Raw genomic sequence first — 57,671 nt, forward strand, 5'->3', positions numbered from 1 at the left:
CTCTGTTGCGATGCGTCGAATGACTGTAGTATCGCCCTACCCTCACTGGCACTACTTTGATGCTTATGGGCCGGGGAAACTCAAGGCGGTATATCGCGGGAACGGGATTCCGCTACCTTGGGGAAATATGAGAACGGTCGCTGACCCATGTCAACATTGGGCTGTGTTCCGTCGATTATCAGAACCTCGAGCGGGAAGCTCGGCTCAAATCTCCATTTTGAACGTGGGTGATGAGCCAAGAATCTACTGCTGTGAATCCATCAATATGACTGATCCTGCGGGTAACAATCGTGTGTTGTGTGCTGGTATAGATCTCAACCCTGCAATTGATGCTCAAGGCGGTAATTCAAGAGACATAGCAGAGCAGCTTAAAGCGTCATGCGTTAACAATGGTGGCTCTGTGGCAATTCCGCGTAACATCAAAAAAGATCTCACGACAATAGCCAAGATTCTAAATATAAATTGGATTGAACGTGGGATTGAGACAGAGGCGAGGCTTATCTGCTCCAGAGGTGGAGAATGCCCACGCCAACCAAGCTGTTACTCTAAGTGTGGTGAGTAAAAAAGTAATAACAAAAAATAGAACCTAAATTTCAGGCAAAAAAAAACCAATCACAATAAGGGTGATTGGTCATATATTTTGTGTGAACAAAAAAGGTTCACTAACAACGTCAGTTGGCTAGGTGACCCTCGGCTTAAGAAGGGTCACCATTACTAATGCAGCATGCGTGCCAACTTTTAAAACACGTATTTACTACGCATCTGGACACGTATCGGCCGGATATCCTTGTTTGTTTTGCAAACTGGAATTGCAAATTGCAAAATTCAACAAAAACGCTAGTGATTATGTTATTATTAATGAATAATTAAAGATTCATTACCCTTCCCAAAAATGTCATATTTCCCTTAGATTCAATCACTTTAAACAGCAATAAACCTCCCCTAGGTTACTCAACATAAACGGCTACTCAACATCAACAATACCCCAAACAGCGCCCATAAAAAAACGCGAACATTGAGATTCAATATTCGCGCTTATTCGATTTCAATGACAGAAAGAACTTAACCCACGAGACGCCTTTTTATAAAGCGACTCATGTTCGTTGCTCTTTCAATATCTCAGAAAAGATTACTTCTGAGGAGCTGGCTTAGAACGGCTTCGAGACGGTTTGTTTGTCGAAGGTTTGTTGTTTGTCGGCTTATTTGACGACTTGCTTGGGCCGTAGCTACCGCCGTAACCAGACTTCTTAGGTTTGCCTGCAGGTTTACCCGCGTTGTTTGGCTTACCAGTACCGTTAGATTTACCCGCACCGCTTGGTTTGCTCAGAGTGTTCTGAGCACCTGCGTTATTTGCAGCAGGTTTATTGCCCGCACTACCGCGTTTAAAGTTGCTGCCGTTGTTTCTTACTGATTTATCTTCAGTTGTCGCAGCTGAGTTGTTTTCAGCAGGTTTCTTACCAGATGTCGGCTTACGCTTTGGAGCCGAACCATTACCAGCTACATGACGCTTGTTCTTACCTGCTGGCTTGTGCCCGCGAGCGTTATCACCAGAGCGTTGACCATCAGCATGTTCACGTGGCTGTTTTGCTTTCTTCGGTTTCTTAGGCTTGATTGGACGTGAATCCAAGCGAGACTCAGGTAACTTATTTACTGGAGAGAAACCTTCCAGTTCACGACGCTCTAGCACTTGTTGAATCAGGCGTTCAATACCGAACAGCTCACCCACTTCATCAGCACAAACCAATGAAATCGCTTTACCTACTTCACCTGCACGGCCAGTACGACCGATACGGTGTACATAGTCTTCTGATACATGAGGAAGATCGAAGTTAACTACTTGAGGCAGTTGCGGGATATCGATACCACGAGCGGCGATATCAGTTGCAACAAGTACTCGTACCTTACCTGTTTTGAAGTTCTCTAAGGCTTTAGTACGTGCACCTTGGCTCTTGTTACCATGGATAGGTGCAGCAGTGATGTCTTGCTCTTCAAGGAAGCGAGCAAGCTTGTTCGCACCGTGTTTCGTCTTGCTGAACACCAACACTTGTTGCCAATCGTTATCTTTGATTAGCTTCGCTAGCATTGCGCTCTTTTTCTTTTTGTCTACTGGGTAGATGCTTTGCTCAACCGTTTTTGCCGTCGAGTTTGCAGGGCTTACTGAAATCTCAACAGGATTGTTCACTAAGCCTTTCGCTAAGCTGCGGATATCATCAGAGAACGTCGCTGAGAACAGTAGGTTCTGACGCTTCTTAGGCAAGAAAGCTAAGATCTTACGAATATCGCGGATGAAACCCATGTCTAGCATGCGGTCCGCTTCATCTAGCACTAGGATTTCTAGTTGGTCAAAACGCACTGCATTTTGGTTGTATAGGTCAAGTAGACGACCAGGTGTTGCCACCAACACGTCACTACCTTTACGCAGTTTTTGCATCTGAGGGTTAATCTTCACACCACCAAACACTACCGTCGAAGTCAGCGGTAAGTTAATACCGTACTTCACTACGCTGCCATTCACTTGCGCAGCAAGCTCACGAGTTGGCGTTAGCACGAGCGCACGAACTTGGTTCTGACGTACGCGAGTACCTTTCGATAACATTTCAAGAATAGGTAGCGTGAAGCCTGCAGTTTTACCTGTACCTGTTTGAGCAGCGGCCATAACATCTTTGCCCGTTAGGACAGCTGGCACGGCTTTCTCTTGTATTGGTGATGGCTTATCGTAACCTTGTGCTTCAATAGCTTTAAGGATCGGTTCAGAAAGGCCAAGGGAGGTAAAACTCATAGATTATTTTCTCAGTTGAATAACATTTAGTATGAGCAACACGTTAAAAAGTGCGTTGCTTCAGCTTTTGCTCATCAAATACATTGATACGGAGCAAAGCGCGGTATTCTGAGGCTTTTCCCCCCATTCAGCAACTAAATTCTAATCGCAGCTAAAATTCAACCTAGATAACTTGTCGCTTCTGTTCGTACATTTTTTCATCAGCGGCTTTCAAGAGCGCATCGACATCATTGTAGTTACTATTGTGAATAACCCAACCCACACTGATTCTGAGATAAATAGAGTGCGCTTCGTACACAACTGGCGCCGAGCATATCGCCTTTCGTAGTTTAGTCACGATTGAAGATACGTGTTGATCATCGATGATGCGTGGCAACAAGACCAAGAACTCATCACCGCCTATCCTTGCAACGATATCTGAAACACGCAGCTCACTTCTTATGCGGTTAGCACACTCAATCAATACCTGATCGCCTGCCGCGTGACCATAAGTGTCGTTGATTGCTTTAAACCCATCGAGGTCGATATTTACAACGGCAAAGGTTCTCGCTCTCTGTTTTTGAGTGGTTTTGAAGGCCTGTTTGAGGCTATACATGAAGTATCGACGATTCGGTAACATCGTTAGCTCATCATGCATAGAGCGGCTATCTGCAATCCGGTACAGACGATAAATAGTAAAGAAGGCAAACGCCAACACTAATATAATGGAGTAGCCTACCAGCCTTACCGCTTGGATTCGATACCAAGGCTCATCCATCAATACATGTTCGTTACCGGAGAGAGCAAGGTACCAACCCCCGTATGGGAAACTCACCTGTTCAGTGGCGAACGCATTATCGAACACATCCTGAGTGCCATAAAAGACAGCGCCATCTTTCCCTGAACTGTTTGCACCACGAATTGCTAATTCATACTTGTTCTCTATCTTGCCGATTCCAACATCTTCAAACAGCTCATCTAAACCGATAACAGCACTGGAGACACCCCAATAATCTTGATTGAAAGGCGGGTCTCGGAAGATCGGAGTGCGTGCAATGAGGGCTTGTCCACCTTGAAACAGCTCAAAAGGACCGGCAATAAAGGTGTTGCCAAGATTACGGGCTATCTCAACAGACTCCCATTGATTTGGGTGATCACGATAATTAATACCGAGAATCTGCTCATTACCTTCCATCGGGTAAACAAAGTTTAGAATGTCGTCTTTGGCGAGTCCGATAAGTCGAATATGGAAGCCATCTTGAATGATATTCTCAGCAATCTTATCCCAATTTTTCACCTCACCATCGGGGTTGATGGTCACTAAGGTCGAGAAATTATTGAGGATATACATATCTGACACGATCGCGGCTTCAATCCGAGAACGAATAATGGATAGTTGCTTTTTTGCCTCTGAATACGATTCGTTTTTAAGAAAAGTTAATTGCTTGGCATGAAAGAACTCAATTGCGCTTACTATCGCAAGGAAAAAAAGAAAAGATACTACTCTGGCAGACCACTGCTTGCTAGAACCACTTGGCATTTACGAACCTCTAACACTATTGTTCTATATACTGCCTTATAACGGCTCATTTCTGGCTTATTGCCCCAGTATGCCGCTAAGTCATTAAAAATCCATACTGACGTCGACTATCTATCAAATATTGAGTGATCCATCACTTCAAACTTCTTTACTAAACGAATGGTTTAATCAAAAAGGGTTAGTGAACCTTATAAAGCTTACATTGTATTGACTCAACGCTTACATTAAAGGATTCATCAATGTTATTTTACATAGACTAATAATCAGCTTGGTACCTCACGACATGAAGTTAAAAACTATCACACTGTGTACATTGCTATCAGCCTCGGTTGCCGTTCACGCACAAGAAAACGTTCAAGCGCCAACCGCAGTGAACGTTCAATCCCAAGCAGATTTGCTCAATTCTCAAGAACAATCTTTCAAGCAATCTGCAGACCTAATTCGCACCACCTACGAAAGCCAGCTTTACACCCTGCCTGCATTCAAAGAAGGTCACTACGGGCTGCGCATGTATCGTCAAACATTAGACGATAAGTATTCAGCGGCGGTGTGGAGCGACATGGCTCGAGTGGCAAGCAAGCTCAGCACCCTGTCGAATGACGTTCAAACCATGGAACAAATCGCACTCTACTCAGAGAAGCGAGTTGCATCTTATATTGGTGATAACGATGAGCGCAGTATTCGACGCTACAACATCACCAAGCACATGCCTGAATACCTTTACCTTGGTGTTGACCTTCTAGGCTCTATGGCTCGTGCTAACGAATACGGTTTAGAACACAAGAACGATGCCAAGCTACGCGAAATCATTCGTCGCTATGACTTCTCACGATACGTGACCAATGAAGACATGGTGAAAGCGTGGGCGGCTCAACTCGCCAATCAAGTCTACTGGCTGCGCCAACTGGGTGAACAAGATGTCGTTGATGAGTTTGTCGAAACCTTCAAAAAAGCGTACCCAGACGATGAAGATAAGAAGCTTTCAAGTCAGCAATTTGGCAACAAACTCTACGGCATGACACACGTCATCTTTGGCGATTCCGAGTACTATCAGCATCAAGTGAGCGAGCAAGATCATCAATGGATCTACGATTACTTCAGAGAAAACATCGATACGATTCTGTTGCGTGCGAAAGAAGATGTGATTGCTGAGGTTGGATTGACCTTCTTACTGGCAGGTTTAGAAGATGACCCAGTTCTAGAGAAAACTCGACTCGCGATTCAAGCTTCTATCGATGAGAAACAAGGCATGATCCCTTCTATCACTGGTGATTTTGATCTTGAGTACGGTGAACACCGCAATGTGCTAGCAATCATGCTACTCGATTGGCAGCAAGTGAATGAAGCGCCGACCTATGAAGGCAACCCTAAGGTATTTACTGACATCCCTTACGGACTTATTAAAAACCAACCACCGAAGAACTAGCAGCATACCTAGCCTAGGTTGGTCATAGAACCCAAAAAGCCGCATACCTTTCAAGGCTGCGGCTTTTTGCTGTTTACTACGTCAGTACTCGTATCAAAAGTTGTTAATATCAAAACCTGCGTAAAGATAAAAACAAAGACGACATCAAGCTCCTGACACGGCTTTGTTCATCACTATCGTAAAATCCCCTTCTGCGTAGCCCTCCGTTAAAGAGACATCATCGCAGAGCGTTTTACAGAAACGATAGACACCTTGAGGGTGATAACTCATCAAGGTATTACGCGAAGGATACTGGCTTGAGTTGAGAAGATTAAAAATCACCGTCTGATTCGCCAGTTCATACATGCGAGTAATCATGTTTGTCAGATAATCAGAATCACGAGAGATGTAGTTCAGTGAACCACTAGCGATGACAATGTCGTGCGCCTCAAGGTTCATTTTGCTCATATCACCCGCCAAAAACTGACAACGATCTTCTGTGTAGTTTTGCTTCGCCTTCTTAAGAAAGCCTGCGTGTTGGTCAACGCCGGTATAAGATTGAATACGATAGATGCTGTCGAGCAGTTCAAACAGCTCGCCATAGCCGCAACCCAAATCTAAAACACTCTTCTTTTCGAAGTCCGCCGCACGAGCGATTACTTCAAAGCGACACAATTGACTCTCTTCGCTAGTCCAACCTAAAGCTTTAGCCTTGTCGCCATTCGAGCGGTTAGTTTGTTTCCGATGATAGCGATACACCTTCCAACGATCGAGCCAGTGCATTCAAATCAGCCCTACTTCAATGAACATCAGCACACCTTGATAAGATTAAGCTTTAGAACTTGAAGAAAAGAGCCCACCGATTTTATAACCGATCGCATAGCAAACCACGGCGACAGTAACAAACACCAATGCCGAGAAGAAATACGCTACAGACGCTGCGACACCAGCCCCCCACACCACGCTGAACACCAAACCGAGATAAGCCTCTTTTGGCCACTGGTAGATAGGAAACTGAGCGCCGCCAGCAATTAGGTAAACCATCGCAAACAAGCCAATGAAGGTAACAATAAGACCGATGAGAACGCGAATGTTCATGGAGAGACCCTTGATTAATTTAGCTTGGTTGCCATTGTTCCTAATCGAAAGCGGATATGCTTAGTCGGAACCGAATATTCTCAATCGAAATCGAATGTTCTTAATCGAAGCCGAATGTTATTAATCGCAACCTGATGATATTCAAGTATATCGGATAAAAGGAACTGGCTCTATTACTCTTCCGAGTGAGCTTTTACTCACGATAGACAAATCACAGTCGACGGCCAAAACCTGATTTCGCCTGATTAACAGGCACAAAAAAGCGGACACCCTCCTTACGTTAACTCCGTAAGTAAAGTGTCCGCTTTAACTGAATATAGCTTAAAGCAGGATGAAAATACCCGCTAAGCATGCACTCATTAGGTTTGCTAGCGTACCAGCAGCTACAGCTTTCAAACCTAAGTTTGCAACTTCAGCACGGCGCTCTGGTGCCATAACACCGATTGAACCTAACTGAATCGCGATAGAACCAATGTTAGCAAAGCCACATAGAGCAAAAGTCACGATCACTTGGCTGTGTTCAGATAACAGAGCTTTGTTCTCAACGAAGTCGATGAAAGCAACAAACTCGTTCATAACGATCTTCTGACCGATGTAAGAACCCGCCATCAATACTTCGTCACTTGGGATACCGATCAGCCATGCAAGAGGCGAGAACAGGTAACCAAAGATAGCTTGTAGCGTAATACCCGCAAAACCGAACGTTTCACCTAGGCTTTCTAGGCCAGTGTTGACCATCGCAATCACACTCACGAATGCAACCAACATAGTACCAACCGCTACCGCAACCTTCATACCGTTCATCGCGCCGCTTGCCAATGCATCAATCACGTTGCTTTGGTCAGCTTTATCTAGCTCAATGTGGTCGTAATCACTTGGTGTGCTGCGCTCAGGAACAATGATCTTCGCCATTAACAGACTGCCCGGAGCCGCCATAAAGCTTGCAGCGATAAGGTATTTAAGCTCAACACCAAGGCCAGCATAACCACCAAGTACACTACCCGCTACCGACGCCATACCACCTGCCATTACAGCAAACAGTTCCGAACGAGTCATAGACTTTAAAAAGGGACGAATAAGAAGAGGAGACTCACCCTGAGAAAGGAAGATATTACCTGTAGCAACCAGAGATTCAGCTTTACTTGTACCCAGCAGTTTTTGCACCGCTCCGCCCAAGATTTGAATCACTTTCTGCATAACGCCTAAATAATAGAGCGCAGAGATCAAAGCACTGAAGAAAATAATGATTGGAAGTACGCGAACCGCGAAAATGAAGCCTTCAGTAGCAAGGTCACCGAAAAGGAATGCGATACCAACGTCTGCAAAACCAAGCAAACTCGAAACGCCATTGCTTAGGCTTGTTAACGCCAGTTGTCCCCAAGGGAAATACAATACTAAGGCTGCAAAACCGATTTGAAGTAATAGTGCACGAGAGACCGTTTTCCAGTTAATTGAAGAACGACTTTCAGATAACAGGTACGCGCAAGCAATCAGTGCAAGAACACCGACAAAACCAAATAGAATATTCATAATGTGTCCTAGTAATCCTTAAAGAGTGAACATGAGCCAAGCAAATGACATCAAAGGAACAGGACAAAGAACCGCAAGCAAAACGCTACGCGATGAAGGAGCTAACAGGGTTAGCGAATGTAACAACGAGTTGTTCATGTAAAAAATCACCTTATACAAGCAGTGGAACGTAGCTGGTCCGGTCCGTGGGGTCATTCACATATCCATGTGACGGCTTGTATTGGCTAAGCACCGGCTTAAAACCGGAAGAGAAGTATAAACAGTTAAGTGAGACTTTCATCACATTTTTTAACGCAAACGATCGCGCGGTCATAAAGCGTACAAATCGAACTACTTCTCGCAATAATTCATTTTCCCAGCAAGAAATAATGCAAAAAAAACCATCATTAAAACAAAAAGCCACAGAGTGTGGCTTTTTCAAAATATGAGATCAAAGTGGGAATAACTAGTTTAGCAGGGCACTTTTCACTTCAGCATCTCGGAATATCTCTTCAAAACGCTGTTTGTAGATCAGTTGCATCTCATTGATGATTGCACCACCATCAGGTACATCATTCTCGCCTTGGAAATTTTTGCTGAGTAGCTTATTACCAGCTTCATCATAGATAATCACATTAACGTTGTACCAAGAGTTATCCGTAAATGCGTGGAAGTCATACTTCCACTCATTCAAGACAAACATCATCGATTTGTTGTCGAATGCTTTCATCTGCTCAGCAACCTTGGTGATATCCTCTTCAGGCGTCGTCTCAACCGACTCAACAGCTACTTGCTGTTTTTTCAAGCCTGCGACCAATCTGTCAGTCAAAAATTGAGACATTGGCTGCTGTGTCGCCGTGTTGTAGGTATAAGGAATACCTAACGAACTGCGAATAATTCCCTCAAATTTTGGCTCTTTATCATGATCGAGAACGTATGGTCTCTTATCGATTACAGCGACGGTCAACGCTTTTTCCTGTGGAACTTCATTGAGTTGAGGCGCACTTTGTTCTGCTGTTAATACCGTTGCACAACCAGAAAGCCCTAACGATACTGCAGCGAGCAGTAAACTGACGAGTTTTTTCATAGATTTACCTATCTTATTGTTTTGAATAGGCTGTTCTAACAAAAATCGACTTAATGAGTAAACATTCATAAAATCAATATTTTACATAATTGTTATTTATATAAATTCGCTCACACATCGGGTTAAATTTATTGAGTCATCAGTCAATAACAAGGGTTTGTAACGGAACGTTATGAAATGAACAGATTATGTTCAAGCTATCAAGCAAAAGCACAAGGACATCGGCGCGTACTATGTTCTAGCACCAAAAATTGCGATGCCTCATGCTCGTCCTGAGGATGGTGTGAACGAAGCATCACTGCAAGTGACAGTATTCAAGAAGGGTGTTGATTTAGAGTCGGAAGACAACGGTGACGTTTATCTTTCAATTACTCTGGCGGCAATGGACTCAGACAGCCACATCCACACGATTATGGCGCTATCAGAGTTGTTCCAAAATGATAATGACATTGATGCCATCATCGCAGCGGAAACTGAGCAAGCGATCATCGAGATCTTAAAGCGATACTAATCTCGATCTAAAAATCCTGATAAGCCCCCATTAAAAAAAGCGATAGCCTCGGCTATCGCTTTTCTGTTTCTGGTGTTTAGTCATTTCGACCGAGTATGAGTTTAGGCGTCACACCTCGAAAGCATTCAGTGGCGTTAAAACGCGTACATTCGTTTGTCTGTCGATAATTCAAAGCAATATTGCGCGTGTTTATTAAGGCACTCAAACACTTCTCGATCCAACTTAAAGTTATCAACGTGGTCCCTCAAAATAGCGAGAGTCTCTTCTAACGTCATGCCTCCACGATAAGGTCGAGACTGAGTTAGCGCTTGAAACACATCCACCACAGCAACAATTCGACTGGGTTGATCCAACTCTTCCGCCGTTTTTCCCATTGGGTAACCCGAACCATCTAACCTTTCATGGTGATTAGATGCCCACTGACAAACCTGAGGTGAACTGAACAACTCCTGCAATGCGAATCGAGTGTCCGTTGCATGGCGTTTAATACAGCAATACTCTTCTTCAGTGAGTAAATCCGGCTTATGCAGAATGTCATTAGGGGTTTGCAGTTTACCGATATCATGGACTAACCCAGCCAGATAGAGTTTGCGCTGAGTGGTGTAGGAATAACCCAGCTGTTTGGCGAGGTATTCTGAAAGCTGCCCAACCTTTAAAGAGTGCTTAAAGGTAAACGAACTTTTGGTATCAACAACATTGGCGATAAACTCGGCAAAGGCCACCGTCTCATCCAGCGAAATTTGCTGGGAGAAAAATGGCACAGGTTCAAAGTTATCCCTCATGTTCTCGATGTATGGAATCTCCATAGAAAACCAGAAGTCATCCAAATCAACCAACTCGCACATGTGTTGCACAAGGTTGGTTTCGAACATCTCATCCGCTTGTTCAGTCAAACGTTCAATGATGCTCGCTTTGCCATCTGGTGTTAGGTTTCCATAACGATCAGAAGAGGTTATGCCGTATAGATAATCGACTCTATCGGCAAGCATCACGATGGCAGCTAGTTCTCTTTCTAACTCGCTGATATGAATAGCCCTTAGCTCAGACCACGGAGTATGGTGATAAAGAACCGGCTTAGCAAATATAGAAAGAACTGGGCACTCTTTTAAGATTTGGTAGCCCTTTTGACAATGGTGATAGCTTGAGTCAGGTACAAACCCAGACGTTAAACTGAGCTGTTCATCAATTTGCGAGACACCACAGTCGTGAATCAAGCCTAACGAAAACGCGAGCTGCGCTTGCTCTTCTTCCCACCCCACACTCAGAGCACATCGATACGCGATATAGCCCACTCTCTGTCCATGATTTTTACTTTCGAAACCGACGTTATCAAGCGCCTTAGCAATACCGAATAGAGCCTTCCTTAAGTCCACGGTCACGTCCTGGCAATGTTGATTCATTATTTAAGCCTAGCATTTTTATATTTTTTATATATTTAGGCCGCTAATACTAATGCATAGCTAATGATTATATACACAACTATTGTAAGGTTTAATGAGTTTCGTGATAGAACCAACGTATCACGAAAAATCCGTGCTACAAATGGTTGCATATTAAAAATCATGCGACATTATAGCCTGCCGACTAAGATTCGCTTAAATAAGCAGCCATAAGAAAAGGAAAGACATGTTTAAAACGGTTATCGACAACGAACTCTCCATCGCATTGGTTGAAGAGAGCTTCGCTTCTCACTACGCGGAAATCTCACAAAGCCAGAATGAGTACCTAAGTCAATGGCTCGTGTGGCCGCCACATTGTAAAACCGAGCAAGACTTTAGGATCTTCATCCAACGCTCGCTACACGATTATGCCGAAGGGAAAAGCATGACTTGTGCAATCGTGTATCAAGACAAGGTCGTCGGTAACTGCAGTTTCAATACCATTGATCATGATAAGCAAAAGGTGACCATAGGTTATTGGTTATCTGAGACATACCAAGGAAAGGGGATTGTGACGCGCGTTGTCCAGAAGCTGATTGATGTTGCTTTCAATGAGTTAGATATGGAAAAGGTAGAGATATCAGCCGCAACCGGTAACCAAAGCAGCCGCAAGGTTTGTGAGCGCTTACATTTCACGTTAGAAGGTATCATCACGCGTAACGAAAACTTGAATGGTCGCATCATTGACCACGCTATTTATGGCCTTCATCGCTCTAAGCTCTAAGCTCTAAGCTCTAAGCTCTAAGCTCTAAGCAGTAGTACTAAGAAGTCACTAGCTTGTAAATCGGAATATGAAAAAGCCACGGTATTAGTCCGTGGCTTTGTTATTTGACGAGCCTGAAGAGTTCTTAAAGCTACAGTTTATGCGATCTTAGGAATCACGATACTGAACTTGGCACCACCATGGTTGCTGTCGTCGATTTTGATATCCCAAGAAAGTTTTTTAGCCGCCGATAGAGCAATCGCGAGGCCCAACCCCAATCCACCGTTGGTCGACGTTCTGCTTGAGTCTAGTCGAGAGAACGGAAGGAATACCTCATCACGCCTATTCTCTGGTATTCCAGAACCATTGTCTTCAATCACCACCAGCCAGTTTTCTGAGTTCTCATCCAGCGTCATCCACACTTTGTCTTGTGTGTAATTACCCGCATTCTTGAGAACGTTATCGAACACCAAGCGTGCCATTGAGCAATCACACTTAATCTTGCACTCTAGCTGTACCTTAGATTCAAAGGTGGCATTGTCTAGTTTCGAGTAACGAATTCGGTCTAGGCAATACTCACGAAGATCGGAGGTCACTTTAACGAGCTCAAAGAAAGAGTTATCCATGACATTCAACTTCGACAGCATGATGATTTCTGACGTGAGCTCGTTGATATCCTCAATGTAGGTATCAATGTCATCGAAAAGAACCTGATGATTATCGGGGGCTCCCCTTCTTAGGATATCGGTCGCCAGTTGAATACGACTTAGCGGAGTTCGTACTTCGTGTGGGATAGCTTGAGCGAAAATATGACTTTGTTTTACTTTGCTTTCGATCTCTTCAGCCATGAAGTTAAAACTGCTGGCCAAATCAGAAACAGGATGGATGTCGTCCATGTCAGATCGAGTACTAAGCTTGCCCTTACCAAACTGTTTCTGCTTCTCGACGAGCAACTCTATTCTTTCTTGAAAACGCCTCACAGGTAAGTAAACACTTGCTCCAATCGCCACAATCACAGCCAACAACAGCCCTAACAAAAAGTGTCGTTCTGAGTCTTCGTACCATTCAATGTCAGGAGAGAAAAAGTCCCCTACCTCACTGAACCCAAAACTGAATTTAGAGTTTGGTAGCTGAAACACGGTCGAATAGAGGTTGTCATCACTTAGATATATCGGCACACCGTTTAAGGTTGTGTATAACTCACATTGTTGGCAAGGCGCCTCGCCCGACCAATTCTCCAACAGGCGTAAATTGAATATATAAAATTGTTGGTAGCCTGTTCTATCGAGCTCTTTATAGAGTGAGTTTTCTTGATTGTGTTGACGAACATACTGCTCCGCAAAGTAGATGCCATCATTGAGGAAGGTTTCGATCTCGGTGCGTCGCATGTACCCCTCACCAAGGTTCAAGAACAAAAATATCGTTGCCGACATACCAGTCACAATCCCAAGGTATAAGCGAGCAAACATCGAAACCGAGCGAAGCTTCGTAGCAATGAACTTACGCAACCAGCATGTACCCCTTGTTGCGAACCGTACGAATCAACTGTTTGTCTTTTGCGTGAATGCGCAGCTTTCGGCGTAACCCAGACACGCGCATATCAATCGAGCGGTCGTTGAACGCGTAATCTATCCCTCTAAATAACTGACAGCACTGGTCTCGAGTCACGACCTGACAGATGTTATTAACGAGAAGGTTTAAGATTTCAAATTCAGCAGAAGTAAGCTTGAGGTTTTGGCCGTAGAGCGTGGCACTTTGAGCAGAGCTGTTGATTACAATATCGCACTGTTTTTCAGCCGTAGTTTCTTGCGCAGTTTTTACGGGAGTCGCTCGACGCAATAACGCTTCAATTCGCGCTAACAAGGCATGGCCACGAATCGGTTTGGCAACGTAATCGTCCGCACCAAATTTAAACAAGCTGACCTCGCTCATTTCATCGGCGGAAGCCGTTAGCACTAAAATCATTCCATTGTAAAACTCACGGGCTTGACGGCAAATTTGCGCGCCGCTCATCCCTGGAAGCATCAAGTCCAACAGCACTAAATCAGGTTCAATACTACGGATCGCTTCAAGTGCCAAGTTCCCTTCATGAACAACGCTAACATTGTAACCTTCAGCTTCGAGGTAAAGCGTCGTTAGACGAGCTATCTCTTGGTCATCTTCAACAATGAGCACTTTGGTTTTCGACATTCCTATCACCAGTATTTATTAAAAGCGAAGGCAGTATATATACTGGTCATAGATCATCAATATTGGAATCAGAGCCTTAACTTTACCGTACGCAAAACATAGTAATCACTTTTGTACATGCACGTTTACAGAATAGAGAACCAACAACGGTGCGCCTTGGTTTATCAAGGTTTCCTCCTTCAGAGCACACCATTTTGATGTGCAAGGAAAGTGGCTCTTTGATAAAAGCGAACTGCTGCTAAACCTAACCTGTACAACAAAGCAAAAAGAGAAGCTGATAAAAGCCAGATACAACGCAGAACACGACTGTTTAACGGAGCTTTATAATCGCCGTGGGATCAGCAACCTTCTAGAAACCAGCATTGCCTATCGCTCACCGTTTGAATTGATGTTTGTCGACCTTGATGGCTTCAAATTAGTTAATGACACTTATGGGCACACTGTCGGAGATCAACGACTCAAACAGGTTGGTGAACGCCTTAAACAGTTGGTTGATGAGAAATGCATGATAGGGCGATTTGGTGGCGACGAATTCATTGTGATTGCCCACACCTGCCGAAATCAAAATATCCCACTACTTTGCTCTCGCATCATTGATGCCTTAAACCGAAGTTTCCATATCAGAGGCATCGGCAGTTTATCTGTCGGTTGCAGCATAGGTACCGCGCATTTCCCTGATAACGCGGTTGACCAAGAAACATTGCTAAAGCAAGCGGGTATGGCGATGCATCTTGCAAAAGCGAATGGTCGAAACCGCTTCCAAACGTTTACCCCAGACTTAGCACAAACCCTGCATCGCAAAGTAGAGATCCGCCATCGACTGGCACGCGCCATAGAAAACGACGATCTCAACCTTCACTATCAACCGATCATGAACACCAACAGCGACAAGGTGAAAGGGTTTGAAGCCTTGCTTCGATGGTCAGACAAAGAGCTAGGTAACATAGGCCCTGATGAGTTTATTAGCTTAGCGGAGGAGCGGGCAGATTGTACCGCTCGGGAAATGGGTTCTGAACTCTGCACTCAAACAGCTATCGATATGGCAACGTGAGTTTGATAGTGAGTTGATGATGAGTATCAATATTTCGAGTATTCAGATGCACGCGACCTTTGCCGAGCAGCTATTAGCAATGTTGAACTTCTACAATATCCAACCTCAAAGCATCGCCCTTGAGATCACTGAATCTTCCATGATCTTCAAGCATGGTGAAGTCAGGCAAGCGTTAAGCGATATTTCTAAATTGGGCGTAGAGCTTCACCTTGATGACTTTGGCACAGGCTACTCGTCACTGTCGATGTTGCATGACTTACCGATTAGCACCGTGAAACTCGATAAAAGCTTCGTCCACGGTTCACACAAAGGGAGCAAAGCGATTGTCCAAGCCACCCATGCTATCTGTGAAAAATTGGGGCTAAAAGTGGTTGCTGAAGGTGTCGAAACCGAAACGCAAAAAGCGTTCTTAATCGATTGTGGATACCAGTATCTTCAGGGATTTTTATTTAGTAAACCAATTCCCTCAAATGAAGTCGAAAGTCAGTTTTTGAATGGTCGACAATCCTACAATTAAAGACTTATTTATCAATAAATTAAGTCGTTTGAATGCTTCCTAAACAATCGGCTGCTGTGGGTGTGTACGCTTACGTATGCTTACATAGCGTTTAACAGTAAGAGGAAATAATTAAGCTATTGTTTATAAAGAAAATTACTTAGAAATTCACACAATAAAACACCAAACCATTATACCCACTAACTGTAATGACTTGGGTATTTAGATTACCCTCATTCCGTCCCTTTAGCAGAGCAAATAATCGGTAACCATGAACAGACAAAACGGCTTCACTCTTTTAGAACTCATCATCTCTGTATTAATTTTAGCGATCGTTTCGGCGACAGCTATGGTCAAGTTCTTAAACGTTCAAGGAAGTGCTCGGACGAGTAAAATACATGATGTGGCTGGTAACCTTCGCACGGGTATCGATATGATCTACGCGAAGTCAGCGATTGCTGGCGTTGAGGATGAGTGCAACTATGTTGAAAAGACGGAGATTGAGACCTACTACGTTTGTCATGGTTACCCAATCGCCTATGTTGACTCACTAAGAAGACTGCTCAATATCGACGCAACAGAGCTTCATGTCATCAACAAAGAAGTAGACTCTGGCAGCAATGCAGAAAGAGTAGCCGCCATCTCTTTCGACACCGAAAACTACACCTATTCGCCAGAAGGAGACTTTTGTCAAGTGCTTTATCAGCCAGAAAAAGAACCACAGATCGTGGTGCTTGATGGTGCATGTTAAATACTCAACGATTGCACGCTTCCATAGTTAACACAAAGCCACCGCAACAGATCTTTGAATATCATGTGGTTACGCTAACATTTGCTCAAAAATAACACTAATTGATCTAACTTGTTGCTGCTTATACTTTAGGCAGTGCTCATGGTATAACACCAACCTCATTCAATCTTACTTTCATCACTAGCCGATTAATATTTACATAGACACATATTTGATACATATGTCAATAATAATTCCATTAAAATTCTTTAATCAACACATCATGATAAAAATCATCCTTTCCCTATTTTAAATATCCCACCTTAAAGTTTAATTATTTAAATTTCGTAACAGAATAAATTAAAGTCAATCATTCAACAAATATAATTAATTCTATCATTGATTACTTTAATTAAATCACCAAAACAATACGCCACATAAATTATATTAATATCACATAAAATGACATAATTTAATTTTATCATGAAAAATTCTGATAAATCTCACACATCGATAAACCGAATGAATACCATCAGAAGCTACATTAGAAACCTCTAAATCCAGTCGCTAAACCTACCGCGTAGAAGCTGTGAAATGGATAAATACCAAAACAAATGGATAAATCCCCCTTACCCCTTGTAAATCATTGGCTTTCATTTATAAATTCAACTTTTGGGTGAACATCTCCATAACCTTTCATTAAAGCCCAAATTCTGCGATTAGTATCAACATCTTGAGATAAAATGGTGACATTTTGGTTATATTATTTAGATCGAACTCTTGTGTTGAATGAAAATCCCAGCCATCACATATCCATCACACAAATATAATAACTATCGCTTAGGAGTTAAGCTATGCACTGTTCTTTCAATATAAATAACAATAATGAGAGCTTGCAACTAATCTACAATGAAGAAAAAATATACATAAAAAGAGACAGTAATAAGATATCAGAGGAAACTCTTAATAGTAAAGAGAGTTTTGTTTTCAAATACCTTATTGAACACTCGTCAATATCAAACCCTCAATCTGCACGAGATGTTGAAGAATCTTTTAAATTACACTTTGACGAAGAGTTTAGCTTATACGCGTTAAAAAATATTATTGCTTCTATAAGAAAGAAATATCGAAGCTTATGTAAGAAAGCGAAGGTAGATAATAATAGCGAACTTATCTCTAACCTTTATAAGGTAGGTTACTTTATCGATCTCGATAAAAGCTCAACCAACCGTATCGCACCTAAGTACGACATCAACCAGTTCAAGCCCAGCCAGTTCGAGATGTTGAAACTGATGTTCAACACCTATCATCGAGAGCTGATTAAGGCTCTGATAGCCGTGTTCACCATCTCTTCCTTTTTCCTATTCGTTGTCTACTTTTCCCAAATCCTTTATACGACGAAGATTGCGAATGAATACAGTGAGAACACCAAACACATTGCCGCAGAAGTCATGGACTACGGTTGCGATAGCCACGGGGCTGTGCACTCGCTAAGGCACTCGCTCAACCTTGATTCTGTCGTCATGACCACACCTTATGACTCCTGCTATATCTCTAAAACACGTTCTAAGATGATAGAGCTCAATCAATTAGACGACTTCTACGATAGTGCTGACTTTGCCTATTCACGCTTCATGGATACCGAGCACGACATTGAGATGGTTGCTCGAATATCTAAACGATCTATCGAAGCTCGATACAAGAACTCACTATTGCCTCTATTAGTCGATTCGATTTCCATCTAGAAGAATGGTTACCACATCTTAAACCTTGGCGAAGAGAGTAAATCTATCTATCAAACCTCCCTACCAACGGGTGCAACCATCACCTTCTACAGTGACGACATTGTTGCACTATGGATTGCGCTTTCTCTGATACTCGCCACCCTGCTTTATCGCTCCTATATTCTGGGTTTCGTGATCTACCTGTTTCGTTGGAAACACATCTCCTTTGAAGAAGAGCCGATCATCAACACCGAAGACAACTGCGTTCTCTACTACGAGTTGTTATCTCGTGTGCGTAACGTTGGCGTTTTAAGCTTCATCAACACCATGAGACGCACCAATTTACTCACCTTTCATACTATTTTACTCATCGAGACAGTCAGAAAAGCGAAGTTAAACAACAGCCATGAGATCTATGGTGTCAACGTGTGTCCGAGTGCTTTGGTAGGGTCGAACTTCGCAAGGCTCAGAGAGCATTTAGCCGCGATGGAAGCGAATGAGTTTGTCGTAGAGATTACTGAATATTCGAACATTGGCTATGGGTGTGAGGTTATCGATAACATTAAGGATATCAAAAAGCTTGGTATCACTATCGCTCTGGATGACTTTGGTACGGGCAATAACAACATCGAAATCATCAATGTTATCTCTCCGGCCTATCTAAAACTGGATCGTTGCTTTGTTAAGGATATCGAGTCAGGAGAGCATCATCAGGGTGTATTGCTCAATATCTCGGAGATTGGACGCCTATCAAATATCACAATGATTTATGAAGGTGTCGAGACGCGTAGGCAGCAATATATCTTGTGTCAGTTAGGCTACAACTTACATCAAGGTTACCTATATAGCCGGCCTAATGACTCAAAGGAGCAATAGGCCCAGCCTAATAGAAATCTTGATCAGCAACCATTCCCTATTCAAATAATCATCGCTCATACCGCTGCTTGAAAGCCCACAAGGATGTAGGCTTCAAGTGCCCTCCCCACCAAACGTGCTTTATCTAAACATAAAAATACCCGATGCACTTTCATAAAATCCTTGCCAACTCGAATAAATAGGTTAGTGTTATACACATGTATATCACCATGCAGTTTTAATTATGACCGAATGGAAAGACGACCAGCCGATCTTTAGGCAGCTTGCCGCCAAGATCAGTGACCAAATTCTTCAGGGTGTTTGGCTAGAGCTACAAGCATTGCCCTCTGTGCGTGCGGTTGCCGCCGATCTCAAGATCAACCACCTTACTGTCATGAAAAGCTACCAGTTACTGGTGGATGAAGGCTTGGTAGAGAAAAAACGCGGCCAAGGCATGTATGTGGCCGAAGGGGCACTTCAAAAATTGAAAGAGTCTGCACACCAATCATTCATCAACACACAGATCCCAGCCATCGCTGAGACGCTAGGCATCATTGATATGAGTGTCGAAGAACTCGTGAAACAGCTAGCACAACATATAAAGGACAAGTCATGAGTACGTTACTTTCCGTGAAAAACGTAACCAAAACCTATTCAAATCAAGTGGGTGTCGAAAACATCAGCTTTGAGTTAAAACCAGGGCAAGTACTTGGTCTGCTTGGCCACAATGGCGCGGGTAAATCGACTCTGATCAAATCACTGCTTGGTGGACACAACTATCAAGGTGAGATTGAAGTAAACGGCTACCACCCTATCCACCAGCACGCAGAGCTCATGCAGCACTTGTCGTACATCTCAGATGTTAACGTGTTACCAGAGTGGATGACGGTTAAACAACTGCTTCGATACACACAAGGTGTGCACCCTAGCTTCAACAAGCAAAAAGCAGAACAGACGTTAAGCAGCACCAATATTAAGTTGTCTTCTACTATCAAGCAGCTTTCTAAAGGGATGAAAGTACAACTTCACCTTGCGATCATCATCGCGACTGACACTCAAGTGTTGATCTTAGATGAGCCTACACTGGGCTTAGATTTGCTGTATCGCGATACTTTTTATCGCCACCTACTAGAATGGTTCCACGACGGCGAACGCGCCATGATCATTGCAAGCCATGAGGTTTCAGAAATTGAACACCTATTAACGGATGTACTGATTTTGAAGCAAGGTCATTGTGTACTGCAAAAAAGCATGGAAGACATCGAGAGCGACTATTTCATTATTGAAGTCGCAAACAACCATTCAAGCGAGATTCAGAAACTCAACCCACTGACCTCACAATCAGGGCTAGGAACGACTAAGTGGTTATTGGAAGGTCAATACAAAGCGCAGGTTGAATCACAGGGTAACATCTATAACGTTGGTCTCGCAGATCTATTCCTTGCAACACAGACGGAGAAGGCATAATGCATCCAAGTTTTTACATGCTAGAAAAAGAACTCATCGAGCACAAAGTTAACACTCGATTGCCTCTGTTTGTCGCGTTATGTGGTTTCTTACTGTTCGTTGGTCTGTTCTTTAATGGCGCAGCACAACATGAGTTTTTCTTTGAAATGCAAGTGAACGGTGACGTGAGCGACATCCACAGAGAGTTCGCACAAGATCTCAACTCAGTGATCTACTTTGGCGCGGGCCTTATTTCACTGATCCTGTCGACGCTATATATCCCTAAAACGCTGCGTAAAGAGCGCCAAGAAGGCAGTTCGATGTTTTGGAGAAGTATGCCGGTATCTAACGCAATGACTCACGGCGTGAAACTCGGCTTCGGTTTAGTGGTTATTCCGGCTATCTGTGCATTGTTAGTACTGTTCGCAGATTTTCTATTCTGGATATTGAACGTCTCAAGTGAACAACAACTGGCGCTATTGGTTGAGCAGCAATCTCTGTTTTATGTGCTGAGCAACTGGGTCGTGTTTTTTGGACGAATGATGTTAGTTGCACTGGTTTTATTGCCACTGGCAACCGTCACTCTAGCGATTTCGCAGCTGGTAAACTCTCCATTGCTTGTCATTTTCATCTCAAGCTATGCGATTAAGTTCCTCTCTGTCGCAGTGTTTGGGTTCTATGGCATCAATGACTTCCTATCTCTCATCGCGTCATTACCAATGAATGTACTCATAGCAAGCAACCCATTAAGTGCGATTGCAGAAGCGCCGATTTTATCTTTAGGTATTTACGCACTGATCGGTGTTGGTGGCTATCTACTGAGCCTAAAGCTAAATAGAACGGACGATGTGAGCTTAAAGACGCTGTTCCAACGTTAGAGTCTATCCTAAGCACGAGCCTTTATCGGGCAGTCACATCAGATATCAAAATCTAAATCAAAGCTTCTGAGAAATCGGGAGCTTTTTTATTATCAAGACGTTAACGAGTACAGGGATGCGATAACAAGGAACAAGGAACAAGGAACAAGCTTTAGTTTGGGGTAACAGGTTTAACAAACGAAGATAAACTTAGAGGAGGTATTAATGAGCTGACATTGAATGCATTGTTGTTAATGCCTGTCAGCTCTTTGGGGGATGATTTCTTTAGTCGCCGACCAGATGAAGGTCCTTGAGAGTGCTAATGAAATCAGTTTGTTGCGTTTTACATTTGATTAAGCTTTTCAGCTTTTAAAGCTCTACGATTAAAGCTTATTTCTTTGATGCTTCTTTTGACGTGTCTTTCCAGTATTGGATACGAACGCGATGAAGCTGTGCTCTTCTCATTTTTTTCATAAGGGATATTTCCTTTTCTTTAACTGCTCTTCATGAGCTATTTTTATTGCCAACCATTCGAATCTAACGGTGTTTGATGCCCAGTTCAATGATACAAATCACAAAATATATAGAGTTTTTAGTACCATTTACATCAAAGTATGACCTAGATATCAACTATGGCTCAATTCAATCCTATGAGCCGCTGTTCAAAATTAAGGTTAGTTCTCTCAGATGACAAATTCATTTCAGTATCAATACAGTTCAATGATACTAATTTAATAGACCGGACCAACGCGGATTTAGTTCCAACGTCTTATTTTTTATTGCTCACATCGCCCCTAAAGTTACACTGTAACCAACGATGTATTCAATGTGAACAATTAATCGCCACATTAGCCTATACGTCACAACATCAAAATGGGATTATGTTTGTAACGGGTAAAGCTTTTTATAGAAAAAAGCCGTAGTGGACAAAATTAAATAGACGTAATTAAATGGACGTAATTAAATGGACGTAATTATGAGTAAAGTAATTCTGCAAGGGCATATTCTAGTGCCAGACAACGACCTAAAAGCCGTCACACAAGCCTTGATTGTACACAAAGAACTGACACTGGAAGAACCTGGTTGTATCGTGTTTCGAGTCAGTCAAAGCACGCTTCAACCTAATCGCTTTGAAGTGTATGAAGAATTCACTAGCCGAGAAGCATTCGAAATGCACCAACAGCGAGTAAAAGCCTCTGAATGGGGTGAAATCTCCCAGAACGTGACACGTCATTACCAAGTCACTGATGTTCCGACATCATAATGATACATCCGCTAGCCAAACGCATCGTCACGTTGATCAAACAAGATCCCTTACGAATGAAGGTTTTAGACTGTGTCGCTCAGTTGGATTTGCCGCAGTGTTATGTCGCTGCGGGCTTTGTGAGAAACCTCGTTTGGGATCACCAGCATGGTTATGCCTCCCCGACTCCATTCAATGATATTGATGTGATCTACTTTGATCCCATTGATACCTCTTACGAATCGGATCTTAGATACGAGGCTCAGCTTAAACAACGGTTACCCGAACTGAATTGGCAAGTTCGCAATCAAGCCTACATGCACACTAGAAATGGGGATGAACCTTACCAAGGCTCATTGGATGCGATGAGTTATTGGCCAGAGAAAGAAACCGCCGTCGCCGTGAAACAAAGCCTCCATGGAAACATCGAGTGTATTTCTGCCTTTGGCTTAGAGAGTTTGTTTGATTTGCAAATCACACCCAATCCAAAGCGTAGCCGAGATATCTTTGATCAAAGAGTACAATCCAAGAACTGGCTGACCCAGTGGCCCAAGTTAACGATTAGTCGCAGTGAACTAGCTTTCGAATTCAAACGCTAAAACCATTGACTAAAATCCCAATCAGATCGAACATGCCCCACTTGTTAGCTTATTAACTTATTAGCTTAGTAAGTTAGTTAGTTAGTAACTAACCAACTCATCAACCGCGCGTGGCGACTAGCTGCTACGCTCTCTCGTCATACTGAGTAACGACCATGAACCAACAATACATGCTGCAAGCACTCGAAGCTTCGCGCCAAGCCCTACCCGATTGCCAACCAAACCCGCCTGTGGGTTGTATTTTGGTGAAGAACGATAAGGTGGTGTCTGTTGGATATACGCAAAAGGTCGGTGGAAACCACGCCGAGGTTGAAGCACTGAATAGCTATGACAGCGAAACGGACGGAGAAATGGAAGGCGTTACCGCTTACGTAACTCTAGAGCCATGTTCATTTGTTGGCAGAACACCCGCTTGTGCCAATACATTGGTTAAAGCAGGTGTAAAACACGTAGTAATGGCGATGCTAGACCCAGACCCTCGCAATAATGGTCGTGGTGTGGTGATACTTGAATCACACGGAGTGAAAGTGGATGTAGGACTATGCCAAGAACAAGTGAGCGCCTTTTTAACCCCTTACCTTGGTAAGTCCTAGATCTAAACAGCCAGTATTAGTTCAATTTCACTCGGTAAAGCGGATTAACTGGCTTATCGACAAAATACGACCAGATATGATCGTAGACGGCATGTTGGTTAGGGAATGGCGCCAACGCTTTTGCCTCTTCTAAATTGCACCAACGATACTCGGTATGCTCGTCATTCAGTTCAATCGCTTGGTTGGGTGGGCATAGCACTGCAAAGACCGGGATTAGCTGAATTACATTCACGTGCGCCTCGTAAAACTGCTCCAGAAACTGCGCGTTATACAAAGCTTCCACTTTAATTTGGGTCTCTTCTTCAAATTCGCGCACGATAGCCTGCCAACCTGTTTCGCCCGCTTCAATCGAGCCTGCGACATGGCACCAAAATTCGCCTTTCACACGCTTCATTAATAGCATTTTCATTTGTCCGTCGATCTCTGAAAGAGCGACACCAGCTACGATGGTAGTATTGAGTGGAATCATCACGTTACCTTAGGTTGAATAAGAGGGCGGCAAGGCTACCACCCTTCACTTGTTAAGTTACCTTCTCTGATTAGAAACGAGAAGTCACTCATCAATTCATGAAGTTCAAGCCATAACTCATGGGTTCAGTGTTAACCATCTCGCTTAGCTATCCTGTAATAGAACCATTTCTTATTTGAGGCGTATTTCGATAAAGAGTAGAATCGCCGCCTTGTACTGTGTTTAAAGCCTTTAAACATACACAGTAGACTCACAACCATTTATCACCACGATATAAGTATTAATACGACTATGCACTCATCAAAACCAACGCACAACTCAGAAAACAGCCATACTCCTGAGCATTGCTTCACTCGTTTTCAACAGCCGATCGAGTCATATTCGTTGCCTGAGCGTTTCACATTCCCGTTCTACTACGAACCGCACCCACTGTGTGAAATAGCCTCTCATCAGCTTCAACAATATCTAGAAACACAAACCGACTGGCAGCATGACTTTGGACTAGATTCTGACGCTGGTCGCGGCAAAATGTTTGGTGTGTTACTGGTGAAAAGCCCTGAAGGTGAGCTTGGTTACTTCTCTGCTTTCTCTGGAAAAATCGCCGACCAAAACCTACTGCCCCATTTTGTGCCACCCGTATTCGACATGTTGAGCAGCGACAGCTTTTTCCATCAAGACACAGCCGACATGATGGCTGTGAATGCGAAATTTAAAGCGCTGCAAGCAAACGCTGATTACCTTGAACTGTGCGAGCAACTGGCACAACAAAAAGCGCAAGCTGAACAAGAGATTGAAGCTCAACGGCTATTGATTATTGAAGGCCGAAAAACGCGTAAAGAACAACGTGAACAAGGTAAAGAAAACCTTGATGAGCAAGCCTTCGAACAACTGAACAATGAGCTAAACAAAGCCAGTGTTGCCGACAAGAACCAGCAGAAGTACCTAAAACTCAACTGGGAACAGACTCTGCAAGTGTTGCAGGCTAAAGTTGATGTGTTCACCACTCAACTGGCTGAGCTAAAAGAGCAAAGAGCACACCTTTCTCATCAACTTCAACACAAGTTGTTTTCACAATACGCTTTCCAAAATGCAGAAGGAAACGTTGAAGACCTTAACCAGATCTTTGAAAACACGCCAAACAAGATACCACCAGCTGGCTCAGGTGAATGTGCCGCACCCAAGCTTTTGCAATACGCGTATTTAAACGGTTACACACCATTGGCACTGGCTGAATTTTGGTGGGGTCGATCACCGAAATCGGAAATCCGTAAACACAAGAAATACTACGCGTCTTGCCAAAGTAAATGTGTACCGATTTTAGGTCACATGATGAAAGGCTTAGAAGTCGATCCCAACCCATTGCTAGAGAACCCAGCAGAAGGCAAAGACCTCGATATCCTGTTCCAAGACGATCACATCGTTGTGGTACACAAACCAGCAGGTTTTCTATCCGTACCGGGTAAAACCATCAAAGATTCGGCTTACACTCGTGTTCAAGAAATGCACCAAGATGTTGAAGGGCCATTTGTTATCCACCGTTTGGATATGGCGACCTCTGGCATTCTGATATTTGCTTTAACACGACGTGCGAACAAAAGCTTACAGAAGCAGTTCATTACTCGTGAAGTTGAGAAGCGATATGTCGCAATGATTGAAGGTGTGCTAGACCAAGATGAAGGCTATATTCGACTGCCATTGCGTGGCGACTTGTATGACCGCCCTCGTCAGATTGTTTGCTTCGAACACGGCAAGCCTGCAGAAACCAAATGGGAAGTGATTGAGCGAAACGAGCAAACCACTAAGGTTTACCTGCACCCTAAAACAGGCCGTACACACCAGTTACGTGTTCACTGTTCACACCAAGAAGGGCTTAACATGCCTATCGTTGGTGACGGCTTATACGGCAACAAAGCCGACCGACTGCACCTACACGCAGAAAGACTTGCACTTCACCACCCAGTCACCAAAGAGTGGATGGAGTTCCAGTTCGACGCTGAATTCTAAAATCTCTCATTAGTACCGAGCTTTAAAAGGAGTTACACCGCTTGTGGCTCCTACCTCTTTTGGGTATATCTCCACGCTTATTGCACTACATCAAGATTCACTTTGTTGTGAAGAGTAGCATGCCCTCCTTCTTCTCTCCTTGAGGCCTTTGATATGTCATCAGCTGCTTTGAATTTACACCACAACACACAAACTTCTTCTTTGATAACTGCGCAAGCACCAAGCTTGAAACCACTAGCAACCAAAAAGCCTAATCTAAATTTGGCAATGCTAAGCTTAATTGAAGAAGTTAAAAACGAACTCCCACTTTACGAATCGGAGACGTTTATCTGTGGGCCAAAAGGAAACTGCTCGGGTTGCTCTAAAAAGCTACTAGAGATGGTCGACAGTGAGTTGATGTACTGGGAGCACCGTATTTCAATTGGCCAAGGCCCCAACTTCGAAGAACTGCGCCGTTTTGGTAAGCTATGCAGCAGTGTTAGACGCGGTTTAGAGCGTAACGGTTTAGTCGAAAAACGGCCAAAGAAAAGATAACAAGCAAGTCGATAATCATTACAATGTGTCTTTGGCGATTACAAGCCACCCTGCTACTAACTGATTGAACTCGTTAGCTATAAAAGTAATAATGTTTTGTAATACAATTCAGTGCGCAGACCGACTTCGTAGATTCGGACTCATAGAGATAAGTTCATCGATACTTTCACCATATTCTTGAACAACTCTATCCTTCTTGTCTGACGTGCCTTAACCTTCTGTATATCAATATCACATCAATTAGAAACCTACCTTGGACAACGGAGAGCGACCTTGAAGAGACCACAACCAGTACTGGGAAAGACCGGTATGCTATTTTTTCTCGTCATAATAAGTGCTTTCCCTCCATTGACCATCGACCTTTACTTACCTGCGCTTCCGCAGATGGTCGAGGTGTTTAATACTAACCGATCAATGGTCAACCTAACCCTGAGCAGCTACTTCGTTACTTACGCCATCGGTCTTTTGTTCTGGGGGCCGCTCAGCGAAAAATTTGGTCGTAAGCCGATCCTATTAATTGGATTAGCGAGCTATATGGTCGCGAGCATATTGTGCGCGATGACCAATAGCATCGAACAGTTGATTAGTGCTCGTGTATTCCAAGCCTTTGCTGGCAGTGCTATCACCGTTATCGCTACCGCCATTGTCAAAGATCTTTATGACGGCCGAGAACGTGAAAAGATCATGGCGACTATCATGTCACTGGTGATCATCGCGCCAATGGTTGCGCCTGTATTTGGTGCCTTTCTACTGAAAATTGCTTCTTGGCGAATGATGTTTGTCACGCTCGCCATTTTTGGTGCATTTGCGTCAGTATTAGCTTGCTGCTACCGAGAAACACTCGAAAACAAATACCAAGGTTCTATATTCCGATCATGGGGAAGAATGGGCGTGGTCATGAAAAACCGCTCGTTCGTCAAGCTGCTGGTCATTTTCTCTATCATACCGATGGCGTTGATGGGCTTTCTTGCGGCGGGTTCTTATATCTACATCGATCACTTTGGATTGACCGAACAACAGTTTAGTTACGCGTTCGCATTCAATGCACTGTGCGCCTCATTTGGTCCAACAATTTACATGAAGTTGTCCTACCGAATGCCGGTTCAAAAGGTCATCTCAGGATGTTTTGCTTTATTAGCGCTTGCGGGAATCTTCACCCTAACCATTGGCGACCTGTCCCCTTGGTTCTTCATGTTCATCGCTGCACCAGCGACATTAATGGCGATCATCATGCGAGTACCGGGGACCAACTTGATGTTGAATCAACAAGATCATGACACGGGCTCTGCCGTCGCACTGATACAGTTCTTCAGCATGATTTGTGGCTCGCTTGGCATGGTATTAGTTTCAATCCGCCCAGAGTCACTGATTGAAAACCTAGGCTTTATCCAATTATCCATCGGTACGCTAGGCGGCCTGATGTGGCTAATGGTCAGAAACAAAGAGTTCGTGACTAATAAGCTGAATTAAAGCTCTCAAGCCTAATTGTCATTCACACTACAATAAACTTGAAAACCGCTATAACGAAATTAGAAACCGTCTACATAGGCGGTTTTCTTGTATTTGAAGACGTACATTGAATTTTCAAGCCATGAGTTTCACGCACAAAAAAGCTCCTATTAAGGAGCCTTCTTATCAGAGCCAGTGAGCACTCAGTTTGGTCAATTGTTACTAAGCTTGAGCCACTTGACGTGCTGGGTGTTTAATAAACACAGCAACCACAGCCACGATTGCAAGAGCAAAACAGTAGTAAGAGTTAGCTACAATATCCAAAGGCGATAGGTTAAATACCGAACCTAACAGCAATACCTGCGCACCGTAAGGCAACACGCCTTGAATCACACAAGAGAAGATATCCAACAAGCTTGCAGAACGACGTGGAGACACATTGTTCTCTTCCGCCAATTGACGAGCCACACTACCAGACACAATAATCGCTACCGTGTTGTTTGCAGTACATAGGTTCACCATAGATACCAAGCCAGCAATGCCTAGCTCACTCGCACGACCATTCGCTTGCTTAGAGTGTGAAGAGCCAAACGCACGAATCACACCACTTACTAAGTTAGTCAGGAACGCCAATCCACCTTGACGACGCATTAGCTCACTCAAACCGCCAATTAGCATCGACAATAAGAAAATCTCCTGCATGTTGCCGAAGCCTGCATAGATATCTTGAGCGTAATCAGTCATACCGTAGTTCTCAACAGAACCTAGGCTCACGCCACCCGCCAGCAAGATACCAATCGCCAACACGACAAAGACATTCATGCCCGATACCGCAAGAATCAAGATAGTGATGTACGGAAGGACTTTTAGCCACTCGATTGGACCTGTTTCAGGAACCTGAGTTGCCGTGCTGTTGAAAGCAAAGATAACAATCGCGATAAGTGCAGCAGGAAGTGCAATGCGGATGTTCTCTTTAAACTTATCTCTCATCTCACAGCCTTGCGAGCGTGTCGCGGCAATCGTGGTATCAGAGATGATAGAAAGGTTGTCACCAAACATAGCGCCACTTAGCACTACGCCAGCGGTTAGAGGAATACTCATGCCAGCTGAGTCAGCAATGCCTAGTGCAACAGGAGCAACCGCAGCGATAGTACCCATAGAAGTACCCATTGCCGTCGCAATGAACGCCGAAATAAGGAAGATGCCCGGTAGGATCATGCTCGTTGGGATAGCAGATAGACCAAGATTTACCGTCGCGTCCACGCCACCAGAAGCTTTAGCCACAGCAGCAAAAGCACCCGCCAATAGGTAGATCATACACATTGCAATAATGTCTTTGTGACCCACACCACCTAAGAACTGCTCGATCGCACGGTTCAATTTATCTTTGCTCAATAGCAACGCTAACATCACGGCAGGCAGAGCCGCAACCGGAGCTGGAAGCTGATAGAAAGCAAAATCGACGCCTTGTAGCGACAGGTATGTACCCACGCCAATAAACAGCGCAAGGAAAACGATCAGAGGGATAAGCGCCACTGCAGAAGGGGCAATTACCGCGTTAGAATTTTTTGAATTGGACATGGAACGACAACACAATAGAACAGGAAGGTGAGCAGACTAATGTCACACTTAGAACTTGTCAACGTCTAGACGTCTAAACGCCTAATTTAATGCAAAGTAATAAGAACCCTATTGAGCATCACGTAATAAAAAAGGCTATTTACTCATCAGTAAACAGCCTTTCGATAACAGATAGTGCGCCGCTAGAAGTTAGCGTTTCTGCTTGAACGTTACTTGGTATTCACCAATGCCTTCGTAGTGGAAGGTCGTTGGTTTATCGAATTCCATTTCCACGATACCGCAGTAAGAGCCCGTGATAATGGCTTCACCCGCTTGGAAATCAACACCACGACGTGTCATGTAGTTAATCAGCCAGTAAATTGGGCTTGGTGGCAGTGTATTCGGGTGCTTACCGTCGAATGCTTGAACTTGCTCGCCTTGAGTCACTTCAATACTGATCTCTGCAGAAGTGAACGCTTTTTCGCGATCAATCTCAGAGCCAATAAATAGACCTTGGTTTACTAGGCCATCGGCCAGCTTTTCATAGAACTCAGCGCCGCTGTCATCCGCAAAACGAGACTGCATTAACTCAAGTGCCATGTGGCAAGAACCAATCGCTTCGTTGATTTGCTCTTCGCTGTAGCCTTCTTGGCTTGCAGGCAGGCTCTTAGCAAGCGTAAATGCGATTTCAGGCTCAACGCGTACTACGCCGTTGTCAGCAAACAGTTCACAAACTTCGCCTTGTTGAACGCTGCCCGAGAAGATTGGCGCAACAACAAACTTGTCTTCAGCCAGAGGAAGTAAGCACTTCCAACCGCCGACTTTATCGCTTTTCAAATCGATCATTGAAGATTGGATCTTTAGCGCATCTTCCAAGTTATTCGGACGGTACTGTTCGTCCAATCTTGGTGCTTTGGTGCCAGCAACACGACGACTCAACAGTTCTTCAGCTGCTTGTTTAAATACATTTGTCATATAATACCACCTTTAGTTTTATGACCAGTATAATATCGGATTTCTTAAAGCTTGAATAGACAATTCAACAACGGTGCTACACCGAAAATTCAGCCATCAATTTTCGCATATTCTAGACGCAAACAACTGAAACTATTTTGATTTAAATGTAAAAAAGCCAGTAAGTTCGTTACTGGCTTTTCGATGTGTTGCTGATGGTTAGGCTTTACTGCCCTTTCAACGTCTTCTTCAAATTCTGCATGAAGTTTCTGAAGTGAGGCATGAAATCAACAAACAGAGGGTGTTTTCTATCTTGCATCATCAATGGGCCTAACAAGCGAATGCTCACTCCTAGTCGCGCTGCTGATTGCTCGTCTAAGCCGCTGTCATGTTTGATCTTCTCAACAATCGCGAACATATCTTCTCTGTCTTCAATTTCAAACTGCATGGTTTGAAGTTCACGATCTTCTTTGATGTTCACTTCTTCGATAGTGATACGGTAGTTATTGTGTTTGCCTGTGAATGCTTTCATTTGGACCTCCTAAAATGCTTAAAAAGTGTTTTGGTTAGCTCTTCATGAATCGTTCGAGCTTAGGTTTAACCGTCATCGACATCACGACCATGATCGCAAGGCCAATGGGAAGTGCGGCAATAAATCCATTAAACCATCCACTGGTAAACGCCGATGTATCCGAAAATCCAATGTTATTTGCCGCTGTTACAAATGCCATCATGGACTCCATTATGAATGCCATGATCAGTCCTACGATCAGGTTGCGAACTTTCTCGCTATAAGTTGTGAACACTCTAGCAACGGCTTTGGTGACTAAAGCCATCATCACCGTGCCCATTGGCATCATGATCACGACAACAAGGGCTAACGAAGAAAGCCAGTTGCCAATAAATTCCTCGCCGAATCCGACATTCATGTAAGTCATCACAGCCGTTAAACTGCCGCCAATCGTCAGCATTAAGCTCATCATGACCAAAACTTTGTATAAAACCGGTGTGCCTTTTTGCTCAGGAAGAGTTGGCGTTAGAGTTGCTTGAATCGTCATATCTATTTCCTGTCTTGAATTTACGAACAATTAAGTTGATAATGTCAACTATAAATACAGTAGTTGATAATGTCAACTATATTTCTAAGGATAGTTTATGTCTGATAACACATCGCTAGAATCAATCTTTCGTCTAGTGCACTCTTTGAAACGTCAAATGAGCGAACAGATTGAGAGCTTAGACTCAGAGATCGCACCTATGAACATTCGTGTCATGAAGATCATTACTAAGAAGTCTCCATGTACCGCTATCGATATCGCACACTTCCTAGATCGTGATAAAGCACAGGTCACTCGGCTCATTAATGCCTTGATCAATCAGGAACTTGTGAAGAAGTCTCCGAACCCGGAAGACAAGCGCAGCCAGTTATTGGTTCTGACTGATAAGGGTCAAGAGATCATGAGTAAGGTCTCGGATATCGATCGAGACATGCTGAAGAGAATGACCAAAGGCATGGCCGAAGACGAGTTAGAACAATTCAGAAAAATTGCGAAGAAAATGGCGCAGAACTTAGAAAGCTGATCTTAAAAATAAAACGAAAAAACGCCACCGAATCGTAAGATCGGTGGCGTTTCGTGTATAAGTTGGGTTGTACAGCTTAGTGGTTTAGCTATGTCTATTTGGATGACAGCTCTAATTCGATGCTAGTTTCCACCATGCCTGAACAGGTACAGGCTCTGAGATCACCAAACGTTCACCCATCACCGGGCTTACCATTTGTACATCTCGCTCTTTGCTAATCGCCAGTGCTTGTTCCATTGGGTCTTGCCAATCATGCATAGAAAGGTCGAAGGTACTGTTGTGGATTGGCATCATCACCTTACCTTGCAGATCAATGTGTGCCTGAACACTCTGTTCTGGGAACATATGAATATCCGCCCAAAGTGAGTTATACGCACCCGTTTCAACCATGGTTAAATCAAACGGCCCAAAACGGTCGCCAATCTCTTTAAAGCCATTGAAGTAACCAGAATCACCGCTAAAGAAGACTTTCTTGTCTGAAGCGTTAATAACCCAACTGCCCCACAGTGTTTGGTCACGATCAAGCAAGCCACGACCAGAGAAATGCTGTGTCGGTGTCAACGTGAACTCAATGTCTGAGGCCGTTGCCGATTCCCACCAGTTCAATTCGATGATCTTCTCTTTATCCACGCCCCACTTTTCCAACAGTGCGCCCACTCTTAATGGCACTAAGAACGTCCCTACTTTGTCGGCTAATACCTTCACGGCACCTTTGTCTAAATGGTCGTAGTGATCATGGCTGATCACTACCACATCGATATCAGGTAGATCTTGCAGTGAGATTGGGTTTGGGTGAAAGCGCTTTGGCCCCATCCATTGCACTGGTGATGCTCGATCACTGAACACAGGGTCAGTCATCACTAGCTTGCCATCTAGCTTCATCATCACACTTGAGTGACCTAAGCGGTACGCAACGTCTTCTGTCTCTTCGATCAATTGCTCGGCTGTCATCGGAATCAAAGGCAATGCAGCACGTGGCACTGGCTCATTTCTTTCCACGGTTACATACGCTTTCAAGATTGAAAAAATATCAGACATGCCCGATTTGTACTCTAACTCACTGTTAGCAAACTTCTTTGGAAGCTTATCTAGATTGTCGTTTGATTGTGAACCTGTGCTTACGATAGCGACCACGGCAAGTACTCCTAAAATCGGTAATAGATATTTTTTCATTGGTATCTCTTCAACCGTTGGGAAAGACCCAACTCAAAAACTACACTGACTAGTTTACATACCAAAACCAAAAAGTAAACCACAGAGTGTAATTTTTAATTTATCTAGACGTAAGCGTGTCAAAGTCGATTTTGGAAAAACCAACTTTGGCAACGAGTTAACTTAGTTATTTAGCTAGTCAGAAAGGTTAATCAGCAGACCATACATTCTTGAAATCTGGCCATCCCCAGTTGGTGATGGCTACGTTTTTAAGAATCCCTTGGAAACGAACGGTCTGTAAGTGATGGAACATAGGCACTAACCAATAATCTGAGATCAGAGTAGACGCGATAGGTTCTAGCTCTGCCAAGTAATTAGGCAGTTCCACGGATGCTTTATGACTATCCAAGCGCTGCTTGAGCCAATCGCTGTTCATCTCTCCTAAAGCAGAGTGCAAAACAGGATCGTTCATCATCCACGAGAACAGCGAAGACGGAGCATTGTCATCGAGGTTCAAGTTACACAGCACCAAGTCCTCCTTTAACTCGCCACTCTGAGATAACTGAGCCAATTCTCGAAAACTGTAGGTGTTCACCTCAACTTCCACACCATATCGTTTGAGTATGTCAGATACGCAAATCGCACATCGATACAACGCATAATAATCGTAAACCGCTATACTCATCTTTTTCGGCAGTTGTGCCTCTTTCGAAGGCGTTCGATACAATTTCTGCCAACTTGGCAGTATATTTTGAGCTAAAGAGACACTAAACAAACCCTTGTTGTGTTCCAGCTGAGACAAAATCGCTTGTGGGTTGGTCAGTTGTGAAAGGTATTTGCGCTGCTCATTATTTAGTGGGCTAGCCGCTGAGTTCTGATTGAACAGGATAAACAAGCATCCATCCTCGACTCGGCTACGAAGGCCGTCTGTGTCTGCTGAAACAAGGTCCGCATCGCTTTTCCCTAATTGATGGAAGCAAGAAGAATCTTCATAAGGCGATACGTGCATTTGGCTATCATCGAAACGAGCAGTGCCCGTCATTGATTCCTCAAACTGCCAGATGGTCACCTCATCGGTTAACGAGCGACAACCATAATAATGCTCAAATGCGGCGAGCTTGATTCGTTCGTTGTTGGCATCAACCACTTTAAATGGGCCGGTTCCAATAACAGCATGGGACACGGTACTTAATGGCGACGGTTCACGGGTGACTTGCGCTGCGGGTTGAATCGAATATTTAACGCCAGCAAGTAAACCAGCAAAGCCGGTATCTGCTTTGGTGAGTTGAAAGCTGATCCTCAATGGCTGCTCACTGTAAACTGAAGCGACATGGGCTAGCTCTGTCTGATAGAAAGGTAAGGTTTGCAACGCAGAAAACATCGAAACTAATTGCTTAGCATCCACAGGTTGCCCGTCATGGAAAGTAAGTCCCGGGCGCAGATAGAAAGTCCAAACCAGTTGCTCAGTGTCATATTCCCAATGGTGAGCTAGTTCAGGCTTTAACTCACCTTTACCATTACACGTCACTAGGCAGCTAAACACCTGTCTGATCAAAAATCGTTCGCTACTGCGGTGTATATGGTGCGGAAACAAATCCTCAAACTTACGCTTATAGGTTAATTGAACGTGCAGCAGCCCTTCACGCATGGTCGCGCCGGAAGTTTCTTGCAGTAAAGAACCAAACACAGCGCGGTCATTATCCAATATGGAAAGTGCTTTTTCGTACTTGCCCTGCTCTATCAGTTTAATTGCAACATGCTGCGCCAACTCTGAATTGCTAAAACGCAGTGTTAAGTTAGAGCGTTGATTCCTGCCAACTTTTGGCTCCCACACCACCCATTCAGCTTGATGCATCTTACCAAGTAAAGTTCGAGCGTGACGCAAGCTTGTAAACAGCATATCCGCTACTTCGGCTAGGGTGACTGAATGAGAAATGTTTGGCTCGAACGATTCTAGCCGCGTGTAGTAACGCATCATGTTTAGATCAGACAAATAGTGAACCTTTTAAAGATAGCTCTTCCTAATTAAGCTCATTATAAAACACATTCATCAAAAAGTAGTGTAATGCGACCAAAACAGGAACAACCAATAAAAATACCATCTGTTTTTTAGTTCCTCTTAATTATCCATAATGAACGGGTCAGCAACAAACCATAGGTTGTAAATAAAGCCTAACCAGAGAGAGTAATGACCATGAGAAAATACTATCTTAACAAGCTAAAAAGCACCTGCAGTAAGCTCGAAAGAGAAGCACTACGAACACTTTTAGATCTATGTAACTGGCGTTATTAGTACACTTTTTAGCACCGAGTAAACGCGAGTTGGGTACAACCTAATATGCTCCTACCCCCAATATGAGTTAGGTCTCAACTCGCTTTTCCATTCCAATTCCCCTCTCAAGCCTGCTGTACCAATAGCTCACACAATCGATAAATTTCCGTTGTCGACTCGACAAATTTAATTCGTTTTCTTAGTTGAACGAAAAGCCTTAAGGTTCGCCCCAAAGCAAGCAAGGAGCCTCAGAAAAAACTGAAAGCTCAGCTAACAACTAATTTATTTGCAGTTACCAATCAGGTATTAACTAAGGAAACGCCATGCGTATCGCAATTCTTTCTCGCAACGAAAATCTATACTCTACCGCTCGTCTAAAGCAGGCTGGAGAAGCACGTGGTCATCAGGTCGATGTTATCGACACGTTGCACTGTGATATAGATATCGCGAGTAACAATCCGAAGATTCGCTACATGGGTGAAGAGCTACCTCAATACGATGCTGTTATTCCACGTATTGGCGCTTCCATTACCTTTTACGGAACTGCGGTTGTTCGCCAATTTGAAATGATGGGCACTTTTTGTATCAATGAGTCAGTAGCAATCAGTCGCTCTCGCGACAAACTGCGCTCACTACAACTGTTGTCTCGTAAAGGTATTGGCTTACCAAAAACAGGTTTCGCTAGCCGCCCAGACAAGATTCAAGACCTGATCAAAAACGTAGGCGGCGCGCCACTTGTGATCAAGCTTCTTGAAGGCACTCAAGGTATCGGCGTTGTACTAGCAGAAACAAACAAAGCAGCAGAAAGCGTTATCGAAGCGTTCATGGGCCTAAAAGCGAACATCTTGGTTCAAGAGTTCATTGAAGAAGCAAATGGCGCAGACATCCGTTGTTTTGTTGTTGGCAACAAAGTAATTGCTGCAATGAAGCGTCAAGCTGGTGAAGGTGAATTCCGCTCTAACCTGCACCGTGGCGGCACTGCTCAGCTGGTTAAACTAACCAAAGAAGAGCGCGCAACAGCAATCAATGCAGCGAAAATCATGGGATTAAACCTATGTGGTGTAGATATCCTACAATCTAAGAACGGCCCAGTAATAATGGAAGTAAACTCTTCTCCAGGCCTAGAAGGCATCGAGAAAGCAACGGGTAAAGATGTAGCAGACATGATTTTCGAATTCATCGAGAAGAATGCAAAACCAAACGCTAACCGTACTCGTGGCAAGGGCTGATTGAATACCGATAACTCATGATTGGAAAGAAAATGAACAATAAAATGATCATAGGGAATACCGAAGCACTTTGCTTACCAGAGTTAGGGATAACTGGACTACATACACGTGTTGATACAGGGGCTAAAACCTCTTCTCTACACGTAGACAATCTACTATGTGTTAAATCAAATGGTGAGAAATTCGTAGAGTTCGACCTTCACCCAGACGTTTATCACCTAGAAGAGACGGTGCGCTGCAAGGCGAAACTGAAAACAAGTAAGAAAATTAAATCATCTAACGGCGAAGTTGAACACCGTTGCGTGATTGAAACCATGCTAAGAATCGGTGGTCAGGAATGGCCTATCGATATCACGCTAAGCAACCGTCAAGACATGACTTACATGATGTTGCTTGGACGTCAAGGCATGAGTGACAAAGTGATTGTTGACCCTGCGGGTGAATTCCTGCTGACTCACTAATCCGAGTCATCGTAACCGCTCCACAGGTTATAACTAAAGCTACTCACAACGATATAAGGCCAGTCTCATGACTGGCCTTATTGCTATCTATTTTTCTATTTCTACTTTCAGCTCTGAATACACGACTTTGCATTCAGACTTCTGATCTATTTCTTCGATTTACCATGAGATTGAAAACCAAATCGCCCAATCGATAAAAGTAATTTCTTGGTTTTGATTTTCGTCACTCGCCAATGTGTAACAGGCCTTCTTGGGGCACTCATCAGCAGGTGTTCAAAAGCCTTCTGACTGAAATCGACTTGCCCACCATGCGCCACCAGCAAGGTATCGAGCTGCATGTCATAAATGCGCGATACAGACGCTCGATACTTATTAGGGTGAAAGATAGGAAACGGCGGAATCAGCTTCTTCTTAACCTCGACCATTAAATCGGCAACATAAGCCACGCTGTGTGATGGGCAATAGACCGAGAGATCACGGTCGGTATGGCCCGGTGTTTCAAGAACCAACCAATCATCAAACCCTGGAATACTATCCCCATCAGACAGCTTGTAGTCCGGCTTTAACTTTCTTGAATACCATAGGTTTGCTTTAGGCTTGCCTAAGCGGTTCGCCATCCACCTAGCAAGCGCTAAGTCGGTCAGGTGCATCAAAATGCCATCGATGCCGTGATACCAATCTTTGTCTCGGTTTGCTGCCACCAAATGACAATTAGTCAGCTTTCTGAGCGTATGCGCTGCCCCTGCGTGGTCCGGATGCATGTGTGTAACAACCACAGTATGTAGGTCGCTAAATTCACGGCCAAGCTCATCTTCAATGAAAGCCCTAAGATGAGGAATATCCGCTCGGCACGCACCATCAAGTAACAACAACCTGTCAGGGTACTCTACGAGATACATGTCTTGGATATAGCCTTTGATGGTATGGAGTTGCAAACCCACTCCTTGTGATAATTCAACTGGTCAGACCTACACCATAGCAAACTCACATTTATTTGTAACAAATTTGTTAACTATAAAATCACATCAAAGTACCATGCTCTTCCGCTCTTTTATCGTGACGACAAAATACGTGATTTGTTGACCTAAGTTATTAGGACTATATATGCGCCTCTAATTTATTGTCTGAGTGCTATACATGAACCAATTAATCGATGCTCTTTCTACCCAAGGTTATTTCGTTTGGGATGACTTATTAACTCAAGAAGAAGTGGTGGCATTGAGGGATTGCATTCCAGAGAACTGGAAAAAGGCTAGGATTGGCCGTAACGATGAAGTAACGCGAGAGTCGACCATTCGTAGTGACAAGATTCAATGGGTGCGCCGCGATATGGGTCAGCCAGCATCTCTGTTCCTAGACAAAATGGAACAAATTCGTTTAGCGGCAAACCAAGCGTTCTTTTTGGGTCTGTTCGAGTACGAAGCGCACTTTGCTAAATACGAAAAAGGCGACTTCTACCAGAAGCACTTAGACTGTTTCAAGGGCAATGAAAACCGCCGCCTGACCACTGTGTTCTATATGAATGATGAGTGGACAGAAGAAGACGCTGGTGAACTTGTGGTTTACGACCTAAAAGACAACCACATCGCGACCATTCCACCAAAGTCAGGCCGCTTATTTGTGTTCTTATCTGAACAGTTCCCACACGAGGTACTGCCGACAAACACAGAGCGATTCAGTATTGCAGGTTGGTTCCGTATTAACGGCGTGAAAGACAACCAACTCGATATCGCACACTAGAACAAAGCCGATTATAACAAGCTCTAGCTTATTCAAAGCCTCTCCTTCGAGAGGCTTTTTTATTGAACAACAGTTGTTCAATAAAACGTCTTAAAAACCGAACATGTTCAACATCAAAACCATCAATAACTTTACTCTTAAATAAAATCGAAACGAATCTTTCATATCAGTGAAACGGTTTAGCCACGTAAGTGAAATATGGCCTGTTCAAGATAGCTTCAAACGACACCCCTACCGTCTCGTTAATACTCTAATTCAATACCTCTACATCGATTTCATCCAAAAGGAAAAGAAGATGAATAAGCTAATTTTGGCAGGCGTTCTTTCTGCGACAGCGGCAATGCCAGCGTTCGCAACGACTCAAGTCACTTGGTGGCACGCAATGGGCGGCCAGCTTGGAGAAACCGTCAATAAGATTGCGACCGACTTTAATGCGTCACAAGATGATTACGAGATCACGCCAATCTACAAAGGTTCATACACAGAGACCTTAACAGCCGGTATCGCGGCATACCGAGCAGGTGAAGCACCCAATATTCTGCAAGTCTTCGATGCAGGCGCAGCAACCATCATGAACGCGAAAGACGTCGCGAAACCGGTACAGGATATTCTGGTTGAGTCGGGTTACAACTTTAATTCAAACGACTACCTAGCGGGCGTTCGTAACTTCTATGCCGACAACCAAGGCAAGATGGTTGGTATGCCTTTCAACAGTTCGACACCGGTTCTTTACTACAACAAAGATCTTCTCGCGGAAGTGGGTGCAGACGCGCCTAAAACTTATGAAGAACTAGAAGTGGTCGCTAAGAAACTGAAGGCTGAAGGACACATCGCGTTTTCTCAATCTCTGACGCCGTGGATCATGTTCGAGAACTTTAAGTCTCGCCACAACCTGCCAGTCGCAGATCAAAACAACGGCTACGATGGCTTGTCCACTAAGATCATGTTCAACACCAAAGACATGATGATGCACGTTAGCAAGATGAAAGAGTGGTCAGATCTAGGTTACTACAAGTATTACGGCAGCGACTGGGATGCAAACCAAACCCCTTTCGAGCGCCAAGAAGTGGCGATGTGGATGGGTTCTTCAGGCTCATTCGGTGGCTTACGTAATCGCGTACCTTTCGAACTCGGCACCACATACCTTCCATACTGGAAATCGGTTAACCCAGACGCAGGCTTAACCTTCATTGGCGGTGCTGCTCTGTTTGCACTCAATGGCCATGACCAACAGCAAGACAAAGGTGTAGCAGCGTTCTTTGATTACCTGACGAAGCCTGAAACTCAAGTCTACTGGCACAAAACCACTGGTTATGTACCTGTAACAACGGCTGCCTATGAGCTAGCGAAAGAGTCTGGCTACTACAACGAACAACCAGATGCAGAAGTGGGCGTTAAGCAGCTAAGCCTAAAATCGGGCGAATGGACTAAGGGCTACCGCTTAGGTTACTACCCTCAAATTCGTGAAGTGATGCATCGTGAGTTCGACAATATCTTCGCTGACCGCTCTAGCGTCGAGAATAGCCTAGATAAAGTCGAAGATGAGAGCAGCAAACTGCTGAAACGCTTCGCTCGTACGATGAACTAATTTGGCTTTTTAACCAAAGCAGATTACTGAGCTAAAGGCTTAACAAACCAAAGCCGTTCATTGCTCCTCACCACTTGTCACTGCGTCATTAAAAACGTAATGGCAAGGAGTGAGGAGATTCTTCACTAGCGCCATTTCTTGCTCCAAAAACTACAACTCAACTGGATGCATTCCTTTGCTATAGCGCTAGTGCTCACCGTAACTAACAGTGATAACAGTCACTAATTTTTGGGGATTACCCTGTGGAACGACGTCAGCAATTCTTTCACTCTCCGCTGCCTTACCTATTTTTGGCGCCTCAGATACTCATCATTGCGGTTTTCTTTATCTACCCTGCGGCAAAGGCTGTTTACCTGTCCTTCATGCTAGAAGACCCTTGGGGCACCTCTTCCATCTTCGTGTGGTTCGAAAACTATCAGATGCTATTCGAATCGAGCGAGTATCTGAACTCGATTGGCTTCACATTAATGTTCGCAATCGTGGTCTCTTTCTTATCGCTTGCCTTAGCGCTGCTGCTCGCGGTTAAAGCCGACAACATCATTCACGGACAAGGCGCTTACAAGGTCACTCTTACTTGGGTTTACGCGGTTGCTCCTGCGATTGCAGGCGTAATCGGTGCTTTCTTGTTTAACCCACACATTGGCGTGTTTACCGAGATATTTGCGGTTATAGGTTGGGACTTTAGCTTCCAAACCGACCCTTTAGATGCCACGTTTGCTCTGATTTTGGTTTCGGTTTGGAAACAGGTTTCGGTGAATTTCATCTACTTTCTGGCTGGGCTTCAATCGATCTCTTACGCCGTAAAAGAAGCGGCGATGCTCGATTGCGTCAGCGACTCAAAACGTTTCTGGACCATTACTTTCCCGCTACTCGCACCTACAGGCTTCTTTCTTCTGGTCATCAACCTCACCTACTCGTTCTTTGAAACCTTTGGCGTGATCGACACCATGACCAATGGCGGCCCGGGTGGCGGCACAACGTCGTTGGTGTACAAGGTGTATCGAGACGGGTTTGTTGGCGCAGATTTAGGCGGCAGCTCTGCGCAGTCAGTTGTGTTGTTGCTATTAGTGCTCACTCTTACATTTATCCAGTTTCGCGTTGTAGAAAAGCGTGTTCACTACTAGCCCACCACAGCTAGGTTTTAACGCGACAGGAGTTATTTATGAAAAGTAATAAGGTCTATGACCACCTAATTCTAATTGCTGGGATGCTGTTCATGTTGGTCCCTATCTGGCTAATCTTCGCCAGCTCGACGCATAACCCGAACACCATTGTCAGCGAAGGCCTGCAATGGGTACCAGGCGATAACTTTACGGCCATTTATAGCGAAGCTTGGAACAAAAGCATGGGCTTCAGTGGCGAAGTCACCGCCAGCAAAATGATCGCCAACTCGATGATCATGGGGCTAGGTTTTGCGATCGGTAAGATCATCATTTCGATGATGGCTGCGTATGCTTTGGTCTACTTCAGACTGCCTTATGCTACAGCTTGGTTCTGGTTGATCTTCGTGACGCTTTTGCTGCCATTAGAAGTGCGCATTATCCCTTCCTATGAGGTTGTCGCTGGGCTTGGGCTTCTTAATAGCTACACAGGTTTAATTCTGCCTTTGATCGCCTCAGCCACCGCGACGTTCTTTTTTAGGCAGTTCTTCAAAACCATCCCCGATGAATTGTTAGAAGCCGCTCAGCTAGATAACGCAGGTCCATTTCGATTCTTTGTCGACATCTTATTGCCACTGTCTAAAACCATGATTGCCGCAATCTTCATCATCATGTTTGTGGTGGGTTGGAACCAATATCTGTGGCCAATCATGATGACCACGGACGAAGGCTACAACACCATCGTGATGGGCATCAAACAAGTACTCAACAACATCAATGAAACCAGTTTACCGCGCTACGACTATGTTTTTGCCATGGTGATTTTAGCTATGTTGCCACCCGTTTTAGTGGTGGTTGTATTTCAACGTTGGTTTGTAAAAGGGCTAGTAGAAAGTGAAAAATAATAACGACAAAAATCAAATGAACGATAACCGCATTCAATCACTCGCTGAGTACAAGATGTCTCACCTGCATTCTCACCAAGCTATCCACAAAAATACAGAGGACACCCCGATGCCAAAGTTAAAACAAACGTTAGGGCACACCCAAACCACTCACAGCCATACACACAAAGCACCTACCATGTTAGGCATCAAAAACTTGGTAAAGACTTATGAGAACGGTCATCGTGCAGTGAAAGATGTCTCGCTTGAGATCGAAAAGGGTGAATTTCTTGTGTTGGTTGGCCCATCGGGTTGCGGCAAGTCTTCTATCCTACGTTCAATAGCGGGGCTGGAAAGTATCTCTGGCGGAGAGATTCACTTAAGTGGCCGCCGTGTTGATAACGAAAAGCCAGCTCAACGAGATATCGCAATGGTCTTTCAAAATTACGCACTCTACCCTCACATGACGGTATACAAAAACCTCGCTTATGGTTTAAAGAACCGAGGTGTCAGCCAACACGTAATTGAAGAAAAGATTGAGAAAGTCGCCAAGACACTAAAGATCGAAGAATACCTAGATCGCAAGCCAGCCAAGCTTTCGGGTGGTCAGCGCCAGCGCGTTGCTATGGGACGAGCGATTGTACGCGACCCTCAACTGTTCCTGTTTGACGAGCCTTTGTCTAACCTAGATGCCTCATTGCGCGCTCACATGAGGTTAGAAATCAAAAAGCTACAACGCGAGCTAGGCGTAACCAGTGTTTACGTGACTCATGACCAAGTCGAAGCCATGACACTGGCAGATAGAATCGTGGTTCTCAACAAAGGTCAGATAGAACAAGTCGGCACACCAAGAGAAGTTTACCACCAGCCTGCCAGTACCTTTGTGGCAAGCTTTATTGGCAGCCCCGCGATGAACTTCCTTACTGCCACGCTCGATGATGGCTATCTTGAAATCGGTGATCAACAAATGTACCTGCCCGAATACGCCCACGTAAAAAATACAGCCATCACACTTGGTATTCGCCCAGAACACTCTGAGGTTTGTGCCGAATTAAAAATGAACACCTTGCCTCTCGAACTGCGTATCAGTGTGGTTGAGCCATTGGGGCCGAATCAATTGGTTCATGGCCTGGTGAACGACCAACCCTTTATCGCCGTCACGCCAGAAACGACACTATGCCAAGTACTGCCGCTCGGAGTAAGCATTAATAAATCCAACCTGCATATTTTTGACAGTCGTGGGAAGCGTATTCAGCCGAATAACTTTACTTCACAAGAGTCACGCGAAGAGACGACAAGCATAACGACGGCTCTCGCTTAATCGAGTACACTGATATTTAATGCGTTTTTACGGTGCGTCTTTAAGAAGGATTAATTATGTCGTCTATCATCGTAGGTCATCGGGGTGTAGCAGGTACTCACCCAGAAAATACCAAAGCAAGCATTGAACAAGCCGCTAAACTCGGCTTGAAATGGATTGAAGTAGATATTCAGCCAACTCAGGATGATCAACTTGTGGTTTGTCACGACCACACCCTTGAGCGCTGCAGCGATGGCAAGGGTCGTGTCGACGAACACACCCTTGCAGAACTGCGTCAGCTCGATTTTGGCAGTTGGAAGTCTGAGCAGTTCGCTGGTGAAAGAATATTGACGTTGGAAGAGTTGCTCGCGCTTGCTGAACAGCATGATCTCAGCGTGAACTTAGAGATCAAAGTCGACAGTCGACATCAAGCGCCTCATGTCGTTGATTTGCTGCATACCGAGTTGATTCGTTCAAATCTAGACACCGACAGAGTGCTGCTTTCAAGTTTCAGCCATCAAGTCGTTTCTGAAATGGCTCGTCACCTGCCGAGATACCGCGTAGGTCTGATCACCGAGCAACTGACTCAAGCCGACTTGATGTTGATTGACGAGGTTAAAGTGTTCAGTTGTCACATGAACTACGAGCATGTGAATCAGAGCGATCTTGATACACTGAGTGAAGCAAACATTCAAACTTGGTGCTACACAGTAAACGATCCGTCTCACTTCAAATTCATCTCAAAAGTAGATGCCGTATTCACTGATTTTCCGAATCAATTTACCTCTATAAATTGACCAAACAAATACCGCAAAAACAACCCCGAGAGACTTTAAAATTAACTCTCGGGAAACCTTAAAATTAGGTAGCAAACACAAGTGAGTAGGAGTACATTCCGCTACTCACTTGGTTTCATTAGCTCGCTCTATACAGACAGCTTCATTGGTTACTTAATTTATGGATCTCATTTTTAGTCCAACCTTCCCAATTTTGGGTGCAATCTTCATTTTCGCCGCTATTGTTCGTGGCTTCTCAGGTTTCGGTTTCACCTTAGTGGCATTGCCATTAAGTGCGTTATTCGAGCCTGTTATCGAACTGGTTCCCGTCTTCATGTTGATCGATCTCCTAGGCAATGTTCAATTACTGCCTAAAGTTCGAAAGCATGTTAACTGGCGCTGGGTTTTAAAGGTATTTATCCCTTGTTTTGCCTTCACACCAGTCGGCTTACTTCTGCTTAAATCCGTTAGCCAAGACACGATCATCTTGATCATCAGTGCCTTCATTTTTGCGTCTGCACTTATGATCTACAAAGGTTTCCATTACAAAAGCGAACCTAGATTTACTCCCTATATTCTAGGAAGCCTTGCGGGTGTAATGAACGGCGCGGCTTCGATGTCAGGGCCTCCAATTGGCACTCATGCATTAGCAAGCCCAGTCGCTCCGCACATTGCCAGAGCAGGCCTGATAGCCTTCTTTGTATTGGCTGATTCCACTGCGTTTGTTTCGGCATCTATCGCTGGGTTAGTCGACCGCGATGTAGTTTGGCTGACTCTCGCGCTTCTACCAAGCAGCATGTTTGGCGGTTATGTGGGTTCTAAACTGTTCGAAAGATTTGGTGGAGCGAAGTTTAAGCCAGTCACCATTGCATTGCTGATTGTGATTGCAATATTCAGTGCAGGTCGAGTCTTACTGTAACGGCTTTAGCGTTTAATTTTGGACGTTGCTTTTACGAATTGGTTTCGCGAATTGATTGCGCTAATTGACTGCGGAAAGTGATTAAGAAAACTGGGTACCAATGACTACCATTCGATATGGATAGGGGTACCCATTTTTACAAGTTGGAGAAACTCATCCATATCTTGATTGGTTAACGCGATACAGCCATCCGTCCAATCAAAACTTTGAATAAAGCTCGGCGAACGACGCTCGCCGTTTTTGATGCCATGGATTTTGATGTTTCCTCCAGGATCTACATCATTTTGCTCTGCCCATTGCATATCCGAAGGTTGCGGATAGTTAATATGTACTGAGCGATAAAAGTCCGACTCTTCCATCACATAATCGAGCTGGTATTCCCCTTCCGGCGTTCGGTTGTCCCCTTCAAAGCGTTTATGCCCTTTCGGTTGTTTGCCTAGCGCAATACGAAACTCCTGAATCACCTCTTCACCTTTTAGCAGATACATCCTACGTTTCGATTTATCGACTTTAACTAACGTAACCACTTGCGACAGCGAATCTATCTCAGATGCGCTATCCGGTACGTTGTAAAACTGTCGAGAGGAACTTTGAGGTGGACGTTTCGATGACCCTTGAGAAAACTGAGCTACCTTTTCATCAGGGCTACTGTTAAGAACATCATCCACAATAATCACATGCTCGGAGTTTGAGCTCGTGGAAGAGGTTGAGTTAGATGAAGACGTTGAGACACGTTGAGAATGAGCCGGTGCAGACTCGAATACGATGGTTTCGATAGCGGTCGCGTCAGAGACTATTTTCTCGACCACGACTTGCTCAGCATTCGCGTTCGAAGCCACAAACAGTAAACACAGTGATAAAGGCAGAAACAGACGCACCTTTAGATCTCCTCAAAACGCATGGACATGGTTCGTGACTGAGTTTCCATTCCTAACGACTCATAGAAACCCTGAGCTTGTTGGTTAAACTCCATTACCTCCAACCTAAGTTCTATCGCTCCTCTCGCCTGCGCCCATTGATTAAAAGACTTCATTAACGCTCGACCAGCACCTTTGCTCTGAACCTGATCGTTCACCACAATCGTATTGACCCTTGCCACCTTGTGCGGCTGAATAAAACTGACGCCTTTGTTCTGCGTTACCTTACCCGCTAAAAAGCCAACGACTTGCTTGTCGTCTACTGCAACCAAGAAAGCGCCAAGTGGGTCAAGCATCAAACCTAACCAATACTCTTCACTGTCGGCCAAGCCTTGTGACGCTGGCGCAAATACCATAGGCGCACCAAGATGATGTTGACGGTTTATCTGCTCAGAGAGCGCTAAGATCGCGTTAATATCAGTTACCTTGGCCGTCCGGATTTGCATATCATCACCTTGTTTGAATTCAATAACACCTTAGCAAAAATGGCTTAGTTGTGCACCGTTACACTGGTCAACTCAGACGCTCTGTGAAGGCTGAACATTAATATTAGGCACTATGTTTAGGGAAATTGTTCCGTAAATCTCAGGCACATTACCAGCCGTTGAGTGCTACTATCTCTGCAGAATCAATATACTAACGACGACTAACGACTGGATACCTATATGATTAAGTTTGCTGTAATTGGAACCAATTGGATTACACAAAAGTTTGTTCAAGCTGCGCACGAATCTCAATCGATGCAACTTGCTGCGGTTTACTCTCGAAATCTAGACAGCGCGGCACAGTTCGCCCAAGAATTTGACGTTGAAACCACGTATGACTCACTCGACGCATTGGCCAATGACAACACTGTAGAAGCCGTGTACATCGCTTCCCCTAACTCACTGCATTGCGAGCAATCTATCTTCATGATGGAACACGGCAAGCATGTTATCTGTGAAAAGCCGGTTGCATCAAATATTGATGAAGCAACACGCATGTTCGAAGTCGCTGAGAAAAACGGTGTGGTGCTGTTTGAGGCGTATAAATCTCAATTCCTACCGAACTTTAAGCAAGTTCAACTTGGGTTAGAAAAGATTGGCAAGGTACATAAAGCACACATCAACTACTGCCAGTATTCATCGCGCTACCAAAAATACCTAAACGGCGAGAACCCAAATACCTTCAACCCAGCTTTTTCTAACGGCTCATTGGTCGATATTGGCTTTTACTGTGTTGCCGCGACAGTCGCGCTATTTGGCAAACCTGAAAACGCACAGGCTTCTGCAAAGCTACTTGATTCAGGTGTCGATGCTCATGGCTGTGCGATCTTCCAATACCCTGAGTTTGATGTGACCCTTGCGCACTCCAAAGTCAGCGACTCTTATGCGCCAAGCGAGATCCAAGGTGAATTAGGGGCGATCATCATCGATCACATCGCTGAATGTACTGACGTTAAGATCCGCTACCGCGATGGCACGGTAGAAAACCTTACTCAAGCACAAAGCGAAAACTCCATGAGTTACGAAGCGCAGGCCTTTGCTAGCTGCATTGCTGGCGACAACGCAACACAAGCGCAGGCCCAACTGCGCGCTTTAACGGTTGCGAAGTTAATTACAGAGATGCGCCAACAAGTTGGTGTAGTGTATCCAGCGGATAAATAACGTCACAGCATAAGTTAACAAACTGATTTTTAATACATAATTATTTATACATAACTGAATTTAATCTTTACGACAAATAACCGGATTAGTTGATTGAGGTCCCATCTGTTTAAATCCGCGTTCGATATCTATCGTATTTATTTAATTTATTGAAGGTGTGTAAAGTGTTTTCAGTTGATGATCGCGTTGTAGCAACAAAAGGTGTTGAACTAGGTGAAATGGTAGTAACTGGCCTAAGTGCTGGTGGCGGCTACGTTCACGTTACAACGGTAGAAGGCGCAATGACGCTTACTTACCCAGCGCAAGATCTTAAAAAAGCATAGTTTAACCACTCTGCCCTTTTAGTAGTCACTCTACTAAAGGTAACAAAATTGAGGCTTTGGCTGACTTCACTCTTCTGCATTAGAGTAAGCAGCCAGAGCCTTTTTTATGCCTGTAATTTACCCACTAGCTTTCTCATTCGCTTACTCGTTACAATAAAACCGCACTCAACTGACAATAGAATTAGGCAACGAGTTTCTACACTAAGTGCTTATTCCCATCGTTCTCTTGATATCCCCGAGCACTTAATCGCAGTGAATAGTTCTTGTTAACAAAGGCTTATTGTCTGCGAAAGTTTCTGGTACATTAGCATCATCTTATACTAAGAAAGACCCGAATGAGGGAAGCTATGAAGCTTTACATTTACGGCCACTGCCCTTTCTGTGCAAGAGTCTCCTACATTGCTCAATCGCTAGGCTTGAACATTGAGCTTGTTTCTGTCGATTATGATGATGCCCAAACCCTTATCGATCTGATCGGTAAAAAGATGGTGCCCGTCTTACAAAAAGACGATGGCTCTATCATGGCAGAGAGCCTAGATATCATCGCGTACTTCATGGACTTGAAATCAAGCGATGAGCAGCGTGTGCCATCTGAGCAAGTGACTGTGTTCCAAACTCGCGCATTCCCTCTTACTCAACAGATTGGACGCCCACGTTGGTGGAACCTCGACTTGGCTGAATATCGCTCTTCTGGAGCCAAAGAAGCTTGGCGTGCCAGTAAAGAGACCGAAGGTTTTAACTTTGAAGAACTGTTAGAAAAGACGCCTCAGTTCGTTCAACTGATTAACCCATTACTGAAAGATGCCGAACTCTTACTGGATCTAGAGAATGGTGAGTCATCACTGCCTCTAATCGATCAAGCGGTGTATTTCTCGATGCTTCGTGGCTTTTGCGTAGAACCAAGCATCAGTTGGCCACCAGCACTTGAACGCTGGTTAGAAAAGAAAAGCGAAACGCTAAAGCTGTCTTTACTTCGCTAGAAAGCTATCTCGATTAAGAAAGCAAGCTCTGATTAAGAAAACAAGCTCTGACTCGCAAGCGACTACAACGAGCACAAACAAAAAATCGAAGCTCTCAGGTGTAAACTGCGAGCTTCGATTTTCTTTTATCTGGCCATTCTATTTCTCTAAGGCTTTGTCTTACAGCAGACGCCTTCTCAAACCTGTTCGCTCCAAGATTCGTGTCGAAATTTCTTCAACCGATAGTGAAGAGGTGTTGATGTAAGGTATCGCTTCTCGACGGAACATCGCCTCTACCGTTTGCAATTCATACAAACATTGTGAGTCACTGGCGTATTCGCTGCCTGCTAAGCGGTTCTCACGAATTTCAGTGAGCCTTTCTGCATCAATGGTCAAACCAAACAGCTTATGTCGGTAAATCTCAAACTCTGGCAACAGCTTTAAGCGTGCCAAGTCATCGTGGATAAATGGGTAGTTTGCTACGCGTAAGCCAAACTGCATCGCCATATACAAACTTGTTGGTGTTTTGCCACTTCGAGAAACACCCAACAAGATGATGTCGGCTTCTTCCAGCCCTTTTAGCGTGATGCCATCATCATGCGCGAGCGTGTACTCAATCGCAGCAATACGGTCGAAATACTTCACCGAGTCCTTGTTTACACTGCGTGAGCGCTGCAACTTAGGAACAGGCGCCATCTGAATGTCATCCTGTACTTTCTGCACGATGCTCTCTAACACGTCATAACAGTGCGCGGGCGCTTCTAGCAATTTGGTTTTGATATCAGGTATCACAATCGAAAAGAACACTAGCGGTTCTAATCCGGTATCACGATACGAAATTTCAATCTCTTTTAATAAATCAGAAAGTTTGTCCTCACTTTCCACAAACGGAAAGGTTTTTTCATTGGCTTTAAAAGGGAATTGACCTAGAACAACATGCCCTAAAGTCTCACATGTTATGGCCGTTCCATCAGAAACATAGAATACATCACGACTTTGAATATCAATTTGCATTTTTTATTTAATGTTTAAAATTATTTTGAGTAGGATGGTAACCATAATATAGATAATAAAACCCTGCTGACTATTACGTCCCCCACAGCTTTAGAAAATAATTTACATTTTTTTAAACTGATACGTAATCGTTTGCCTTTAAATCCCTACAATGCTTGCTATGTTTCTGGAGAAATAAATGCAAAATAATACCCTATGGTTCAATGGCCTATCCATGGAAGATGTCGACAAAGTCGGCGGTAAGAACGCCTCACTGGGCGAGATGGTTTCTAACCTGTCCAATGCTGGTGTTTCTGTACCTAATGGTTTTGCTACCACCTCTTATGCGTTTAACGACTTTCTTGATTACAAAGGTCTTGATGAGCGCATTCACCAACTACTTGATGAACTTGATGTTGAAGACGTTGACGCCCTGCGTAAGACAGGTGCAACGATTCGACAATGGGTTCTAGATGCACCCTTCCCAGAATCACTAGAGCAAGACATCCGTGATAACTACCGCGAGCTAATCGAAGACAACGAAGAATTGTCTGTAGCTGTGCGTTCATCTGCAACCGCAGAAGACCTTCCAGATGCTTCATTCGCAGGCCAGCAAGAAACCTTCCTTAACGTGAAAGGCATCGACGCGGTACTCGAAGCAACCAAGCACGTTTACGCGTCACTGTTTAACGACCGCGCTATCTCTTACCGTGTACACCAAGGCTTTGACCACCGTGGCATTTCATTGTCTGCGGGTATCCAGCGCATGGTTCGCTCAGACAAAGCCTCTTCAGGTGTGATGTTCACGCTTGATACTGAGTCTGGCTTCGACCAAGTGGTATTCATCACCTCTTCTTGGGGCTTGGGTGAAATGGTTGTACAGGGCGCAGTGAACCCAGACGAGTTCTACGTTCACAAGCCAATGTTAGAAGCGGGTCACTACCCAATCGTTAAAAAGACGTTTGGTTCTAAGTTGATCAAGATGATCTACTCGACCAATCAAGAAATCGGCAAGCAAGTCGATATCATCGACACCGACACTCAAGAGCGTAACGAGTTCTCACTCAACGATGAAGAGATCAAAGAGCTAGCAAAACAAGCGATGATCATCGAGAAGCACTACCAACGTCCAATGGACATTGAGTGGGCGAAAGATGGCATCGACGGCAAGCTTTACATCGTTCAGGCTCGCCCAGAAACCGTATGTTCTCAAAGCGATCAAAACGTTATCGAGCGTTACGAGCTAAACAATAAAGCGGATGTCTTGGTTGAAGGCCGCGCTATCGGTCAACGTATCGGTTCTGGCCCAGTTCGTTTGGTTGATTCACTAGACCAAATGTCACTGGTTCAAGAAGGCGACGTACTGGTAACAGACATGACAGACCCTGATTGGGAACCTGTGATGAAGAAAGCGTCTGCGATTGTGACTAACCGTGGTGGCCGTACTTGTCACGCTGCGATCATTGCTCGCGAGCTTGGTATCCCAGCGATTGTTGGTTGTGGTACAGCAACAAGCAGCCTAAACGATGGCGATACCGTGACAGTGTCATGTTCAGAAGGCGAAACAGGCTACGTTTACAACGGCGAACTCGATTTTGAAATCAAACGTTCTGAGGTTGATGAGCTACCAATGCTACCAACCAAAGTAATGATGAACGTGGGTAACCCAGATCGTGCCTTCGACTTTGCACAAATCCCGAACGAAGGTGTTGGCCTTGCTCGTCTAGAATTCATCATCAACAAGATGATCGGTATTCACCCTAAAGCGCTGCTTAACTTCGATGCACAAACGGATGAGCTAAAAGCGGAAATCAACGAACGTATTCGTGGCTACAAAGATCCTATCGATTTCTACGTAAGCAAATTAACAGAAGGCATCGCGACTATCGCTTCTGCATTCTGGCCTAAGCGTGTGATCGTACGTATGTCTGACTTTAAGTCGAACGAGTACAGCAACCTAGTCGGCGGTAAAACGTTTGAACCGCATGAAGAGAACCCAATGCTGGGCTTCCGTGGTGCATCTCGTTACATCTCACCAGTATTCGAAGACTGTTTCGAGCTAGAAACTCAAGCGATCAAACGCGTTCGCAACGAAATGGGCCTTAAGAACGTTGAAATCATGATCCCATTCGTTCGTACTCCAAGCGAAGCGGCATCGGTTATCGACATTCTGGCTAAATTCGACCTTCGCCGTGGCGACCAAGGTCTGAAAGTGATCATGATGTGTGAGCTACCATCGAACGCAATCTTGGCTGATGAGTTCTTGAAGTACTTCGATGGCTTCTCTATCGGCTCAAACGACATGACGCAACTGACACTTGGCCTCGACCGAGATTCAGGCGATGTGGCACACCTCTTCGATGAGCGTAACCCAGCCGTGAAAGCAATGCTGAAAATGGCGATCGATGCGGCAACCAAAGCGGGTAAATACGTGGGTATTTGTGGCCAAGGCCCATCTGACCATAACGACCTAGCAGAGTGGTTAATGGAGCAAGGCATCAGCTCTGTTTCACTAAACCCGGATACGGTTATCGATACGTGGTTGAAGCTAGGTAACGTTGCTAATAAATAAGTAAATAAGTAAATAAGTAACGCTTCACGCGGTACCTTAACGACAAAAGCCAGTCATGTTGACTGGCTTTTTTAGGTTCTTTCCAAATTAGCTGGCTAGAGCGCTAGAAGTAGTATCTCACACCAACCCAAGCTTCGGTTTGCCAACCATTCGGCATTGACACACCTTTCACATCAACATCCGCTTTGGTAATGTCATAGCGCGTATTCAACCACCAAGTTCTTGCAGTGTTCATCGGCACATTTAACGATGTTTTAAATGAGAAGTTTTGCATGTCGATATCATCACCAGAAAGATCTTGCCACTCAGGAACCAAAGACACATAAGCGCCAGAGTCACCGAGATGCTTCGCGGTAATCAAACCAAGCGAGTATCCCGTTAAATCATCTTTAGATGAAGTGACGCCAGGGATCTCCATACTACCAGTCATCAGTCCTGCTCTTGGAAATACCAGGAATCCACCGGTATAAGCTGGGTTAATCGCAACAACACCGCCAACCGACAATAAGTCATTTTTAATACTGTTGCGCGTATTAATATAATCTAATGAAAGACCCACTTTAGGCGTAGCTTTCGTCCCCGTTTCAAAGACGTGGAAGTACTGAATTCTAGAGTTGCTGTACTCTGTACCGAATTTGTCTGGATCGCGAAGTGCTGTGTTGCTTTCATCGACAAACGTCCCTTCGGCCAGTAGGGCAAACTGCTGACCGTTTTCTAAACCGCCAGAAACTTGCCCTTGAAATTGGATATCTGAACTACCATTCAGCATCAATGCAGCTTGAGTATAAACTTTAGTGACATCAGCAGGATCGATAACACGTTCGGAATCTGAATCGGCATGTGCAGGAAGGGCTAGACCTAAACTCAACGGGATTAATAGAGCAAACTTTTTCATTATATCTCTCGAAAGTCGTTTGCTTCCTCCTTGAAGCCTGGAACATCCTGTTAGGTAATAAATAGATTACTTGTCAGCAAGTAGTTTTGCTGCCGAACGCATTAGTGCAGGGCCTTTATTCTCACCAAAACCTGAGTGGTATGGGTTGGTTGAGAACATCACACCCACAAAGTCACGTGCAGGATCGATGTAAATAAATTGGCCTAGGTTGCCACTTTTCGACATTGCACCGTCATTGAAAATGAAATCAAACTGGTATGCGTTGTAGTCTGCTTTTTCGTTGTATGCGTGCAGTGAACTGCTCTCTTTGCTAGTACCTACGAATGCTTTTGGATCACCGCCGTTGCGGATACGATCAATCACAGCTTGTGACACCACTGGCTCATCAGCCACCGCTTTCCAGCTAGGTGTAAATAGTGTTCCCCAGCGAGCCATGTCTTCTACCGTTGATGAAACCAAGCCAACCGCGATCGCCATGCCATCTGGCGTCAAGTTGAATTGCATTGGTTGACGTGCGTGCACTTTTGACCAAACACGATCTTCGAATACTTGAGTCCAAGTTTTGTTCTCAACGTTTTCAACTAACTTAGTCAGCACCATGGTGTTGATAGATGCGTAACGGAAATGGTCACCGGCTTTTTCACCTTCCAGTTTCTGTGCACCTTGAGCCACTTCCATCCAAGTTTCCATTTCACCCGTTTTTGCACGAGGTGAGTTAAACGATGCCGCAAAGAAACGCACCACATCAGAGTCTGGGTTCAAGATAGACTCTAATGTCTCTTCATTGTCTAGCGCGGTCGACATGTTCAGAACTTGGTGTACTGTGATGCCATCCCAGTTCGTTCCTTTCAATTCAGAAACATACTCAGCGATCTCTTTTTCAGGGTCGACTTTGCCCTCTTCCACTAACATTGCGATCACTGTGCCAACCGTCGTTTTTGCTGTAGATGCCCAAACGTGCGTATCTGTCGGCTTCATACCTGGGTAAGCTTCGTAAACGATCTCCCCTTTGTGAATCAACATAAAGCCTTGGGTACGGAACTGTTCATCCGCCAAGTACTCATCCATTGTCAACTGACCTTTGCTTTCAGTATCAACTTTCAGTGCAGCGAGTCGTGGGTCGATATTTTTGACTAAAGGCTTGTACTCTTCGTTTGGAGCCGCCAGTGCCGTTGGTAGAAACTCACTCATGTGCATGTTGTAGTAAACGCTGTGGTCGCCGCCCATCTGCCAATGAAAGTTATTGAATAACTCACGAGCTGAGTCAGTAAAACTTGGGGTAAATGCTGTGCTCGCCTCTTTCACGGTCAAGGTAACTTGAGCACCTTCAACTTTCAGAGCTTCTTCAACTGGGTTTGCTGCAAGAGCAAATGATGATGGGGTCGCTAACGATACTAGAACGGCAATGTGTTTAAGTTTCATAATTGTTCTCCTGTTTGGGTTAGGAAAAGTATAGGGAGATGCGCTACACTTAATTAGGTCACTTGATGACATTTAATGGTAGGCACAAAACAATGAAAGCATCATCGAACACCACCAGCATACTGCTCACTTCGACCAGTAACATTGCTCCATATATTCAGTATTGTGACAAACATAGACTGGATTGGCGCACCGTCGCCGTTGCGTGCGGTCTACCCATTGAACTGACACAATCCAATCAATGGCTTCCTACACAAGACGTGATTCGCTTCATTCATGGCCTTGAGCGTAAGTTTGGCTATTCGATAGGGATTGAGGTTGGACGTAAGGCCTCTCTAGAGCAATTGTCACCTGAGCTAGACCGAAAAATTGAACAATGCACTTCTCTCGAGCAAGCGGTACGCTGCTTGATTACTGAAATATCGACCTTAAGTAATCACGTCACCATATGGACGGAAAAAAGCGATGGATTGTGGTGGCTGTGTCATCGAAGTTGCTATCACCCATCGACCTCAGGTTTTGAACAAGCAGAATGGTTTCGCGCCCTGACCGTGATTAGCCTATGCCGTAAGTTCATTGACAGTCGCTGGCAACCATCACACGCCAAGTTGGTCTCTAAGCACAACAGCGCACGTAAATTACCTAAGCATTTCTTTGATTCTGATATTCAGTTTGAAGAGCAATACGGTGCGTTCTCGATTCCGCTGCCCGATGATTATCGTGCCATTTCAGAACGAAATAGTACCCAAGATTGGCATCACGCTGTCGAGATATTAATAGACACCTATGCGACTCTACCTTGGTTCAATATTGAGTGGTTTGCGACCATGCTCGGCATGACAAAACGAACGCTGCAGAGAAACCTGAAGAGCAAAAACATTCTCTTTAAACAAGCCAAAGAACAAGTTCGGGAAGCTAAAGCAAAACAGCTACTTGAAGAGACCAACCTTTCTGTTCAAGACATCAGTTGGCAAGTGGGTTACAGCGACTTGAGTAATTTCAATCGTGCATTCAAAGGTTGGGTTGGAGTCACGCCACCAAGTTATCGGGATAAAGCGAAACATTAGAAATAGTCGAATGGAAAACCTTTAGACCCAATCCGCTAATATAAAACTCAGAAACAAGATACGACACCTTAAATTTCAATAAGCGAACGCATAAAGTTGCATTGCACAATGCTCACATACCGATGAAACTGTGCAAAGGTAATATCGATAGATTTAATGACATTTATTGGTATCGAGCTAACGTTACGTTATCCTTTACGCAATTCTTCATTGAGTGGATTGTCACTACGACAAACCTACCTTCAAGACTGATAAGAGTGTTATGAATTCTACGACCGCAACTCCCTCGCCTTCTCTTGGCCGACAACTCTATACAATGACATGGCCAATGCTGTTTGGGGTGCTCTCCCTGATGAGCTTCCAACTTGTAGACAGTGCTTTTATTGGCCAGTTAGGCGTACTGCCGCTCGCGGTTCAAGGCTTCACGCTACCAATTCAAATGATCATTATCGGGATTCAAGTCGGACTAGGCATCGCGACAACGGCTGTGATCGCGAGAGCTATTGGGGCTAACGAGATACGCTATGCCAAACAGCTCGGCGGATTAGTCGTTGCGATGGGCAGTGTGAGTGTCGCGCTGTTCTCGGTCATCATCTATCTGTTGCGTGGTCCTATTTTACAACTCCTCGATGCACCACCGACGGTACTGCCGATCATTGATTATTACTGGATCTATTGGCTGGTAAGCTCTTGGACAGGCGCACTGCTCTACTTTTTCTACAGTGTGTGTCGTGCCAATGGTAATACCATGCTGCCCGGTTCGATGATGATCGCGACCAGCATCATCAACTTGATATTGGACCCGATTTTCATATTCACGCTCGACATGGGCATCAACGGAGCCGCGATTGCGACCATCTTGGCGTTCGGTGCGGGTATCTTTATCGTTGCTCCTAAGGTAACTAAGAAGCATTGGATGACATTCGACTGGCACGATCTTGATATCGGCAAGAGTATTCGTTCTATAGGAAACATCATGGGGCCTGCGATGATCAGTCAGCTACTGCCACCAGTCTCTTCGATGCTCGCCACCAAACTGCTTGCAGGCTACGGCACAGCAGCCGTTGCAGC

General features: G+C 44.4%; 51 protein-coding genes and 3 pseudogenes (2 of these 54 only partly in view). 32 read left to right on the forward strand and 22 right to left on the reverse strand.

Translation table 11 applies throughout. The features are described from left to right. Window positions 1-562, forward strand: partial view of a DUF3612 domain-containing protein gene (locus AB6E54_RS04090; protein WP_372107143.1) — the final stretch only. It extends 968 nt beyond the left edge of the window; the window shows 562 of its 1,530 coding nt (coding positions 969-1,530); its start codon lies off the left edge, out of view; it ends in the stop codon at window positions 560-562. A gap of 567 nt (window positions 563-1,129) precedes the next feature. Here the strand turns inward: AB6E54_RS04090 and AB6E54_RS04095 are convergent. Then, window positions 1,130-2,779 (reverse strand): DEAD/DEAH box helicase, encoded by a 1,650-nt coding sequence (locus AB6E54_RS04095; protein ID WP_372107142.1) that lies wholly within the window; start codon window positions 2,777-2,779, stop codon window positions 1,130-1,132. 163 nt (window positions 2,780-2,942) lie between these two features. Continuing rightward, window positions 2,943-4,298 (reverse strand): diguanylate cyclase, encoded by a 1,356-nt coding sequence (locus AB6E54_RS04100; protein WP_102398618.1) that lies wholly within the window; start codon window positions 4,296-4,298, stop codon window positions 2,943-2,945. 283 nt (window positions 4,299-4,581) lie between these two features. Between AB6E54_RS04100 and AB6E54_RS04105 the strand changes: the two genes are divergently transcribed. Beyond that, window positions 4,582-5,724 (forward strand): DUF3541 domain-containing protein, encoded by a 1,143-nt coding sequence (locus tag AB6E54_RS04105; protein WP_372107140.1) that lies wholly within the window; start codon window positions 4,582-4,584, stop codon window positions 5,722-5,724. A 144-nt stretch (window positions 5,725-5,868) separates the two neighbouring features. Here AB6E54_RS04105 and AB6E54_RS04110 read toward each other — a convergent pair whose 3' ends face one another. The 4 genes from AB6E54_RS04110 to AB6E54_RS04125 all read right to left on the reverse strand — a co-directional run bounded on the left by AB6E54_RS04110 (window position 5,869) and on the right by AB6E54_RS04125 (window position 9,397). After that, entirely contained in the window at window positions 5,869-6,486 is a 618-nt protein-coding gene (locus AB6E54_RS04110) for a class I SAM-dependent methyltransferase (RefSeq protein ID WP_017064868.1), read from the reverse strand. A gap of 45 nt (window positions 6,487-6,531) precedes the next feature. Then, complete coding sequence (locus AB6E54_RS04115) at window positions 6,532-6,801, reverse strand: hypothetical protein (RefSeq protein ID WP_017064869.1); 270 nt, start codon at window positions 6,799-6,801, stop codon at window positions 6,532-6,534. Window positions 6,802-7,122: 321 nt separating this feature from the next. After that, window positions 7,123-8,331, reverse strand: a complete 1,209-nt coding sequence (locus AB6E54_RS04120; protein WP_017060598.1) for a NupC/NupG family nucleoside CNT transporter — start codon at window positions 8,329-8,331, stop codon at window positions 7,123-7,125. Between the two features lie 445 nt (window positions 8,332-8,776). Next, window positions 8,777-9,397 carry a hypothetical protein gene (locus AB6E54_RS04125; RefSeq protein ID WP_017060596.1) on the reverse strand — a complete coding sequence of 207 codons (621 nt, stop codon included), beginning with the start codon at window positions 9,395-9,397 and terminating at the stop codon, window positions 8,777-8,779. 187 nt (window positions 9,398-9,584) lie between these two features. Between AB6E54_RS04125 and AB6E54_RS04130 the strand changes: the two are divergent. Then, a pseudogene (locus AB6E54_RS04130) lies at window positions 9,585-9,908 on the forward strand (PTS sugar transporter subunit IIA); the annotation flags it as partial. Window positions 9,909-10,042: 134 nt separating this feature from the next. On the opposite strand, the gene AB6E54_RS04135 reads toward AB6E54_RS04130, so the two are convergent. Then, on the reverse strand, window positions 10,043-11,308 hold the full coding sequence (locus AB6E54_RS04135; RefSeq protein WP_372107138.1) for an HD-GYP domain-containing protein: 1,266 nt from the start codon (window positions 11,306-11,308) through the stop codon (window positions 10,043-10,045). A gap of 226 nt (window positions 11,309-11,534) precedes the next feature. On the opposite strand from AB6E54_RS04135, the gene AB6E54_RS04140 reads away from it, so the two are divergent. After that, window positions 11,535-12,071: a GNAT family N-acetyltransferase gene (locus tag AB6E54_RS04140; RefSeq protein ID WP_017072204.1), complete on the forward strand. Its 537-nt coding sequence runs from the start codon at window positions 11,535-11,537 to the stop codon at window positions 12,069-12,071. 137 nt (window positions 12,072-12,208) lie between these two features. Here the strand turns inward: AB6E54_RS04140 and AB6E54_RS04145 are convergent, their stop codons facing one another. Next, a complete protein-coding gene (locus tag AB6E54_RS04145) occupies window positions 12,209-13,558 on the reverse strand; it encodes a sensor histidine kinase KdpD (protein WP_017064877.1) in 1,350 nt (449 codons plus the stop codon). After that, window positions 13,551-14,240, reverse strand: a complete 690-nt coding sequence (locus AB6E54_RS04150; protein ID WP_017060591.1) for a response regulator transcription factor — start codon at window positions 14,238-14,240, stop codon at window positions 13,551-13,553. The genes AB6E54_RS04145 and AB6E54_RS04150 overlap by 8 nt, the downstream gene beginning before the upstream one ends. Window positions 14,241-14,421: 181 nt before the next feature. Between AB6E54_RS04150 and AB6E54_RS04155 the strand changes: the two are divergent. The 9 genes and pseudogenes from AB6E54_RS04155 to AB6E54_RS04195 form a co-directional block, all read left to right on the forward strand. Further along, window positions 14,422-15,808: pseudogene (locus AB6E54_RS04155) on the forward strand (putative bifunctional diguanylate cyclase/phosphodiesterase); the annotation flags it as partial. Between the two features lie 250 nt (window positions 15,809-16,058). Further along, window positions 16,059-16,538, forward strand: coding sequence for a type II secretion system protein (locus AB6E54_RS04160; RefSeq protein ID WP_372107137.1), 480 nt, complete (start codon window positions 16,059-16,061; stop codon window positions 16,536-16,538). An 833-nt stretch (window positions 16,539-17,371) separates the two neighbouring features. Then, a pseudogene (locus tag AB6E54_RS04165) lies at window positions 17,372-19,117 on the forward strand (EAL domain-containing protein). Window positions 19,118-19,340: 223 nt separating this feature from the next. Beyond that, on the forward strand, window positions 19,341-19,712 hold the full coding sequence (locus tag AB6E54_RS04170; RefSeq protein ID WP_102331995.1) for a GntR family transcriptional regulator: 372 nt from the start codon (window positions 19,341-19,343) through the stop codon (window positions 19,710-19,712). Then, complete coding sequence (locus tag AB6E54_RS04175; RefSeq protein WP_102331994.1) at window positions 19,709-20,563, forward strand: ABC transporter ATP-binding protein; 855 nt, start codon at window positions 19,709-19,711, stop codon at window positions 20,561-20,563. Before AB6E54_RS04170 ends, AB6E54_RS04175 begins: the two co-directional genes overlap by 4 nt. Next, window positions 20,563-21,420, forward strand: a complete 858-nt coding sequence (locus AB6E54_RS04180) for a hypothetical protein (protein ID WP_017083226.1) — start codon at window positions 20,563-20,565, stop codon at window positions 21,418-21,420. The genes AB6E54_RS04175 and AB6E54_RS04180 overlap by 1 nt, the downstream gene beginning before the upstream one ends. Window positions 21,421-22,375: 955 nt before the next feature. Continuing rightward, window positions 22,376-22,663 (forward strand): putative quinol monooxygenase, encoded by a 288-nt coding sequence (locus AB6E54_RS04185; RefSeq protein ID WP_017066682.1) that lies wholly within the window; start codon window positions 22,376-22,378, stop codon window positions 22,661-22,663. Beyond that, entirely contained in the window at window positions 22,663-23,241 is a 579-nt protein-coding gene (locus AB6E54_RS04190) for a nucleotidyltransferase family protein (RefSeq protein WP_102331993.1), read from the forward strand. The genes AB6E54_RS04185 and AB6E54_RS04190 overlap by 1 nt, the downstream gene beginning before the upstream one ends. A gap of 155 nt (window positions 23,242-23,396) precedes the next feature. Next, complete coding sequence (locus AB6E54_RS04195) at window positions 23,397-23,834, forward strand: bifunctional diaminohydroxyphosphoribosylaminopyrimidine deaminase/5-amino-6-(5-phosphoribosylamino)uracil reductase RibD (RefSeq protein WP_102331992.1); 438 nt, start codon at window positions 23,397-23,399, stop codon at window positions 23,832-23,834. Window positions 23,835-23,850: 16 nt separating this feature from the next. On the opposite strand, the gene AB6E54_RS04200 is transcribed toward AB6E54_RS04195, so the two are convergent. Further along, on the reverse strand, window positions 23,851-24,303 hold the full coding sequence (locus tag AB6E54_RS04200) for an NUDIX pyrophosphatase (protein WP_102331991.1): 453 nt from the start codon (window positions 24,301-24,303) through the stop codon (window positions 23,851-23,853). A 291-nt stretch (window positions 24,304-24,594) separates the two neighbouring features. Between AB6E54_RS04200 and AB6E54_RS04205 the strand changes: the two genes are divergently transcribed. From AB6E54_RS04205 to AB6E54_RS04215, 3 genes are all read left to right on the forward strand, one after another. Next, a complete protein-coding gene (locus tag AB6E54_RS04205) occupies window positions 24,595-26,307 on the forward strand; it encodes a pseudouridine synthase (RefSeq protein WP_372107136.1) in 1,713 nt (570 codons plus the stop codon). A gap of 153 nt (window positions 26,308-26,460) precedes the next feature. Continuing rightward, on the forward strand, window positions 26,461-26,841 hold the full coding sequence (locus AB6E54_RS04210) for a hypothetical protein (RefSeq protein ID WP_102331989.1): 381 nt from the start codon (window positions 26,461-26,463) through the stop codon (window positions 26,839-26,841). 309 nt (window positions 26,842-27,150) lie between these two features. Further along, complete coding sequence (locus tag AB6E54_RS04215; RefSeq protein ID WP_102331988.1) at window positions 27,151-28,311, forward strand: multidrug effflux MFS transporter; 1,161 nt, start codon at window positions 27,151-27,153, stop codon at window positions 28,309-28,311. Window positions 28,312-28,512: 201 nt separating this feature from the next. On the opposite strand, the gene AB6E54_RS04220 is transcribed toward AB6E54_RS04215, so the two are convergent. The 4 genes from AB6E54_RS04220 to AB6E54_RS04235 form a co-directional block, all read right to left on the reverse strand. Continuing rightward, on the reverse strand, window positions 28,513-29,871 hold the full coding sequence (locus AB6E54_RS04220) for a Na+/H+ antiporter NhaC family protein (RefSeq protein WP_102331987.1): 1,359 nt from the start codon (window positions 29,869-29,871) through the stop codon (window positions 28,513-28,515). Between the two features lie 189 nt (window positions 29,872-30,060). After that, entirely contained in the window at window positions 30,061-30,825 is a 765-nt protein-coding gene (locus AB6E54_RS04225; RefSeq protein ID WP_017060576.1) for a hydratase, read from the reverse strand. Between the two features lie 205 nt (window positions 30,826-31,030). Then, window positions 31,031-31,336 carry a DUF3861 domain-containing protein gene (locus AB6E54_RS04230; RefSeq protein ID WP_017060575.1) on the reverse strand — a complete coding sequence of 102 codons (306 nt, stop codon included), beginning with the start codon at window positions 31,334-31,336 and terminating at the stop codon, window positions 31,031-31,033. 34 nt (window positions 31,337-31,370) lie between these two features. Continuing rightward, window positions 31,371-31,862 carry a DUF2798 domain-containing protein gene (locus tag AB6E54_RS04235; RefSeq protein WP_017081271.1) on the reverse strand — a complete coding sequence of 164 codons (492 nt, stop codon included), beginning with the start codon at window positions 31,860-31,862 and terminating at the stop codon, window positions 31,371-31,373. Window positions 31,863-31,959: 97 nt separating this feature from the next. On the opposite strand from AB6E54_RS04235, the gene AB6E54_RS04240 reads away from it, so the two are divergent. Beyond that, window positions 31,960-32,385 carry a MarR family winged helix-turn-helix transcriptional regulator gene (locus AB6E54_RS04240; RefSeq protein WP_017060573.1) on the forward strand — a complete coding sequence of 142 codons (426 nt, stop codon included), beginning with the start codon at window positions 31,960-31,962 and terminating at the stop codon, window positions 32,383-32,385. A 111-nt stretch (window positions 32,386-32,496) separates the two neighbouring features. On the opposite strand, the gene AB6E54_RS04245 is transcribed toward AB6E54_RS04240, so the two are convergent. After that, window positions 32,497-33,558 (reverse strand): MBL fold metallo-hydrolase, encoded by a 1,062-nt coding sequence (locus AB6E54_RS04245; protein ID WP_372168755.1) that lies wholly within the window; start codon window positions 33,556-33,558, stop codon window positions 32,497-32,499. 187 nt (window positions 33,559-33,745) lie between these two features. Continuing rightward, window positions 33,746-35,530 (reverse strand): SgrR family transcriptional regulator, encoded by a 1,785-nt coding sequence (locus tag AB6E54_RS04250; RefSeq protein WP_372107133.1) that lies wholly within the window; start codon window positions 35,528-35,530, stop codon window positions 33,746-33,748. Between the two features lie 602 nt (window positions 35,531-36,132). Between AB6E54_RS04250 and rimK the strand changes: the two genes are divergently transcribed. Continuing rightward, complete coding sequence (gene rimK, locus AB6E54_RS04255; RefSeq protein WP_372058078.1) at window positions 36,133-37,038, forward strand: 30S ribosomal protein S6--L-glutamate ligase; 906 nt, start codon at window positions 36,133-36,135, stop codon at window positions 37,036-37,038. 32 nt (window positions 37,039-37,070) lie between these two features. After that, complete coding sequence (locus AB6E54_RS04260; RefSeq protein ID WP_017069208.1) at window positions 37,071-37,499, forward strand: RimK/LysX family protein; 429 nt, start codon at window positions 37,071-37,073, stop codon at window positions 37,497-37,499. A 146-nt stretch (window positions 37,500-37,645) separates the two neighbouring features. On the opposite strand, the gene AB6E54_RS04265 is transcribed toward AB6E54_RS04260, so the two are convergent. Then, window positions 37,646-38,434, reverse strand: a complete 789-nt coding sequence (locus AB6E54_RS04265) for an MBL fold metallo-hydrolase (protein ID WP_017067276.1) — start codon at window positions 38,432-38,434, stop codon at window positions 37,646-37,648. A 202-nt stretch (window positions 38,435-38,636) separates the two neighbouring features. Here AB6E54_RS04265 and AB6E54_RS04270 point away from each other — a divergent pair, with 202 nt between their 5' ends. From AB6E54_RS04270 to AB6E54_RS04300, 7 genes are all read left to right on the forward strand, one after another. Continuing rightward, window positions 38,637-39,239, forward strand: coding sequence for a 2OG-Fe(II) oxygenase (locus AB6E54_RS04270; RefSeq protein ID WP_372107132.1), 603 nt, complete (start codon window positions 38,637-38,639; stop codon window positions 39,237-39,239). Between the two features lie 295 nt (window positions 39,240-39,534). Then, complete coding sequence (locus AB6E54_RS04275) at window positions 39,535-40,827, forward strand: extracellular solute-binding protein (protein WP_017064900.1); 1,293 nt, start codon at window positions 39,535-39,537, stop codon at window positions 40,825-40,827. Window positions 40,828-41,069: 242 nt separating this feature from the next. Further along, on the forward strand, window positions 41,070-41,951 hold the full coding sequence (locus AB6E54_RS04280; RefSeq protein WP_017071586.1) for an ABC transporter permease subunit: 882 nt from the start codon (window positions 41,070-41,072) through the stop codon (window positions 41,949-41,951). A gap of 38 nt (window positions 41,952-41,989) precedes the next feature. Continuing rightward, window positions 41,990-42,832 (forward strand): sn-glycerol-3-phosphate ABC transporter permease UgpE, encoded by an 843-nt coding sequence (gene ugpE, locus AB6E54_RS04285; protein WP_017071585.1) that lies wholly within the window; start codon window positions 41,990-41,992, stop codon window positions 42,830-42,832. Then, a complete protein-coding gene (gene ugpC / locus AB6E54_RS04290) occupies window positions 42,822-44,132 on the forward strand; it encodes a sn-glycerol-3-phosphate ABC transporter ATP-binding protein UgpC (protein WP_372107130.1) in 1,311 nt (436 codons plus the stop codon). Before ugpE ends, ugpC begins: the two co-directional genes overlap by 11 nt. A gap of 56 nt (window positions 44,133-44,188) precedes the next feature. Further along, window positions 44,189-44,908 carry a glycerophosphodiester phosphodiesterase family protein gene (locus AB6E54_RS04295; RefSeq protein ID WP_102398602.1) on the forward strand — a complete coding sequence of 240 codons (720 nt, stop codon included), beginning with the start codon at window positions 44,189-44,191 and terminating at the stop codon, window positions 44,906-44,908. A gap of 160 nt (window positions 44,909-45,068) precedes the next feature. Continuing rightward, window positions 45,069-45,806 (forward strand): sulfite exporter TauE/SafE family protein, encoded by a 738-nt coding sequence (locus tag AB6E54_RS04300; RefSeq protein ID WP_171733130.1) that lies wholly within the window; start codon window positions 45,069-45,071, stop codon window positions 45,804-45,806. Between the two features lie 104 nt (window positions 45,807-45,910). Here the strand turns inward: AB6E54_RS04300 and AB6E54_RS04305 are convergent, their stop codons facing one another. After that, window positions 45,911-46,684 carry a murein L,D-transpeptidase family protein gene (locus tag AB6E54_RS04305; protein WP_017064906.1) on the reverse strand — a complete coding sequence of 258 codons (774 nt, stop codon included), beginning with the start codon at window positions 46,682-46,684 and terminating at the stop codon, window positions 45,911-45,913. A gap of 2 nt (window positions 46,685-46,686) precedes the next feature. Then, entirely contained in the window at window positions 46,687-47,169 is a 483-nt protein-coding gene (locus AB6E54_RS04310; RefSeq protein ID WP_017064907.1) for a GNAT family N-acetyltransferase, read from the reverse strand. Window positions 47,170-47,388: 219 nt separating this feature from the next. Between AB6E54_RS04310 and AB6E54_RS04315 the strand changes: the two genes are divergently transcribed. From AB6E54_RS04315 to grxB, 3 genes are all read left to right on the forward strand, one after another. After that, window positions 47,389-48,369, forward strand: coding sequence for a Gfo/Idh/MocA family protein (locus AB6E54_RS04315; RefSeq protein ID WP_017060561.1), 981 nt, complete (start codon window positions 47,389-47,391; stop codon window positions 48,367-48,369). Window positions 48,370-48,533: 164 nt separating this feature from the next. Then, a complete protein-coding gene (locus AB6E54_RS04320; RefSeq protein ID WP_004733064.1) occupies window positions 48,534-48,692 on the forward strand; it encodes a hypothetical protein in 159 nt (52 codons plus the stop codon). A gap of 347 nt (window positions 48,693-49,039) precedes the next feature. Beyond that, window positions 49,040-49,672 carry a glutaredoxin 2 gene (grxB, locus tag AB6E54_RS04325; protein WP_017067268.1) on the forward strand — a complete coding sequence of 211 codons (633 nt, stop codon included), beginning with the start codon at window positions 49,040-49,042 and terminating at the stop codon, window positions 49,670-49,672. Between the two features lie 159 nt (window positions 49,673-49,831). On the opposite strand, the gene AB6E54_RS04330 is transcribed toward grxB, so the two are convergent. Continuing rightward, window positions 49,832-50,665: a pyruvate, water dikinase regulatory protein gene (locus AB6E54_RS04330; protein WP_017060559.1), complete on the reverse strand. Its 834-nt coding sequence runs from the start codon at window positions 50,663-50,665 to the stop codon at window positions 49,832-49,834. A 178-nt stretch (window positions 50,666-50,843) separates the two neighbouring features. Between AB6E54_RS04330 and ppsA the strand changes: the two genes are divergently transcribed. Next, on the forward strand, window positions 50,844-53,216 hold the full coding sequence (gene ppsA, locus AB6E54_RS04335; RefSeq protein ID WP_372107129.1) for a phosphoenolpyruvate synthase: 2,373 nt from the start codon (window positions 50,844-50,846) through the stop codon (window positions 53,214-53,216). Window positions 53,217-53,319: 103 nt separating this feature from the next. On the opposite strand, the gene AB6E54_RS04340 is transcribed toward ppsA, so the two are convergent. Both AB6E54_RS04340 and AB6E54_RS04345 read right to left on the reverse strand, forming a co-directional pair. Next, window positions 53,320-54,111: a hypothetical protein gene (locus AB6E54_RS04340; RefSeq protein WP_017064910.1), complete on the reverse strand. Its 792-nt coding sequence runs from the start codon at window positions 54,109-54,111 to the stop codon at window positions 53,320-53,322. A 66-nt stretch (window positions 54,112-54,177) separates the two neighbouring features. Continuing rightward, window positions 54,178-55,533 (reverse strand): serine hydrolase, encoded by a 1,356-nt coding sequence (locus tag AB6E54_RS04345; RefSeq protein WP_017060556.1) that lies wholly within the window; start codon window positions 55,531-55,533, stop codon window positions 54,178-54,180. Between the two features lie 92 nt (window positions 55,534-55,625). On the opposite strand from AB6E54_RS04345, the gene AB6E54_RS04350 reads away from it, so the two are divergent. Both AB6E54_RS04350 and AB6E54_RS04355 read left to right on the forward strand, forming a co-directional pair. Further along, a complete protein-coding gene (locus tag AB6E54_RS04350) occupies window positions 55,626-56,600 on the forward strand; it encodes an AraC family transcriptional regulator (protein WP_017064911.1) in 975 nt (324 codons plus the stop codon). A 262-nt stretch (window positions 56,601-56,862) separates the two neighbouring features. Continuing rightward, window positions 56,863-57,671, forward strand: the 5' portion of a protein-coding gene (locus tag AB6E54_RS04355) for an MATE family efflux transporter (RefSeq protein WP_017069196.1). The gene runs 526 nt beyond the window's last position; 809 of the gene's 1,335 nt are visible here — the first part of the coding sequence; it begins with the start codon at window positions 56,863-56,865; its stop codon lies beyond the right edge, outside the window.

It is taken from the genome of Vibrio sp. 10N.247.311.49 (genome assembly GCF_041467655.1).
In the GTDB taxonomy this organism is placed as follows: Bacteria; Pseudomonadota; Gammaproteobacteria; order Enterobacterales; family Vibrionaceae; genus Vibrio; species Vibrio crassostreae_C.

Bases quoted from the DNA above. Each gene is read 5' to 3' on its own strand.
- AB6E54_RS04140 (WP_017072204.1), top strand. From the start codon at position 11,535: ATGTTTAAAACGGTTATCGACAACGAACTCTCCATCGCATTGGTTGAA.
- grxB (WP_017067268.1), top strand. From the start codon at position 49,040: ATGAAGCTTTACATTTACGGCCACTGCCCTTTCTGTGCAAGAGTCTCC.
- AB6E54_RS04195 (WP_102331992.1), top strand. From the start codon at position 23,397: ATGAACCAACAATACATGCTGCAAGCACTCGAAGCTTCGCGCCAAGCC.
- AB6E54_RS04260 (WP_017069208.1), top strand. From the start codon at position 37,071: ATGAACAATAAAATGATCATAGGGAATACCGAAGCACTTTGCTTACCA.
- ppsA (WP_372107129.1), top strand. From the start codon at position 50,844: ATGCAAAATAATACCCTATGGTTCAATGGCCTATCCATGGAAGATGTC.
- AB6E54_RS04270 (WP_372107132.1), top strand. From the start codon at position 38,637: ATGAACCAATTAATCGATGCTCTTTCTACCCAAGGTTATTTCGTTTGG.
- AB6E54_RS04160 (WP_372107137.1), top strand. From the start codon at position 16,059: ATGAACAGACAAAACGGCTTCACTCTTTTAGAACTCATCATCTCTGTA.
- AB6E54_RS04150 (WP_017060591.1), bottom strand. From the start codon at position 14,240: ATGTCGAAAACCAAAGTGCTCATTGTTGAAGATGACCAAGAGATAGCT.
- AB6E54_RS04240 (WP_017060573.1), top strand. From the start codon at position 31,960: ATGTCTGATAACACATCGCTAGAATCAATCTTTCGTCTAGTGCACTCT.
- AB6E54_RS04125 (WP_017060596.1), bottom strand. From the start codon at position 9,397: ATGAAAAAACTCGTCAGTTTACTGCTCGCTGCAGTATCGTTAGGGCTT.
- AB6E54_RS04230 (WP_017060575.1), bottom strand. From the start codon at position 31,336: ATGAAAGCATTCACAGGCAAACACAATAACTACCGTATCACTATCGAA.
- AB6E54_RS04190 (WP_102331993.1), top strand. From the start codon at position 22,663: ATGATACATCCGCTAGCCAAACGCATCGTCACGTTGATCAAACAAGAT.
- AB6E54_RS04110 (WP_017064868.1), bottom strand. From the start codon at position 6,486: ATGCACTGGCTCGATCGTTGGAAGGTGTATCGCTATCATCGGAAACAA.
- AB6E54_RS04295 (WP_102398602.1), top strand. From the start codon at position 44,189: ATGTCGTCTATCATCGTAGGTCATCGGGGTGTAGCAGGTACTCACCCA.
- AB6E54_RS04220 (WP_102331987.1), bottom strand. From the start codon at position 29,871: ATGTCCAATTCAAAAAATTCTAACGCGGTAATTGCCCCTTCTGCAGTG.
- AB6E54_RS04345 (WP_017060556.1), bottom strand. From the start codon at position 55,533: ATGAAACTTAAACACATTGCCGTTCTAGTATCGTTAGCGACCCCATCA.
- AB6E54_RS04245 (WP_372168755.1), bottom strand. From the start codon at position 33,558: ATGAAAAAATATCTATTACCGATTTTAGGAGTACTTGCCGTGGTCGCT.
- AB6E54_RS04275 (WP_017064900.1), top strand. From the start codon at position 39,535: ATGAATAAGCTAATTTTGGCAGGCGTTCTTTCTGCGACAGCGGCAATG.
- AB6E54_RS04100 (WP_102398618.1), bottom strand. From the start codon at position 4,298: ATGCCAAGTGGTTCTAGCAAGCAGTGGTCTGCCAGAGTAGTATCTTTT.
- AB6E54_RS04350 (WP_017064911.1), top strand. From the start codon at position 55,626: ATGAAAGCATCATCGAACACCACCAGCATACTGCTCACTTCGACCAGT.
- AB6E54_RS04340 (WP_017064910.1), bottom strand. From the start codon at position 54,111: ATGAAAAAGTTTGCTCTATTAATCCCGTTGAGTTTAGGTCTAGCCCTT.
- AB6E54_RS04330 (WP_017060559.1), bottom strand. From the start codon at position 50,665: ATGCAAATTGATATTCAAAGTCGTGATGTATTCTATGTTTCTGATGGA.
- AB6E54_RS04115 (WP_017064869.1), bottom strand. From the start codon at position 6,801: ATGAACATTCGCGTTCTCATCGGTCTTATTGTTACCTTCATTGGCTTG.
- AB6E54_RS04135 (WP_372107138.1), bottom strand. From the start codon at position 11,308: ATGAATCAACATTGCCAGGACGTGACCGTGGACTTAAGGAAGGCTCTA.
- AB6E54_RS04210 (WP_102331989.1), top strand. From the start codon at position 26,461: ATGTCATCAGCTGCTTTGAATTTACACCACAACACACAAACTTCTTCT.
- AB6E54_RS04215 (WP_102331988.1), top strand. From the start codon at position 27,151: ATGCTATTTTTTCTCGTCATAATAAGTGCTTTCCCTCCATTGACCATC.
- AB6E54_RS04310 (WP_017064907.1), bottom strand. From the start codon at position 47,169: ATGCAAATCCGGACGGCCAAGGTAACTGATATTAACGCGATCTTAGCG.
- AB6E54_RS04180 (WP_017083226.1), top strand. From the start codon at position 20,563: ATGCATCCAAGTTTTTACATGCTAGAAAAAGAACTCATCGAGCACAAA.
- AB6E54_RS04185 (WP_017066682.1), top strand. From the start codon at position 22,376: ATGAGTAAAGTAATTCTGCAAGGGCATATTCTAGTGCCAGACAACGAC.
- ugpE (WP_017071585.1), top strand. From the start codon at position 41,990: ATGAAAAGTAATAAGGTCTATGACCACCTAATTCTAATTGCTGGGATG.
- AB6E54_RS04225 (WP_017060576.1), bottom strand. From the start codon at position 30,825: ATGACAAATGTATTTAAACAAGCAGCTGAAGAACTGTTGAGTCGTCGT.
- AB6E54_RS04205 (WP_372107136.1), top strand. From the start codon at position 24,595: ATGCACTCATCAAAACCAACGCACAACTCAGAAAACAGCCATACTCCT.
- AB6E54_RS04200 (WP_102331991.1), bottom strand. From the start codon at position 24,303: ATGATTCCACTCAATACTACCATCGTAGCTGGTGTCGCTCTTTCAGAG.
- AB6E54_RS04300 (WP_171733130.1), top strand. From the start codon at position 45,069: ATGGATCTCATTTTTAGTCCAACCTTCCCAATTTTGGGTGCAATCTTC.
- AB6E54_RS04235 (WP_017081271.1), bottom strand. From the start codon at position 31,862: ATGACGATTCAAGCAACTCTAACGCCAACTCTTCCTGAGCAAAAAGGC.
- AB6E54_RS04105 (WP_372107140.1), top strand. From the start codon at position 4,582: ATGAAGTTAAAAACTATCACACTGTGTACATTGCTATCAGCCTCGGTT.
- AB6E54_RS04175 (WP_102331994.1), top strand. From the start codon at position 19,709: ATGAGTACGTTACTTTCCGTGAAAAACGTAACCAAAACCTATTCAAAT.
- AB6E54_RS04120 (WP_017060598.1), bottom strand. From the start codon at position 8,331: ATGAATATTCTATTTGGTTTTGTCGGTGTTCTTGCACTGATTGCTTGC.
- AB6E54_RS04170 (WP_102331995.1), top strand. From the start codon at position 19,341: ATGACCGAATGGAAAGACGACCAGCCGATCTTTAGGCAGCTTGCCGCC.
- AB6E54_RS04315 (WP_017060561.1), top strand. From the start codon at position 47,389: ATGATTAAGTTTGCTGTAATTGGAACCAATTGGATTACACAAAAGTTT.
- AB6E54_RS04095 (WP_372107142.1), bottom strand. From the start codon at position 2,779: ATGAGTTTTACCTCCCTTGGCCTTTCTGAACCGATCCTTAAAGCTATT.
- rimK (WP_372058078.1), top strand. From the start codon at position 36,133: ATGCGTATCGCAATTCTTTCTCGCAACGAAAATCTATACTCTACCGCT.